The organism is Pseudarthrobacter sp. NPDC092419, assembly GCF_044755045.1.
Taxonomy (GTDB): Bacteria; Actinomycetota; Actinomycetes; order Actinomycetales; family Micrococcaceae; genus Arthrobacter.
This window is the reverse complement of the sequence record NZ_JBIVQF010000011.1, coordinates 56,690-112,395: the sequence shown is the minus strand read 5'-3', so window position 1 is coordinate 112,395 and position 55,706 is coordinate 56,690. Positions and strand designations below refer to the sequence as shown.

Sequence of the window (55,706 nt, the reverse complement as noted above, 5' to 3'; positions counted from 1 at the left end):
GTGTATGCCCTCGGCGAGCACCACAACCGGCCGTTCTTCTCCTCCTCCCCCACCACCACGCTGGCCTACATCGCCGCCCAGACGGAGCGGATCATCCTTTCCACGGCGACCACGCTGATCACCACGAACGATCCGGTCAAGATCGCCGAGGACTTCGCCATGCTCCAGCACCTGGCAGACGGCCGCGTGGACCTGGTCCTGGGCCGCGGCAACACTGCACCGGTGTACCCCTGGTTCGGTAAGAACATCCAGGACGGCGTGGAACTGGCCATCGAGAACTACAGCCTGCTGCGCAAGCTGTGGGACGAGGACACCGTGAACTGGTCCGGCAAGTTCCGGACGCCGCTGCAGAACTTCACGTCCACGCCCCGCCCGCTGGACGGTGTGCCGCCCTTCGTGTGGCACGGCTCCATCCGCACGCCGCAGATCGCCGAAGTGGCGGCCTACTTTGGTGACGGCTTCTTCGCCAACAACATCTTCTGGCCCAAGGAGCACTACCAGCAGCTGATCGGCCTGTACCGCGAACGCTACGAGCACTACGGCCACGGGAAGGCAGACCAGGCCATCGTGGGGCTTGGCGGACAGTTCTTCATGCGGAAGAACTCGCAGGACGCCGTGAAGGAGTTCCGGCCCTACTTCGACAATGCGCCCGTGTACGGCCATGGCCCGTCGCTGGAGGACTTCACCGCCCAGACCCCGCTCACGGTGGGCAGCCCTCAGGAAGTCATCGAGAAGACCCTGACCTTCCGCGAATACTTCGGCGACTACCAGCGGCAGCTGTTCCTGATCGACCATGCCGGCCTGCCGCTGAAGACGGTGCTGGAGCAGCTGGACCTGTTCGGCGAGGAAGTCCTCCCGGTCCTCCGCAAGGAGTACGCGGACAAGAAGCCTGCACACGTCCCGGATCCGCCCATCCACGCCAACCGCCTCGCAGCCTCGGTGGCGGCGCAGGAGGCTTCCGAAACCCGGGCGGGGGCATAGGTGGCCGGCGAAACCTCAGCGTCCCCCGTGCGGCTGGCTGCCGAAACGTGGGAGTCCCTGTTCCGAACCCAGGTTGCGGTGATGCGGCGGCTACAGTCCGGCCCCGCCTTCCGCAGGCTGGCGGTCAACGAGTACGACGTGCTGTTCACCCTGTCCCGGTGCCCGTCCGGATGGCTCCGGCTCAATGAGCTGAACGACAATGTCCTGCTCAGCCAGTCGAGCCTGAGCAGGCTGGTGGAACGTCTTGAGAAGCGCGGGCTGGTGGCCCGGATGCCCGCCCCGGACGATGGCCGGGGCGTATTGCTTAAGCTCACCGAAGCCGGCCAGGAACTCCAGAAAGAAATCGGGCGCGAGCACGTCCGGGACATCGCCGAGTTGATGACCCCGGCACTGACGGCCGCGGAGCAGAAGGAGCTCCAGCGGCTGACGGACAAGCTGCGGGCGTCACTGCCGCAGCGCCCGGCGCGGTAGGGCTGGATTCAGCCGAGCCGGACCATCGCTTCCGGATCCTCGGCCGGCAGGGTTCCGCTGACCTCTGCGGAGACCCGCAGCTGGCTGAGGGCCAGGCTGCCGCCCACCGTGGACAGGAACGCCGTGTCCGACGAATCCCGTCCGGCGGTGATGCGCAGCATTGATTCGCGCGGCGCGAGGCCCGTGGGGTCGATGACATGCCAGGCTCCGTCCACCCAGGCCTCGGCCACCGCGTGAAAGTCCATGGGTTTCAGACCGGGTGCGTAAACGGCCGCGAGCCGCGCGGGTACGTCCTTGGACCGCAGCAGGGCGATGGTCAGGTGGGCAAAGTCCCGGCACACGCCCCGGCGGGCGAGCAGCGTCTCCACGGCGCCGTCCGTGCCGCGCGAGGACCCGCTGATGTAGCGCAGTTCCCGGTGCACCCAGGCGCGGACTTCCCTGACCAGAGCGGCGCCCTGTGCCTGGCCGAACGTGGCGTAGGCAGTGGGCAGGAGTCGGTCTGATTCGGCGTACCGGCTGGGTCGGACGTACCGGATGCGGTCCGCCAGGTCGGCCTCCTGCGGCAGCCCGCGGCCGGACACGGTGGCCGCGTAGTCCACGGTGACCTCGGCCGGCTCAGTGAACTCCATGTAGTGGAACCGGCCGCCGTGATGGTCCGCCACGGCGGTCAGGGGTACTTGTACGCCGCCGGCCTCGACGGACAGCGATTCGTCGAAGCGGGAGTACCCGCTGTTTTCCGCGACAGCGATGGCCATGGCCACCTTGGTGTTGGCGGTGGTCTTGAAGACCAGGCGTGCGGAAACGGTGCGTTCCATGACTCTCCGGGGTGTGGACGGCGGGAAGCCAGCCCCCGCACGTTCCGGCCCAAGGTGGCGGCCGGCAGCTGGACTAGTCTTCGATCTCCAGAGACATTAGCATCCGCTGCACGTTGGCAAAGTCTTCGCTTTCCGCCGCGTACTCCCCCGCCTCCGCCAGGGTGTTGAACGCCTTGGCCGGGGCCACCTTTTCATCCGCGGCGAACGCCCGCAGCACGGGGACGTCACCGAACGAGTAGTCGCCCTTGGCAGCCGGTCCGCGGACTGTATTCCGGAGTTCGCAGGCCCGGCCGTCGGTCCCGGCCACCACGTTGGTGATGCCGTACGAGCCGAAGTACCGGTACCCCTTGATGACGCGGAACACCACCCGGGGCGGGATGGTTCCGGCCACCGACCCCGCGGCCAGGTTTCCCGCCGGGACGCTGCTGAGCACCGTGTATTCCCGCTTGGCGGCTTCGGAGCATGTGGCGGACGACGGCGGGAGTCCCGTCCGGAGCGCGGCCATGAAAGTCCCGTCGGGCTTCTTCACCTCGAGTGCGAGCGCGCCTGCCAGGGTGCCTTTCGCAGTCGACACGGACTGAACGATCCATCCCTCCGGCAGTTCGAAGGAGACCGACTTGTCCGGAGCCGAGTAGGTTTTCCAGGCGGACGCGGTGGCTGCGGGCTGCGGCCCGGCCGACGGGTCCGCAGTGCCTGGTGAAGTTGCCGAGGGGCTGGAGGTGGCGGTGGCGCCGGGGTCCTCGCCTGCCGCTTCGGATGCCGGTGGCGCCTCGGGCGCGGCCGTCCACCCGGACCCGCCGCCTCCCGGGCCGGTGCAGCCCGAAAGGAACAGCGCCGCTGCCGCAAAGAGCGCAGGAGCGGTGGCCGGATAGGGTGTGCGTGCAGCCTGGCCTCTCATACAGCCAGCCTAGCTTCCCGGCAGGCGGGCGCCACGGCGGCTCCCCGATGCGGCAAGGCACCTTGGCGCATGCCGGCGTCGTACTCCGGCTGTGGTTCCGGGGCACTAGGGTGGACGTATGGCGGAAGAGCAGCACGGCGGAATGCAGGAAGAACTGGCGGAAATGTCCGCCCTCGATGTTGCCGACTGGCGGCTGCGGACGTTTGCCCTGTACGACGCGGTACGCAGGATAGCCGCGGACAACCCGGCCGAGGCGCACTCCTACTGGCGCCACCAGCGCGACCTCATGTTCGCCACCCATCCCGCTTCGCCGCTGACTGCCAAGGGCAAGGCCAGCTTCTCCGGGCTGCGGACTGCGGACTATGATCCGATCTACCGTTTCCACGTCCCGCTGACCAAAGAGGGTGCCGGACGTGAGATGAGCGTGGAGACCGGTACCGACGGCGTGGTGAACTTCGTCCGGCTGGGCACCTTCGACCTCCCCGAAATGGGCCAGCTCGCCGTCTGGAAGCTCCGCGGTTACGGCGGAGGAATCTTCCTGCCGTTCCGGGATGCCACTGCCGGCCAGCCCGGCGGAACCTATGGCGCCGGACGCTACCTGCTGGACACCATCAAGGGGGCGTTCCATGGAACCGGCGGCAAGGACGGCGCTTTCGTGCTGGACTTCAACTTCGCCTACAACCCGTCGTGCGCCTACAACGAGGCATGGGCGTGCCCCCTGCCGGGGCCTGCGAACCGGCTCGCGGTGGAGATCCCGGCCGGCGAGCTGTACCAGGACGGGCCGTACTAGGCGCCGGCACCGGGGCAGCCTGGGCATCCTGCATTGGCTTCATCCCGGCGCCACGGTGGGGCAGGAACTGCTGGCGACCACGCTTGCCTGTTTCGTGGCCACGGCCGTGCGCTTCACTCTGCTGCGGCACTGGATTTTCCGACGTGCCCGGTACTGCCAGGATCCCGCCGCTAGCGGGTTCCCAGGGACCTGACTCCGGCCACGGCTGCAGCCGCCGCGCGGGCGGCCGCGTCCAGGTCCTCCCTGGTGACGGAGGCGTCGAAGCTGAACCGGACGGCGGTCTGCGCCACCGCGGCCGGAACACCCATGGCGGTCAGCACGGGAGAGGGTTCGTCGGATCCCGCAGCGCAGGCTGAGCCGCTGGAGCACACCACGCCCTGCCGTTCAAGTTCCAGCAGCACGGACTCCCCGCTCGTGCCTGGGAAACAGAAGGAGGCCACCGACGGCAGGCGGTGGACCGGGTGCCCCGTGAGCTCAGCACCCGGCACGCTGGAGAGTATGGCGCGGATGAAAGCGTCGCGGAGGGCCGTAACCCTCCCTGCTTCTTCTGGCTGCCGCGTCTGTACCAGCGACAGTGCCGTGGCCAGCCCCACCGCCCCGGCAACATTGGACGTCCCGGACCTGCGGCCGCGTTCCTGGCCGCCGCCGTGGACCAGCGGTTCCAGCGGGGTCCGGCTCCGCACATACAGCGCCCCGCAGCCTTTGGGTGCCCCGAGCTTGTGCCCCGAAATGCTGAGCGCGTCGACACCGAGCCCGCGGACATCCAGCGGCAGCCAGCCGGCCGCCTGGACGGCGTCGGTATGGAGCGGGATGCCGCGGTCCCGGGCCAGCGCAGCCAACTCAGCGACCGGCTGGACGGTGCCGACCTCGTTGTTGGCGTACATGATGCTGGCCACCGCGGTGCCGGGCCGCAGCGCGGCGGCGAAAGCTTCAGGGCTGACCAGCCCGTCCCTGTCCACGGCCACCACGTCCACGGTGAAGCCGTGGTACTTCGCCAGGTACCGTGCGGATTCCTCCACGGCGGGGTGTTCGACGGCGCTGACCAGCACACGGTCCAAGCAAGGGTCCGCTGCCTGCCGGGCCAGGGCAATGCCTTTGACGGCCAGGTTGTCCGCTTCCGTGCCGCCGGAGGTGAAGACCACTTCCCCGGGCCGGCAGCCCAAGGCGGCGGCGACGGACGCACGGGCGTCCGCGAGCGCGGCGGCCGCCGACTCCCCCAGGCTGTGGTGGCTGGACGGGTTGCCGAACTCTCCGCTCAAGTAGGGCCACATGGCGTCGAGCACTTCGCGCCGCACGGGCGTCGTGGCGGCGGCGTCGAGGAAGATCACGGCCTACTCCACGCTGAGTTCGACGTCCAGGCCGAGGTCCAGGGCGGCCACGGTGTGTGTGAGGGCTCCGATGGAGATCACGTCCACCCCCGACGCGGCGATGGCGGCCACGGTGGCCTGGTTGACGTTGCCGCTGGCCTCCACGCGTGCCCGTCCCGCCACCAGGGCAACCCCGGCTTTCAGTTCCTCCACCGTGAAGTTGTCCAGCATGATGGTGTCCACGCCTGCGGCAAGGACCGGTTCGATCTGGTCCATCCGGTCCACCTCCACTTCGAAGTGCGTGGTGTGCCCCAGCTGGGCCTTCGCGGCAGCGAGCAGTTCAGTGAGCCTGGCGGGGTCGCCGCCGGTCATGACGGCCAAGTGGTTGTCCTTGGCCAGGACCGCGTCGGACAGGCTGTACCGGTGGTTGGCGCCGCCGCCGCACCGGACGGCGAAGCGTTCCAGAATGCGCAGGCCGGGGGTGGTTTTGCGTGTATCCGTGATCCGGGCTTTGGTCCCTTCGGCCAAGCGGACGAACTCCTCGGTGCGGGTGGCGATGGCGGACATGCGCTGCACCAGGTTCAGTGCGACCCGTTCCGCGAGGAGGACCGGGCGCGCGGGGCCGCTGACCCGGGCGAGGTGCGTGCCGGCGTCGAACGTTTCCCCGTCCGCGACGAGCAGTTCGACGCTGATAGCCGGGTCCACCAGCAGCATGGCGTCGCGGAAGACGGTGGCGCCGCTGAAGACGCCGGGCACCCGGGCGTTGAGCACAGCGGTGGCCCGGGCCGAGGCAGGGATCAGCAGCTGGGATGTAATGTCCCCGGCGGGGGCGTCTTCGGCGAACGCCCGTTCCAGGATCTCCCGCACCGCGGCGGCCGGCAGGGCCAGATCAAGCCCGCGGACACGGACGCTGGTTTCAGTCATGGAAAAGGCTCACTTTCGGGCGGAAAACGGGGGTTTCTTCTGGATCGTCGCTGCGGTAATGGGCGCCGAGGGAATCGGGGCGGCGCAGCGCGTCGGCAACCAGCAGCTGCGCCGCCAGCAGCAGGTTCCGGTCCTCGTGCGCAGCAGCATCACCGGAAGCCACCGGTTCAGCATCCACCGCGTCAGGACGGACGACGGCGGCCCACCCCTCGAGCACCAAAGCCGCCTCCCGCAACAGCGTCCCAGTGCGCAATACCCCGGCATGCGAAGTCATCAACCGCCGAAGGGCTTCCCGTGAGAACGGGGTGGGTCGCGCGGTGGCGGACTGGATAGGTTCGGGAACAGGATGGACGTCGCGCCTGACGGACCAGGGCTGTGTCACCTCGGATCCCGATGGCAGCTCCGGAGGTCCCGGCAGCGCCGTTGTCGCGTGAGCGTCCGCACCGGCCGCCGAGCTTGCGAGGCGTTCGCCGGTGCGAGGCGGGAGCGCAGGCGCCGAGGGACCTGCGGAGCTGCCCGCCAGGAAGTCTTCAACAGCGCGACGGCCGAAGACGAGCCCTTCGAGGAGCGAGTTGCTGGCCAGCCGGTTGGCGCCATGGACGCCGGTGCGGGCCACCTCGCCGGCGGCGTAGAGGCCGGGTACGGAGGTCCGGGCGGAGAGATCGGTGGCGACTCCCCCCATCCAGTAGTGGGCGGCCGGCGCGACGGGCACGGGTTCCCTGGTCCAGTCGATGCCGGCGTCCAGGGTTTTTTGGGTCAGCGTGGGGAACCGCCAGGCAAGGTACCCGGCACCCCGTTCCTGTTCGATGACCCGCGCGTCCAGGTACACATGCCCGTTGGGGTCGCCGACCTTGGCCAGGTGCAGGGCGATGCTGCGGGAGACGACGTCGCGCGGCGCCAGTTCGGCGTCCGGATGGTAGGCGCGCATGAAGCGGCGTCCGCCGGCGTCCAGGAGGATCGCGCCATCGCCGCGGACGGCTTCGGAGATGAGCAGCGGTCCGTCCTGGGCAGCGCCCGGTGTCGCAGCCGTGGTCCGGACCAGGCAGGTGGGGTGGAACTGGAAGAACTCCAGGTCGGCCACCTCGGCGCCCGCACGGACGGCGAGCGCCAGCCCGTCGGCCGTAGCTACGGCGGGGTTGGTGGTCTGGGCAAACAGTTGCCCTGCCCCGCCGGTGGCGAGCAGCACGGCGCTGCCTGCAAGGGTGCAGGTGCGGCCTTCGCGCAGGTATTGGACGCCGGTGACCCGTCCGCCGTCCCGGATAAGTGCTGTGACGTGGGCGCCGGCGATGATGCTGATACTCCCCCGGGCCTGCCGGTCCAGGACGGCGCGGACCAGGGCGTGCGAAACCCGGGCGCCCGTTGCGTCCCCTCCCGCGTGGAGGATCCGCGGGGCACTGTGGGCGGCTTCGAGGCCCAGGGCGGGACCGCCGTCGGGCTCTACGTCAAAAAGCACGCCAAAGCGGCGCAGCCCCGCGATGTCCCGGCGCGCTTCCGTACACATGGCCCGCACGGCCGCCTCGTTGCAATGGCCGGCACCGGCAGCCAGGGTGTCGGCGATGTGCGCGGCCGCTGTGTCACCCGGGGCAGGGTCGTCAAGCACCGCAGAGATGCCGCCCTGGGCGTACCACGTGTTGCTTTCGCCGAGGCCGCCCTTGGTCACAAGGACTGCCGGGACGCCGGCTTCCCCGGCGAGCAGCGCGGCGTACAGTCCGGCAATGCCGCTGCCGACGACGATCAGCCGGCGCTGCGTGCTGCCTCCATGGTGCCCGGCCGGGTCAGTGGTAGGAAAGGTGGACATGACTGGACGCCTTAGCCCTGGGGCCGTGCGGCCAGCATGCGCTCCAGTGCGGTGCGGGCGTTTGCCTGCACCGAGGAATCCACCGTAATTTGGTTGACCACCCGGCCGGCCACGAGCTCCTCCAGCACCCAGGCGAGGTAGCCGGGGTGAATCCGGTACATCGTGGAGCAGGGGCAGATCACCGGATCAAGGCAGAAGATGGTGTGCTGCGGGTTCTCGGCGGCCAGTCGGTTCACCATGTTGATTTCAGTGCCGATGGCAAAGGTGGTGGGTTCCGTGGCGGCCGCGATGGCCTTCTTGATGAAGTCCGTGGAACCGGCCGAATCCGCGGCGTCCACCACGTCCATGGGGCACTCGGGATGGACGATGACCTGGACGCCCGGGAAGTCCGCCCGGGCCTTCTCGATCTGCGCGACATTGAAACGCTTGTGAACGGAGCAGAACCCGTGCCACAGGATAACCCGCGAGTCCACCAGGTCCTGTTCGGTGTTCCCGCCCAGATCCTTGCGCGGGTTCCACATGGGCATCTGCTCCAGCGGGACACCCAACGCCTTCGCGGTGTTGCGGCCCAGGTGCTGGTCAGGGAAGAACAGCACCCGCTGGGCACGCTCAAACGCCCACTCCAGCACCGTTGCGGCATTCGAGGAGGTGCAGACGATCCCGCCGCGCTCGCCGCAGAAAGCCTTCAGGGCTGCGGAGGAGTTCATGTAGGTGACGGGAAGGACCGGGACCCGGCCGTCGGCGTCGGGCTCTGTTCCGAAGATCTCCTCGAGTTGTTCCCAGCATTCGGCCACGGAGTCGGCGTCCGCCATGTCCGCCATGGAGCAGCCGGCCGCGAGGTTGGGCAGGATCACCGCCTGTTCCGGCGACGAGAGGATGTCCGCGGTCTCGGCCATGAAGTGGACTCCGCAGAAGATGATCGCCTCGGCGTCGGGCCGGGTCAGCGCCGCGTTGGCCAGCTGGAAGGAATCACCCACGAAGTCCGCGTACTGCACCACTTCGTCGCGCTGGTAGAAGTGGCCCAGGATGACGGCCCGGTCCCCCAGCGTCTCTTTGGCGGCCAGGATCCGGGCGGCCAGTTCTTCGTCGCTGGCCTTCTTGTATTCCTCGGGAAGCTGGCCCTGGCGGGGCGTGCTGGCGGGTGCGGTGTCTCCGCTGGAAGCGCCCGGACCGTACGCGGGCGCGCCTGCCAGCGCCTCGGCAAGGTCGAAGTCCCAGGGCCCCTTGGCGAGGGCGGGGCTGCAGGTGCCGGCGGCGGCCGTGGCGCTGTTGGCGGCCTGCTCGCGCGTGATCAGCTGGATGGCAGTGTTGACGCTGCTCATGGTGTGCTCCTGTTGTCTGGATCCAGGCCGGGCCGGCCGGTGTAGCGGTAAAGGCGGGGCGGGCGGTGTTTGCCGCCCTGGAGGTATTCGCCGGTTTCCTCGATCTCCGGGGCAGCCTTGAGCTGCCGGCGGAAGTTTGCGGGATCCAGCCTGCGGTCGAGGACCGCTTCATAGACCTCGCGGACCTGGGCCAGCGTGAAGTACTCGCCCAGCAGGTGGTAGGCAACCGACCCGTAGGCCAGCTTGTTCCGCAGGCGCCAGAGCGCGTAGTCCACGATGGTGTTGTGGTCGAATGCCAGCTCGCCCGGGCGGTCGGCACGGAACCAGCGGACGTTCTCCGATTCGTCCGCCAGGGCCGCCTCGGTGGGCTGGACCAGGGCCCAGTACACGATGGACACCACCCGTTGGGACGGCGAGCGGTGCAGGCCGCCGAAAGCGTAGAGCTGCTCCAGGTAGGTGGGGGCAAGACCGGTGGTTTCCCGCAGGTTGCGGGAGGCCGCATCCTGCAGGGACTCATCGTGGCTGAGCGGCCCGCCCGGCAGTGCCCACATCCCCTTGTACGGTTCCCGGATCCGGCGGACCAGCGGCAGCCAGAGCGTCGGGCGTCCGGAGGTGGCACTGGGACGCAGGGCAAAGATCACCGTGGAGATGGCCAGGGCGGGCGGCGCGGTGCGGCGCTCCGACACGTTCGCAGCACTGTTGAACACGATTCACCGCCCTCGGCCAGTCCGGGGACCTGCCCCAGCGGCAGTCCTAGTTATAGTCATGTTGACCAAAACTAATTCTACGGCTGCAGCCCCGGATGCGGAAATGTTTCTGCGGGCCGCCGGGCGGCTACGTCGCGGCGGCCTCGAGCAGGTTCAGCGTCCGGCCCTGGAAGTGCGTATTGAGGACGATGACCGAGGAGGCCCGCTGCACCATTTTCGTGGCGATCATGGCGTCCAGGACCCGCTGCAGGTCCGGGTTGGAGCGGGCCGCCACGCGGGCCATCAGGTCAGAACTGCCGGAGACAGTATGCACCTCGATGATTTCGGGAATGGCGGCGAGCGCCTCCGCTACAGTGTCGTGGCCGGCGTCCTGGTTAATGGTGAGCGAACAGAAGGCCACCACCGGAAATCCAAAACTGGCCGGATCGGGCTGCGGCACCCACGAGCTGATAACGCCCGTCTCCGCCATCCGGTCCAGCCGCGACTGGACCGTTGCCCGGGCTACACCCAGGGTCCTCGACGCTTCCAGGACGGAAGCCCGCGGCTGCTCCGTGAAGAATCGGACAATCCTGGCATCCAGCGCATCAACCATGGGGCAAACTCCTTGCACAACGCCGGCAGGGGTCCGCAACTTGCATGGAATTCCCGCCATCTTCCGAACAACTTGCTTCCATGGTTGCACGCCCTTCATTCTCCGGAGCCGCCAGGCAGGCGGTAAATTCGAATGGGCCCACAACGCGCCCCACCCATTAACCCCAAGAAGGTCACCCCTGCTCATGACAACGAAGTCCCTTCCCGCACGGCCGGCGGCCGCCGCGGGCCACAGCATGAAATCCCGCCAGCTCACCATGATGGGGCTGGGCAGCGCCATCGGCGCGGGCCTCTTCCTCGGCTCCGGCGCGGGCGTCCAGGCGGCAGGCCCGGCCGTCCTGGTCTCCTACCTGGTGGCCGGCACCCTCATCATCCTGGTGATGTGGGCGCTCGGTGAAATGGCTGCGGCCAACCCGAACAGCGGCGCATTCTCCGTCTACGCAGAGCGCGCCATGGGCCGGACTGCCGGGGCGACGATCGGCTGGCTCTGGTGGTTCCAGCTGGTGGTGGTCATCGCAGCCGAAGCGCTCGGCGCGGCAGGGCTCCTGTTTTCGATTTGGCCCGTAGTTCCGGTATGGGCACTGGCGCTCGTCTTTATGGTGGTCTTTACCGCCATAAACCTCGCTGGTGTCCGCAACTTCGGCGAGTTCGAGTTTTGGTTCGCCATCCTGAAGGTGGCCGCCATCGTGATGTTCCTGGTCATCGGCGCAGCCCTGCTGCTCGGCCTCTTGCCCGACGTGAAGTCTCCAGGGCTGAGCAACTTCACCACCGACTTTGCCCCCCATGGACTGGCGGGCATTGCGTCCGCCCTGTTCGTGGTCATCTTCGCCTTCGGCGGCACGGAAATCGTCTCCGTGGCCGCAGCTGAAACCGAGAATCCACGGCACAGCGTGACCAAGGCCATCCGCACGGTCCTCTGGCGGATCCTGGTCTTCTACATCGGCTCCGTCTTCGTGATCGCCGCCGTCCTGCCCGCCTCGTCGGAGGGCCTGGCGTCCCCGTTCGCGGGCGTGCTGGATGTTGCCCGCATCCCCGGCGCCGGGACGGCGATCACCCTGGTGGCCGTCGTCGCCCTTCTCTCCGCCCTGAACGCAAACCTGTACGGCGCCTCCCGGATGGTGTACTCACTTGCGGAGCGCGCCGAGGCTCCCCGGTTCCTGACCCGCCTCAGCGGTGCGCATGTGCCCATGCTTGCCGTTGCCGTTTCGGTGGCATTCGGCTTCGCGGCCACCGTACTGGAACTCCTGTTCCCCGAGCGCATCCTGCCCGCGCTGTTCCAACTGGTGGGCTCCACCTGCCTGGTGGTCTGGGGCACCGCCCTGGTTTCCCAGCTGATCCTGCGCCGCCGCGCGGACCGTGACGGCCTCGACCTGCCCCTGCGCATGAAGGCCTTCCCGGCCCTGACCATCCTCGGGCTCGTCCTGCTGGCCTTGATCTTCGCGGTGGGCTTCAGCGCGGAGGCCAGCCGCGTCCAGCTGTTCAGCACTTTTGCCCTGATCGCCGGCATTGCCGTCGCCTGCAAAATCGCCGCCAGGGTCAGCGGCCGGTCCCGCCAGCCGGTGGACGCCCGAAACTAAGTAGCGCCAAGTGGCGTTTTGAACCCTCAAAACGCCACTTGGTGCTACCCAGTTGGGCCGGCAGGTAGAGTGTTGCGTACCTTCGGGGAACCAGGTGGGCACGGTGCCGAAGGATGAAGCCCCCAAGCGCCGGGTCCGCCTGAGCGCCGTACTTGATGAGGACTAAGACCATGAGCGGCAGGCACACCGGACCCCAGCAGGCGCACACCGTGGAGGGCACCGACCCCCAGATGTACGCGGAGGTCCATGAGCCTGACACCGATGCCGGGCTCCGGCCGGTCCTGCTGGTGCACGGCTTTTCCTCCTCCAGCAAGCTGAACTGGGTGGACACCGGCTGGCTCCCCGCGCTGCTCGAGGCCGGGCGCAGGGTGATCATGGTCGACCTGCCCGGCCATGGCCGCAGCGGCGCACCGGAGGACCGGGACTCTTACTCCCCCAGCAGGATCCGCGCGGACCTCCTGCAGGCAGCGTTCGACGCCGGCGTGCGGCCGGTGCAGGACGGCGACCCTTCCAGCGGGCTGGACGTAGTGGGTTATTCCCTGGGCGCCAGGCTCGCCTGGGAGTTCGGGGCGACGCAGCCCGAAATCGTGCACCGCCTGGTCCTGGGCGGACCCAACATCACCGATCCGCTGGCTGCGTTCGACCTCGTGGCCGCGCAGCGGTACCTGGCGGACGGAACGCCGATTGCGGACGAGTCAACGGCGCGGCTGCTGAAGATGGCCCTGCTGCTGCCCAGCAACAACATCTTCGCGCTCCTGACCCTCGTCGAAGCCATCAAGGACGAACCCTACGATCCCGCCGAGGCAGTGCCGCACGTGCCGATGCTGCTGGTGGCAGGCGACCAGGATGAACGGGTGGACAGTCTTCCGAAACTCGCGGAACTGGCCCGTGGCGCCGGCTCCATGGCGGAGGTGCTGACCCTTTCCGGACGCAACCACACCAACGCCGTCACCAGCCGGGCTTTCAAGCAGGCCGCCGTTTCGTTCCTGGCGGTGTAGCCCGCGGTCCCTCCGGATGACCGGGGGCCGGGACGAGTGCCGGCGGTACCCTGAAGAAAGACACAGGGAGGACACATGCGCAGGCGATTCAAGGACCGCACCGACGCAGGCATTCGCCTGGCTGAGCTGCTGGCCGGCTACCGGGACCGGCCGGATACGCTGGTCTTCGGCCTGGCCCGCGGCGGTCTTCCGGTGGCAGCCGCAGTCGCGGAGGAACTGCATTTGCCGCTGGGCACCGTGCTGGTCCGCAAGCTCGGCATCCCCGGCCATGAAGAGACTGCCTTCGGCGCCCTCGCCTGGGCCAACGGCCGCATCGTGCGCCTTTTGAACACATCCCTGGTGCGGCGCATCCTCGAAGAGGGGGCCCGGCAGGAACTGCTGGACGCGGTGGAGGAACGGGAACGCGCGGAACTGCTCCGGCGCGTGGACCTCTACCCTGGGACGGAGCATGCCGTCGCTGGCAAAACCGTGCTCCTGGTGGACGACGGCCTGGCCACCGGGGCCACGATGCGGGCCGCCCTCGAGGCCGTCCGGGGCGGAGGCGCCGCTGCCGTGGTTGCCGCCGCACCGGTGGCATCGGTCGAAGCGGTCGCCTCAGTGGAGGAAGCCTCCGATGCGGTCCTGTGCCCGCACCTGCCGGGAAAGTTCGGTGCGGTGGGCAGCTTTTACGACCGGTTTGAGCAGCTAACAGACGACGACGCAATCAGCTTCCTCAGGCACTAGCGGTCCCCGGGCCGTTCCCGTCCATAGTCGCAGCCCTGCGCCGGGCTTGCAGCACGCCGGGCTCCGGATTGGCGGGGGCAGCGAGACGGGCCCGGACCGCGATGGTCCGGACCCGCCGTCGAGCGTTATCGGGGTGGAGCTCCTGCCCTGGCGGGCCGGATGCTAGTGGTGGCTGCTGACGCCGAGGGGGTTGCCCTTGGTCTCCTTGGCCAGCACCACGCCGATGGCCGAAATGACGCACAGCACCATGATGTAGATGCCGATGGAGCCGGCCCACTTGGTGCTCTGCAGCAGCGCTTCGGCGATGGTCGCCGCAAATGCGCCGCCCAGGATCGCGCCGAAGGCGTAGCCGATGGAGATGCCCGAGTACCGCACGTGGGCGGGGAACATCTCCGCATACATCGCGGACATCGGGCCGTAGGACAGTCCCAGGCCGATGGTGAGGACGAACAGCGCCACGCCGTACAGCCAGATGTTTTTGGTATCGATCAGCGCGAACATCGGCAGCATCCAGGCGAAGACGATCGCGTAGCCGGTAAGGAAGGTCTTGACGCGGCCGATCCGGTCTGAGAGCCAACCGCCCGCGAGGGTGAAGATCAGCCAGCCGAAGGAGGCCAGGGTGGTGGCGAGCAGGACTTCGGGCACCGGCATCTTTAGGGTCCGGGTGGCATAGGAGATGAAGAATGCAATCAGGAGGTAGCCCGCGGCGTTGTTGGCGATGAAGATCATGGTCGAATACAGGACCGGCAGCTTGTGGCTGCGGAGCAGCTCACCCAGGGGCGCCTTGCTTTCGGCCTTGCGTGCAGCCATTTCCTTGAATACCGGGCTCTCTGCCACGGCGCGGCGGATCAGGTAGCCCACCACAATAAGGACGATGGAGAGCAGGAACGGCACCCGCCAGCCCCAGGACGCGAAGTCTTCCTTGGACATGCTGGTGTTCAGGAAGTAGAGGAGGCCGGTGGCGAGGATCATGCCGACCGGGACACCGATCTGCGGGTAGGCGCCGAACAGGCCACGCTTGTGCAGGGGCGCGTGTTCCACGGCCATCAGTGCCGCACCGCCCCATTCGCCGCCGGCGGAGAAGCCCTGCACGATGCGCAGCAGGATCAGGAGGATCGGAGCCCAGGCACCGATCTGCGCGTAAGTGGGAAGCATGCCGATCAGGGCGGTGGCAGCACCCATCATCACCAGGGTGAAAACGAGCATGGCCTTGCGTCCCAGCCGGTCACCAAGGTGGCCGGCAATGACCGCGCCGAGAGGGCGGAACAGGAAGCTGATGCCGATCAGGGCAAAGGAGAGGATCTGGGCCAGGCCGGGGTTGGACTCGTTCAACGGCGCCAGGAACAGGGGCGACAGCAGCGTTGCCGTCAGCTGGGCGAAGATGAAGAAGTCATACCACTCGATGGTGGTGCCGACGAGGGTGCCTGCGAGGACTTTGCGCTCCTCCCGCCGGCTGCTGGGGCCAGCGGGTGTGTCCACCGCGGAAGGTGAGGTCATTGAAACTCCATTGTTTATTGGCGGCTGCGCCACCGGGTCGCCTTCATGATTACCGACAGAACGGTCAGTTAGTTAGTAGGGTACTACGAAAGTGTGAGACACGACACGATTTCCCAAACATTAACGCTTTCGCGTCCTCAGTTCTATAGTTGAACTGGTAATTCGTAATGAGAACACTACGGGTGGGTTCCCCGTTACACGAGGGCCTTCCGACCCGTGGCACACCTAGGATGGAGCGCATGAACGTTCCCGGATCGGCTGTGGCCGGCGCCTCACCTGCCCAGGCTTCCCCCTCCCAGACGCTGTCACGGGGAATACGGGCGCTCGAGATCCTGGCCGCCTCCTCCGGCCCCCTGACCATCGCCGAACTGGCAGACGCCATGGGGGTGCACCGTTCCGTTGCGTACCGGATCCTGCGCACCCTGGAGGACCACTCGCTGCTGGTGAGGGACGACGCCGGCCGGGTCCAGCCGGGCCCCGGACTCGCCGTCCTGGCCCGGGGCGTCTCCCGCAACCTGCAGTCCGCGGCGCTGCCCGAACTGACCCAACTGGCCAACGGCCTCGACATGACCGCGTTCATCGCGGTGTGGGACCACCACGACTGCATCACGCTCGTGACCGTTGAACCGCGGCATTCCGGCGCCACCGTGGCCCAGCACCCCGGAACCCGGCACCCCATCAATGCCGGAGCGCCGGGCATTGCCATCCAGTCCGCGCTGACCGAGGCGGAATGGGAGCGTCTGGGCACCGGCGTAGGTTACCGGGCAGAGGCGGCGGAGGCGCGCCGCAAGGGTTTCTCGGCGAGCCATGATGAAGTGATCGCCGGGGTATCCTCGCTGGCTGCGCCCGTCCGGGTCCCGGGCGGACGTCCCGCCGCTCTGGCCGTCGTCTATATCAGCTCCCCGCACGACCCCGAAACAGTGGTGGGACCGGCGCTGGCGGAGAGCGCCGCCAGAATCGAGCAACAGCTCGCCTAGGTGCAGTGCTCACCTAGGTGCAGTGACCTACGCTGCGGCTTCCAGAGCCTCGGAAATCTGCAGGGTGGACCCGTTCCGGCCTTTCAGCACCTGCAGTTGGGTGCCGATCCGCTGCTTCATTTCGGCGACATGGCTTACCAGGCCCACCACGCGGCCGCCGTCACGGAGCCCCTCGAGGGCATCCATGACCTGCTCCAGCGACTGCTCATCCAGGCTCCCGAAACCCTCGTCCACGAAGAGCGTTTCGATTTCAACGCCGCCTGCCTCCTGCTGGACCACGTCCGCCAGCCCAAGGGCAAGCGCGAGCGAGGCCATGAAGGACTCTCCGCCCGAGAGGGTGGAGGTGTCCCGGCGGTGGCCGGTCCACTGGTCAACCACTTCAAGGCCCAGCCCGGATTTGGCGCCACGGGCTGCCCGGGCGTCCGTATGCTGCAGCAGGTAGCGTCCGTCGCTCATGGCCACCAGGCGCTCGGAGGCTGCCACGGCCACCTGCTCAAGCCGGGCGGCCAGGACGTAGCTGTTCAGGCTCATCCGGTAGGTGTTCTCGCCGCGGCCGGACGCGGCTTCAGCAAGGCCCGCCAGCATCTGCGCCCGCTCGGCGGGGCCGCGCGAGGCCCCCGCCGCCTCGTGGTATTCAGCCGCTATGCCCTGCAGCGAAGTAAGGCACCGGGCCGCCACTCCCGCCGCAACCTCGGCCTCCCGCGCCGCGCGGCCAGCCTCCGCGGCTTCTGCGCGCAACAGGTCCAGTCGCTGCGGATCAGATTCGAAGCCGGCGGCCTGTTCTTCCAACGCCCGGACGATGTCCTCGGACTCGAAGAGCTCGGCGACCCGGGCGGCCTCGTCCTGCGCGGCGCGCACGGCCTCCTGGAGGGCCGACGCTGCAGCAGTGTCCAGCAATTGCGCGCGGGCTTCCGCCGCCGAGCTGAAGCCTGCGTCGGGCAGGGCGAGCTCAAACTGGCCGACGGTTTCCCGCTCCCGCTCCTGGGCCGCTGCCAGGACTGCGTGCGCTTCCACGGCCTTGTCGAGGACGGCCACGGCCTTGCCCAGTGACCGCAGCCGGCGTGCCAGCGTCGGTTGACCGGCGCGCAGTTCGGCCAGCGCCTGGTCGAGGGCCTCCTCCTGCGCCGCCAGGTCCTTGGCGGCCGACACGGCGGCGGCAAGCTCTTTGTCTGTTTCCTGGTGTGACTCGGCCGCAGCGTCAAGGTCTTCTTTGAGGACGCTCAGGCGGAAGCGCAGGGTTTCAAGTTCTTCTGCGGCGCGCGCGGCATCGCCTGCCGCACGGACCGCTTCCGCGCAGGCCTTTGCTGCGTCTTCCTCTGCGGTGCCGCCTCCCTGGCCGGCGAGCACGGCCACCAGTTGCTCCGCTTCAGCCAGGCTGCGGGCTGCCTCGGAGAGTGCCGCGTCTGCGTCCTCGTAGACCAGCCGGGCATCTTCCTCCTGCTGTGCCAGGCCAGGACCTGCCGTACCCCCTGTGGCCGGGTCCGGATGCTTGGCATTGCCGCAGACGGGGCAGGGGGCTCCGTCTGCCAGGCCGGCCGCGAGCTCGGCCGCGGCATTGGCGAGCCGTTCTTCCCGTAGGTCCAGCCAGGCTTGCTTGGCTTCAAGCTGGCGGCTGCGGGACTCGTGCCAGCGGCCAGTGGCAGCGTCCCTTGCGACGGCAGCCAGCCGGTGCTGCCGAACCACGTCCAGGAGCTCCCTGGCATTCTCGGCGTCCTTGGCCAGCAGCGGAGCCGCTGCCGCCCGGCGTTCCAGGGGTTCCAGTTCCTCGAGCAGGCGGGATTGTTCGCCCTGCAGGTTCGCCGAGGTCCTGCTGACAGCAGCCAGGGCCGCCGCCAGCTTTTCCTGTTCCTTGACCAGCCCGGTCTTCCTTGCCCGGAGCGACTGGAGCCGCTCCTCGTCCGGGAGCCGCGCTTCCACCACTGCCTGCAGGGAACGCAGCCGGCCGAGTTCAGCCGCCGCGTTCGCCGGCAGGGCCTCCGCTTCCCTCAGTTCCAGACCAGTCAGTTCCGCTTCTTCCGCTGCAGAAACCCGCAGCAGGGTGAGGGAGGAGCCTGCTGCACCGGCGGCGGCGCGCACCTTTGCGGCGGCGGCATCGACGTTGTGAAGGTGGCCGGCCAGCACTTCTGCCTGGCGGTGCCGCGCAAGCCGGAGAACGTTGCCCTCGAGCTCCTGCCCACCTGCCTCAACCGCAGCCCTACGGACAGACGCGGCGTCGAGCCGCCGCCTGCGTTCGGTCCGGGCTTCCTCGGCCTCGGCTGCCGCTGCCCGCTGCCTGCTGGCCCTCTCCGCCTCGCCGGCTGCGTCCTTCAGCGCCGCAAGGCGGGCCACGGCCGCCTCCTGCAGCCCGGCAATCCGGGCCTCGGCAGCCGTGTCCGGCTGATCAGCCGACGGGAGGCCCAGGGCTGCCGCTTCCGATTCGGCCCGGGCCGCCAGGATTTCAAGCTGGCCGGAGATTGCGGCAACTTCCTGGCGCGCCAACTGCGCCTGGCGGGCCAGGTCCTGCTCCACAGCTTCGAACCGCTCGGTCCCAAAAAGCTTCTGTAACAGCTCCAGCCGGTCCGTGGCCTTGGACCGTAGGAAGGCGGCAAAGTCCCCCTGCGGGAGCATCACCACGCGGGTGAACTGTTCCCTGTCCATGCCCAGCACGGCCATGATCTCTGCAGCGGCCTCATCATTGCGGGCCGACAGCTCCTTCCAGTCCGTCCCAACCCGCTCCCGAAGAAGCGTCTTGGCCTGCTGCGTGGCAAAACCGTTTCGCCCGCGCGCACTGGGCTTATCCCAGGCCGGCGATCGCGTCACTTCGAACCGCCGCCCCTGGGCCGAGAAGACGCAGGTTACCGCCGGTTCCCGCGACGGATCGGCGTGATCACTGCGGAGCCGCTTTCCCTCCTGCCGGGCGCCGGGCACCGAACCGTAGAGCGCGAAGCAGATGGCGTCCAGGACGCTGGTCTTCCCGGCACCGGTGGGACCGTTCAGGAGGAAGAGCCCGTGGGCGCTGAGCCGGTCGAAGTCGATATCCTCCGTGCCGGCAAACGGGCCGAAGCCGGAAATCCGCAGGGAATGGATCCTCACCGCGACACCTCCTGGAGACGAACGTTTTCAAGGGCAGCGGCGAGGGCAGCCTGCTCCGCTTCATCGGCTTCCCGGCCGCGTACGTGTGACAGGAAACCGCAACACACCGCGAGGTCATCCGGAGCGTCGGCGAGCCGGCTGCTGTAGGTGGCGGACGTGCCGGATGGGCCGCCCTCAGGGTCGAAGCCGAGCACCAGGGTGTCGGGGAAACGGGCCCGCAGGCGGTCCATGGCGCGGACGGGACGCTGCGCATCAGTCAGGGTGACCTGGCAGTATGCGGCTTCGGCCCACCCGAATTCCTTGGACGCCAGGAGGTCTTCGAGCCTGCCGCGCAGCACGGCCAGGGTCCGGGGCGCCGTCCAGGTCACCTCCTTGACCCCCTCCAGCCCGTCCGGTCCGATGTCCACCAGCCACGCACCCTTGCGGTGGTTTGCTTCCGAAAATGAGTAGGCCAAGGGGGACCCCGAATACCGCACCGAATTTGAGAGTTCCTGCCGGCCGTGCAGGTGGCCGAGTGCGGTATAGGTGAAGGCGTCAAAGAGGTCCAGCGGCACTGCCCCCACGCCGCCGATGCTCAGGTCCCGTTCGCTGTCGGAACTGATGCCTCCGCTGGCGAAGGTATGGGCCAGGACCACCGAATGCACCGGCGATTCCTCGGAGCGGCGTTGGATGTCCGTCCGGACCAGCTCGGCAGCAGCGCGGGTCACCTCGAAATGGCTGGCGGTCTCCACCCCCAGCTGGTCCGCCACGAGCCGGGGTTCCAGCCATGGGATGCCATAGACGGCCAGGACAGCGCTGCCTGCCCCTGCACCGGGTTCCAGCGGGAGCACCAGAGGCTCGGCAAGTCCTTCGAGCCTGGTGCGAAGGTGCACGCCCCCGCGTTCCAGCAGCCGGGAGGCAAACCCCAGCCTGATGGCCGAATCATGGTTTCCGCTGGTGAGCACCACCTGTGCGCCGGCAGATGTCAGCCGTACCAGCGCGTCATCAAGCAGGCGGACCACATCCACGCCGGGGAGCGCCCGGTCGTAGACATCCCCGGCGATCAGGACCACGTCCACCCCGTGGCGCGTAACGGCGTCCACCAGCTGGTCAACGAAGTCCCGCTGGGCATCGAGCATGCCGACTCCGTGGAAGGACCGGCCCAGGTGCCAGTCGGAAGTGTGAAGTAACCGCATATTCCTACGCTATCGGCTGGCACTGACAGAACGTGGCGGACGGTGGGCGGGCCTCTACGGGAGGCGCGCTGCCGGCAGGTCCGCAGGCGCTGCCGGTTCGTCCTCGGGCACTGCCGCCAACGGGGAAGGCAAAGCACGGAAGACCAGGCCGGCGATGGCAGCACCCGCCAGCGGAGCCAGGACGAAAACCCACAGCTGCTCCATGGCCCAGGCAGAGCTGAACACGGCTGAGGCTGCGGCACGGGCGGGGTTGAACGGCAGGTTCCCAATGGCCTGGCCCAGCTGGAGCAGGACGGCAAAGCTCAGGCCCACCGCGAGCGCCGCCGCCGCTGTGTTCGAGTTGTCGCGGCCAGCCGCCCCCAGGAACACGGCGACGATCACGGCTGCACCAAGCATCCCCAGCAGGAACGCAGCTGCCAGCGGTGCCTCAATGATGGAGTGCGCACCGTAGCCCGGGCTGACGGTGTCGAACGCTGTCCGGCTGTCCGCGATGCCGGGAAGGGTCCGCAGGACCCCGTACAGCACCAGCGCGCCCGCTACAGCCCCGGCCAGCTGCGCGGCGGCATAGCCAGCCGCCGCCACGGTCCGGATCCGACCGGCCAGCAGGTGCCCCAGCGTAATGGCCGGATTGAAGTGGCCACCGGATACATGCCCGAACGCCAGCATTGCTGCCGTGACGGCCAGGCCTGCAGCCAGCGGGGCGGGCAGCGGGCTGGACTGCGGGATGGTGAACAGCGGTACCCCGACCGCGGCCAGCACCAGGAACAGGGTTCCGAAGGCCTCGGCTGCAAGGCGGGGCGCCAACCCGTACTCGGCGGGCGCCGTTCCGGGCAGCAAGGTGTCGTGGCGGTCGGTGCCGGGCATGCTCATGTGTGACCTCGGGGTAGGTGCGGGAACGGGGGCTGCAAAGGGGCAACCAGACCATTATTCCAGCCCGGGCCACAGTTTTGGACGCCGGGCAGGACCGGTGCCGGCAAGAGCGCGCGGCCCGGTCCCCGCGCCCGTACGGGCCACGGTAAATTTGGGCCATGAGCAACGTCCCCGTATTTCCTGCCCCAAGTCTGAAATCCCGCATCCACGGCTGCCTGCTGGGCGGTTCGCTGGGCGACGCGCTGGGGTACGCCGTCGAATTCGATTCCATTGCCGGCATCCGGCAGCGGTTCGGCGGGCGGGGGCTGACCGGTTTTGCGCAGCTCCCCGAGGGGGGCGTGTTTTCGGACGATACCCAAATGACCCTCTACACCGTCGACGGGCTCGCAGAAGCGCTGGAATGGGCGAATTCGGGCGTCGGAGCGGACGTGAACGCCTGCCTGTGGCTCGCCTACCTGCGCTGGCTGGCCACCCAGGGCGAGGACGCCAGCCCGTCCGCGCCGGCACCGCAGCCGCGCTGGATCGACGGCCAGGCAGTGCTGCACCACCGCCGGCACCCCGGCAAGGCCTGTATTTCCGGCCTGGCCAGCGGGGAGATGGGCACGTCCGCCCGCCCGGTCAACCCCGGTTCCAAGGGCTGCGGCACCGTAATGCGCTCAGCGCCGTTCGGCCTTGTTCCGCATATCGCGTCCGACGCCGTCTATAAGCTAAGTGCCGACGCCGCCGCCCTGACGCACGGACATCCGTCGGCGCGCCAGAGTGCCGGAACCTTCAGCCTCCTCATCCACCGGCTGGTATCCGGGGAGGGCCTGAAGGAGGCAGCAGCCGCGGTGGCCGCCTCAGCCCGCGAGTTGCCGGACGTTGCGGCTGAGCTGCCTGAGCGCCTGGCCGCTGCCCTGGACCTGGCGGCCAGGGGCGCTGTCTCCCCCGAGGAACTTAACGAGGCACTCGGGGAGGGCTGGATCGCGGAGGAGGCTCTCGCCGTCGGACTTTACGCCGCATTGGCGACCCTGCCGGGCGGAGGCGCAGGCACCCGGGAGGAGGCCGAAGGGCATTTCCGCGAGGCGCTGGCCGTTGCCGTCAACCACAGCGGGGACAGCGATTCCACGGCCTCGGTTGCCGGCAACATCCTGGGCGCACTGTATGGCGAGGGATGCCTGCCGGAGGAATGGCTGGAGGCCCTGGAGGGCCGTGACGTGGTCCGTGGGATGGCCGCCCGGCTGGTGAAGGTTACGACCGGCGAAGACTGATGTTGTTGCACGCCTCGCAAACGTCCTCGGGGATCAGCCCGCGGCTTTGGAGGAGAGCGAAGGCCCGGCAGCCCAGGCACAATCCGGCGAAGGCTTCCAGGGAGGCTGCCACCACCAGGATTCCCAGCACCGTCCAGGCAGCGGGCTGCGCACCGGCGACGAACAGGGCGAGCGCCAGGGTGGACATCCCCGCACCTATGCCTTGCGCAAAGCGCTTGGGTGGGCCCGGAACCAGCTTGGTCCGGCCCAGCCTGGGCGCGATGACCTTGACGGACAGGAGCGCCAGCGGTGAGATGCGGGGGCCGAACAGGACCCTCAGCCAGAAACCGGCGGCGATCGCCAGGAGGCCCCAGCCCGAACCTGACACGGCTGTAACAAGCGCCAGCAGCACCACGAGGCCGGCCGTAATGCGTGCCGCGTACTCGTTGACGGGGTTCGGGAAGGCAAAAAGGGAGCGCATAGAGCAAGGGTAGGGGTCCGCCGGCTAAGCGGAGAAGCTTTGTTGCCTCCTGTGAACGGATGCGCCATTGCCCACCATCTGCAGGAACTCACCCTCGGACAGCACCTCGATGGCCTGGCCCCGGCCGTGGAGTTCCAGGACGCGGCGCGCCTTGCCCGTCAGCCTGCCGGACCGCAGGTCCGTGGCGTCGAAGCCGTCGCCTACCACCAGGACCGTGGTGCGGCCGGTCACCCGGCTTTCCGTGCGCGCCCCCAGCTCCGCGGAACGGAGCTTCGCTTCCGGGCGGGCCATGGCGAGCTGCCCGGTGAACACTACGGTTTGGCCGAAGAGCGGATGGTCCGGTTCGGCGTCCGGGTTGGGCAGCGGGTTCTCGCCCTCCTCCGGCCAGCTTCGGAACAGCCGGGCCGGGGGCGCTCCCCCGGCGGCAGCCTGTGCCATGGCCGCGATGCTGGGCTTGGACAGGACGCCCGTACCAGGATCGAAGGCGGGCTGCCGGGGCATGGCCAGGTCCAACGACAGGAACAGCTCAGCCAAGCTGTTGGCGCCGTTCCGGCGGGCGATATCAACGAGGATGCCTGCACAGGCGCGGGCATCCTCGACCGCGTCGTGGTGGTTCAGCAGCGGCACGCCCGCTTCTTCAGCGGCGAACGGCAGCGAATTGGATACCAGCGAGTAGCAGCGGCGGGACAGTATCACCGTGCACACGTAGTCGTACGCGGGACCGGGCAGCCCGGACACTTCCAGGGCGGACCGGATCACGCCCAGGTCGAACGCTGCGTTGTGGGCGGCCAGGATGTCGTCGCCAATGAAGGCGCCGATTTCCGGAAACAGGTCCCCGAAGCGCGGCATGCCCGCCACATCCGCAGCAGTGATGCCGTGGATCCGGACGTTGTGGTGCTCGAAATGGTCGTGATGGGCCGGGGGCCGCATCAGCCAGGACGCTTCCTCCACGACCCGGCCGTCCCGCACCTTGGTCAGGCCAACGGAACACGGAGATCCGCGGAAGCCGTTGGCCGTTTCGAAGTCGATCGCCGTAAAGTCCAAACCCACGCGCCCACTTTACCGCCGGTGACCCCACAAACCCGTCAAGTACCCTTGAGGGGTGAACTTTCCTGTGATAAACGACCTCGCCGTGTCCATGCTGGGCGGGGCAGGACCGGTCCAGCCCCAGCTGGCCTCGTTCCTGCCTGACTGGCTGAACCCCCAGGTCTTCCTGGCTGATCCCGCCCTCGCTCCCTGGGTGGTGCTCCTGGTCTGCGGCATCGTCTTCGCCGAGACCGGACTGCTGGTGGGCTTCTTCCTCCCCGGCGATTCCATGCTGTTCACTGCCGGCCTCCTGGTGGCAACGGAGACCATCAAGTTCAATATCTGGCTGTTCGCCCTGCTGATCGTGGTGTCCGCAATCATCGGCAACCAGACCGGCTACCTCATCGGTTCCAAAGCCGGTCCGGCCATCTTCAACAAGCCCAACTCGCGCCTGTTCAAACGCGAAAACGTGGAAAACGCCCATGCCTTCTTCGAAAAGCACGGCGGCAAGGCGCTGATCCTGGCCCGGTTCGTTCCGATCATCCGAACCTTCGTCCCCGTCATCGTGGGCGTTGCCCAGATGAGCCGGAAGAAGTTCTTCCTCTACAACGTCATCGGCGCCCTGCTGTGGGGCGGCGGAGTCACCCTCCTGGGCTATCTCTTGGGCGACCGCATCCCCTGGGTCCGCGATAACCTGGACATCATCTTCATCGCCATCGTCCTCGTCTCGGTGCTGCCCATCGGCGTCGAAGTCCTGCGCGGCATGTCCGCCAGGCGCCAGGCCGAAGCTTACGGAACCGACCCTGTGGACGAGTTCATCGAGGAGCACGCGCCGGAAGAAGAGCACCGCACGCCCCGCAACACCCAGGGCATCCGGCCGGAGAAATAAGACCCCAGGTCAGGGGCGGTCCAGGGCCTCGACGATGGCCGGCAGCAGGGCACGGAATGCCTTCCCGCGGTGGCTGATCGCGTTCTTCTCCGGAGACGTCAGTTCCGCACAGCTGCGGTCTTCTCCCACGGGCTGCAGGATGGGGTCGTACCCGAAGCCGCCGTCGCCACGCGGTTCGCGCAGCAGGAAGCCCTCGAGCTGGCCGTACTCCACCACCTCGCGCCCCCGCAGGCCGCCGGTGTCGGGGACTGCCAGTGCGGCGGCGCAAACAAAGGCCGCGCCGCGGTGTGCGTCCGGCACATCGCTGAGCTGGGCCAGCAGCAACTGCAGGTTGGCCTCGTCATCGCCGTGGCGGCCTGCCCAGCGCGCCGAGAAGATTCCCGGCGCCCCGCCCAGAACGTCCACAGCCAGGCCGGAATCGTCCGCGATGGCCACCAGCCCGGTGGCCTCCGCCACCGCCCGTGCTTTCAGCAGCGAATTCTCGGCGAACGTCACTCCGCTTTCGACGACGTCGGGGGCACCTGCCGCCGCCGCGTCCACTACCTGGGTGTCGACATCGAGCCCCGGCACCTGCCCGCGAAGCAGTTCGCGGAGCTCGCGGAGCTTGCCCTGGTTGTGGGTGGCGAGCACCAGCCGCGCGCCCTGGGCGCCCGCGGCGGCTGAGGCGCCTCCGCGTAGCTCTTCTGCACTCACAGGGTGTCAGCCAGGGTTTCGCGCTGGATAGCGGCAAGCTGCCCGGTACCCAGCAGGGCAAGGTCCAGGAGCGCATCGAGTTCCGCGCGGTCGAACGGTGCACCTTCGGCGGTTCCCTGGACCTCCACGAACTTCCCTGAGCCGGTGACCACTACGTTCATGTCCGTCTCGGCCCGGACGTCCTCAACATAGGGCAGGTCCAGCATGGGAACGCCGTCGATGATCCCGACCGAGACGGCCGCGATGGTATCCACCAGCGGCTCTGCGGTGCGCGCAATCAGCTTGTTGTCCCGCGCGAAGCGGATGGCGTCGGCGAGCGCCACGTAGGCGCCGGTGATGGCGGCGGTGCGGGTGCCGCCATCGGCCTGAAGAACGTCGCAGTCCAGGACGATGGTGTTCTCGCCCAGCGCCTTGGTGTCGATGATGGAGCGCAGCGAACGGCCGATCAGGCGGGAAATCTCATGGGTCCGCCCGCCGATCTTGCCCTTGACCGACTCACGGTCCGAGCGGGTGTTGGTGGCCCGCGGCAGCATGGCGTATTCCGCGGTGACCCAGCCGCGCCCCTCGCCCTTGAGCCAGCGGGGCACACCGGCGGTGAGGGAAGCCGTGCACAGGACCCGGGTGTTGCCGAACTCGATCAGGGCCGAGCCTTCGGCCTGGTTGGACCAGCCGCGGGTAATGCTGATGGGCCGGAGCTGGTCCGGCGCACGGCCGTCGGCACGCACGATGGGTACTGCAGTTGCTTCAGAAGTCATGCCATTAGCTTATCCACTGCACCGGCGCGGGTTTACGCCCGGTCCAGGAATACTCACGGATTGCCGGCCCCAATCCAGGCACAGCCTAGATGGAGTAGTGGACTCCGGCCACGGCAACGGCCACGTCCCCGCCGAAGACGGGCCGGGCCTCGGCCATGACCGTGGTGGGTGAGGTCCAGACCGGGATGTGAGTCAGCAGCAGCCGCCGGGCGCCGGCCGCCGCGGCCGCCTCGCCGGCACGCTTTCCGGTCAGGTGCACATCCTTGATGGCGTCGTCGCGGCCCTCTTCGAACGCGGCCTCGCAGAGGAACAGGTCCGCGTCCTTGGCGGCTTCTTCCAGGCCGGGGCAGGAATCCGTGTCGCCGGAGTAGGTCAGGGTCCGGCACACCGGACTCCCGTCCTTGTCGGGTTCCACCACCTCCACGCGCAGGGCGTAGGCCTCCTCCACCGGGTGGTTCACCGCGAAGGGGGTGACGGTGAACGGGCCCACGGTCACAGGCTCGCGCTCGGCCCAGTTGGTGAAGTCGAATTCCTCATGCATGCCCGGGTCCAGGTCAAGGCCATAGGCGGTGGCCATCCTGTCCGCCGTCGCTGCCGGTCCCCATACCGGGATCCGGTCCCGGCCCCAGCCGCCCGGCTTCCAGCGGACCGCCACGTGCAGGCCGCAGAGGTCCATGCAGTGGTCGGGGTGCAGGTGGGTCAGGAAAATGGCGTCGATGTCCTCCAGGTCCGTGTAGCGCTGGATCGCCCCGAGCGCCCCGCTGCCCAGGTCCATGACGACTTTCCACGTCCGCTGGCCGTCCGTGGCGGTGAGCAGGTAGCAGGAGGCCGGCGAACCGGGACCGGGAAATGACCCGGTGCAGCCCACGATGGTCAGCTTCACAGCTCCGGTCCTCCCACGAAGTTGGAGATGCGCGGACGCCTCCGGGAGTTCCGGGCGGCGGCGATCATCTCAGGCGTGATGCGCGCAAGGCTGCCCGTGGGGTACTGCGCGGCGACGTGGTCGACATGCCGCACGGAAAGGACCTCCGGGCCGAGGAACCGGCGGGCCAGGGTTTCAAACTGGCGGGCGTCCCCGGTGGCCACGAAGTGGTGTTCCGGCGGCGCCGCGGCGGCGCGCTGCAGCCCGTGCGTGGCCAGGGCGCGGTAGACATCCTTGGCGGTTTCCTCGGCACTGGAGACGAGGGTGACCTCGGAGCCCATAACGTAAGAGATGACCCCGGTGAGGAGCGGATAGTGCGTGCAGCCGAGAACCACGGTGTCCACCTCTGCGGCCTTCAGCGGCGCCAGGTATTCCTCGGCGACGGCAAGCAGTTCGGCACCGGTGGTGATTCCCGCTTCGACGTATTCCACGAAGGCGGGGCAGGCAACGGAGGTGATGGCCAGGTCCGGGGCGGCGGCGAACGTGTCCTCATACGCGCGGGATCCTACCGTGGCGGAGGTGCCGATCACGCCGACGCGGCCGCTCCGGGTGGCAGAGACGGCACGCCGGACGGCCGGCTGGATGACCTCGATCACCGGGATGCCGTACCTGGCGGTGTAGCGTTCCCGGGCGTCGCGCAGAACAGCGGCCGACGCCGAGTTGCAGGCAATGGTGAGCAGCTTGACTCCGGAGTCCACCAGTTCGTCCATCACGCCGAGGGCATTCGCCCTCACTTCGGCGATGGGGAGGGGCCCATAGGGCCCGTTGGCGGTGTCGCCCACGTAGAGGATGGACTCGTTGGGGAGCTGGTCGATGATGGAGCGGGCCACGGTGAGCCCGCCGACTCCGGAATCGAACACCCCGATGGGGCGTGAGGCCACCGGCGCGGCGGTATCCGCAGGCGGGTCCTGGAGCGGCGCGGGGGTGCCCGGGGATGTTGTCATGATCATTCGAGGATAGGTGGTCCGGGGCGTGTCAGCCATGATGTTGTGGCCTTCGCCTCATGTCTGGTTTCTCACAGGGCCGCCGCGGCGGGGCAACGGTCACCGGCGGGGTTCCAGCGACTGCAGCATGGCCTGGACCAGCGATTCCTGCAGCCAGGTGGCGAAGTTGTAGACCAGGGCCAGGTAGCTTTCCACGTCCTCGGCCTGGGACCAGTCCTGCATCCTGTGGACGTGGTCCGCGTCCGCCTCGTCGCGGATGTCCAGCCGCTCCGCCAGAACGAGCCGCACGTCGTTGAGCGCCATGGACCAGTGCTTTGCACCCTGGGGCGTCAGGATGATCTCGTCCTTGTCCAGGTCCAGCGCGGCGGCCCGCAGGGCGCCGGTCTTGGTCTCCCGCAGTGAGCGCTCGGTGAGCTGCCGGAACTCCAGTGAGGCGCCGTCGTCGTCCTTGGAAACGTTCGGAAGGAGCCGTTTCATGGCGCGGTCCGACGGCTCGGCCACGTCCATGTCCAGCCCGATCAGGGCGGCCAGAGGGTCTTGCCCCTCCCGCTCCTCGGGCTCGAGCATGGAGATGACGTCGCTGAAAAGGCTGCGGAGGAGATCCCGCTCGGCCGGTTCCAGGAACCCGGTAATGCCTTTGAGCCCGCTTTTGAATGCCTTAGCCACGTTTCCCCTTGCCCTGGCCGGATCCGCCGGATTTCCCTGAGCCGCCGGAACCGCCGCCGGCCTTCTCCACCGTGGCCCAGAGGCCGAAACCGTGCATGGCCACGGCGTGGCGTTCCACCTGTTCCTTGCTGCCTGAGGCGACCACGGAGCGGCCCTTTTTGTGGACCTCCATCATGAGCTTGTTGGCCTTGCTCTCCGCGTAGCCGAAATAGCTTTGGAAAATGTAGCTGACGTAGCTCATGAGGTTTACGGGATCGTTCCAGACCACCAGGTTCCAGGGGATATCGGGGGCGGTCAGGGAGGCTGTGGCCTCCGCTGTCCCGGTCCGGGTGCTCTCCTGGGTGTCAGGGCCGAGCGTAACGCTTAAGGTCATCTGTCCATTCTATGGGGATGAATGGAACCACACCGGCGAGACGCGGAAGCCGGTGGGTGGGGCCACGCCGGCGAGGGGCCCGCAGCGAAGCGAAGCGAGACGCGGGAGCCGGTGGGGACTAAAGTGATTTTCGTGAGTACCTCAGCCGGCTGGGACCATCCCCGCACGTCCTTTTACACCGACCACTACGAGCTCACCATGCTCCAGGCCTCGCTGCATTCGGGGGCCGCGCACCGGAAGTCGGTGTTCGAGGCGTTTGCCCGGCGCCTCCCGGATGGCCGGCGGTACGGCATCGTGGCCGGCACGGGCCGCCTGCTCGAGGGGATCGCAAACTTCCGGTTTGGAGATGCTGAACTCGAATTCCTCGAACGGACCAACGTGGTCAACGGCAAGACCCTGGATTTCCTGGCGTCCTACCGCTTCAGCGGGGACATCTGGGGCTACGCCGAGGGCGACGCCTATTTCCCGCACTCCCCCATCCTGATCGTGGAGGGCACGTTCGCCGAGGCGTGCATGCTGGAAACCTACATCCTGTCCGTACTTAACCATGACAGCGCCATTGCCTCGGCCGCGTCCCGCATGGTCAGTGCCGCCCACGGCCGGCCCTGCATCGAAATGGGCTCGCGGCGTACGCATGAGGAAGCGGCCGCAGCGTCTGCCCGCGCCGCCGTCATCGCCGGCTTCGACAGCACTTCGAACCTGGAGGCCGGCATCCGCTACGGCATCCGGACTGTGGGCACCGCCGCCCACTCCTTCACGCTCCTGCATGACACAGAACGGGACGCCTTCGAGGCCCAGATCGCCTCGCTCGGCGAGGGCACGTCGCTCCTGGTGGATACGTACGACGTCGAAGCGGCCGTCCGCAGGGCCGTTGACCTTGCGGGTCCGCGGCTGGGCGCGGTGCGGCTGGACTCGGGCGACCTCGTGGACCAGGCGCAGTGGGTGCGCCGGCTGCTGGACGACCTGGGCAATGAGAACACCAAGATCGTGGTCACCTCGGACCTGGACGAGTTCGCCATCGCGGCGCTGCAGTCGGCCCCCGTGGATTCCTACGGGGTGGGCACCTCGCTGGTTACCGGGTCCGGAGCGCCTACGGCCAGCATGGTCTACAAGCTGGTCAGCCGCACCGACGACGCCGGCAATTTCGTTTCCGTGGCAAAGGCGGCGAAGAACAAGGCCAGCGTCGGCGGCCGCAAGTACGCCCTGCGCAGGCTCAACGAGCGCGGCACCGCCACTGCCGAGGTGGTGGGCGTTGGCCAGCGGCCCGAGGACGACGGCAACGACCGGCCCCTGCTGCAGCAGTTCATGAAGAACGGCGAGCTCCTCCCGGGCTGGACCGGCCATGACGGCGTGGTCCGGGCACGGCAGCGGCACGCGGATTCGATGGCCGAACTCCCTCTGGTGGTCAACCGCCTCCAGCGCGGCGAGGCCGCCATCCCCACCATTTATGAGGAGGACTGATGTCACGCGCCCTGATCATTGTCGACGTGCAGAACGACTTTTGTGAAGGCGGATCGCTGGCCGTTACCGGCGGCGCCGCCGTTGCCGGCGCCATCAGCGACTACGTGGATTCGCACCATGCTGCCTTTGACCACATCGTGGCGACGCAGGACTGGCACATCGACCCGGGAAGCCACTTCTCCGACACTCCCGATTTCAAGGACAGCTGGCCGCCGCACTGTGTGGCCGGCACGCGGGGAGCGGAGCTGCACCCGGATCTCGACACCGAGTACATCCAGGCCTACTTCCAGAAGGGCCAGTACGCCGCAGCCTACTCGGGCTTCGAGGGCCTGCTGGCGCCCGAGGACGCCGTCCCCACCGGAGAACGCCAGCCCGGCACGGGGGACCTGGACCGGTTCGCTCCCAATGAGGACGCCATTGGACTGGACGACTGGCTGCAGAGCCACGACGTGGAAGACGTGGTGGTGGTAGGCATCGCCACGGACTATTGCGTGCGGGCTACGGCGCTGGACGCCGTCCAGGCCGGCTATTCCGTCACTGTGATCCGCTCGCTGACTGCGGGGATCGCCGAAGACCTTGAGGAAACAGTCGCTGAGCTGGAGCTCGGCGGTGTGGACGTGGCCTGAGCGGCTACTTCCGCCCGATAAACCAGTCCTGGAGCTTTCGCAGGCGTGCCTGCAGCTGCTCCTCGTTCGCCTGGGCCACCGCGGGGCCGCCGCAGACCGTGCGCAGCTTGGTGTGGACCACACCGTGGGGTGTTCCCGTACGGGCAGACCACGCGGCTACGTTCTTGGCCAGCTCGTTCCGCAGGTCCATCAGCATCCTATGGTCCGGCACGGCGGGCGCCTGGGTTTCGGCAGCCTGCGCGGGCGCCTTCCTGCCCTTGCGGCTCAACTGCTCGTGCTGGCGTTGCCGCAGCAGGGTTCCCACCTGCTCTGCGTCCAGCAGCCCGGGGATGCCCAGAAAGTCCAGTTCGTCGTCGGACCCTACCTCGCCGCCGGTGCCGAACTCGCCGCCGTCGAAGAGCACGCGGTCGAAGGACGCCTGCGAATCGAGCGCCTCGAACTTGCCCTTGGTCAGGCTGTCCGAGGCCTTCTCCTCGCGGTTGGCCTCGTCCATCAGGGAGTCTTCAGGGGTGAAGAGGCCGTCGTCGTCCTTCTCCGGACGGTCCAGGGCGTGGTCCCGTTCGGCTTCCATGCTGTTGGCCAGCGCCATTAGCTGCGGGACCGACGGCAGGAAGACCGACGCCGTCTCGCCCCTCTTGCGGGCACGGACGAAGCGCCCTACGGCCTGCGCGAAGAACAGCGGCGTTGAGGTTGACGTGGCGTACACGCCGACCGAGAGCCGCGGCACGTCCACGCCTTCGGACACCATCCGCACGGCCACCATCCAGCGCTGCTCCCCTGCGGAGAACTCCTCGATCTTGCTGGAGGCCTTGGCGTCGTCGGAGAGGATGACCGTGGGCGATTCCCCCGTGATGCGCTTCAGCTGCCCGGCGTACGCACGGGCGTCCTCATGGTCCGTGGCGATGACCAGGCCGCCGGCATCCGGCACGGTGCGGCGGACTTCGCTGAGCCGCTTGTCTGCGCCGGCCAGGACCGCGGGGATCCATTCTCCGGCCGGGTTGAGCGCCGTACGCCATGCCTGCGAGGTAACGTCCTTCGTCACCGCGGCCTCGCCCAGGGACGCGGCCATTTCCTCGCCGCCGCTGGTGCGCCATCGCATCTGCCCCGAATACGCCATGAACATCACGGGCCGGACCACGTGGTCGCGCAGGGCGTTGCCGTAGCCGTATGTGTAGTCCGCCTTGGAGCGGCGGATGCCGTCCCGGTCCTGCGCGTACTCGACGAACGGGATGGGCGAGGTGTCCGAACGGAACGGCGTACCGGTCAGTGACAGCCGGCGCACGGCGGGGTCGAAGGCCTCGCGCAGGCCGTCGCCCCAGGAGAGCGCCTCGCCACCGTGGTGGATCTCATCCAGGATCACCAGGGTGCGTGCGGCTTCCGTCTTGGCCCGGTGCAGCAGCGGCTTGCTGGCCACCTGGGCATAGGTGACGGCAACGCCGATGAAGCCGCGGCCGTGCTGGCCGTCCGAGTTCTTGAAGTTGGGATCGATGGCAATGCCCACCCGCGCGGCAGCGTCGGCCCACTGGCGCTTCAGGTGGTCGGTGGGCGCCACAATGGTCACCCGATTGACCACGCCGGAGTCGATCAGCGTTGACGCCACGCGCAGCGCAAAGGTGGTCTTACCCGCACCGGGGGTTGCTACGGCCAGGAAATCCCGGGGGCTGTTGCGCAGGTAAAGGTCCAGAGCTTCCTGCTGCCAGGCACGGAGTTTCGGGGCGGTTCCCCAGGCTGCACGTTCCGGATAGGCCGGAGGCAGGGTGGGGCCGCCAAAGAGCGTCTCCGTCACTACTTGTTGTTGCCCGAGTCCCCTCCGGGACCCTTGCCGCCGTCATTGCCCGGGCGGAGGCCCTCGTAGACCTCTTTGCAGGTGGGGCACACCGGGAACTTCTGCGGGTCCCGGCCCGGCGTCCAGACTTTGCCGCACAGGGCGATGACGGGCTCGCCGGTCAGTGCGGACTCCATGATTTTTTCCTTGCGCACATAGTGCGAAAAGCGCTCCCGGTCACCCGGCTCCACTTCCTGGCGCAGTTCCTCGCGCTCAATGGTGGCCGTGGACGTTCCAGCCCCGGAAAGCTCGCGCATCGGGTCGTTTTCGAGAGGGTCCGTCATGCTAGTCATGCCTTCCATCTTAGCCGTTCGTGAGGCTCCGCGTCCGACGGCGGCGTGTCACCAGCGCGCCCGCGGAACCTGCCGCCGTCGTGCCGTCCGCGGTGGCCGGAAGGCGCCGCCGGCGCGCCGGGCACCAGCCCAGGCGCGCCGGCCCGGAGCCCCTGAGCTAGAGGCCCTGCCACGCCGGCTTGCTGTCATAGGTATGCCGGTAGAAGTCGGCGAGCTTCAAGGCGGAAGCTGCCGCTTCATCCAGCAGCACGGTGGCGTGCGGGTGGAACTGCAGCACCGATGCCGGGCAGATGGCCGATACCGGTCCTTCCACCAGGTCCCGGACGGCCTGTGCTTTCCGCGCACCGGTGGCCAGGAGCACCACGTGCCGGGCTTCCATGATGGTGCCCAGGCCCTGGGTGATGACGTGGTGCGGGACATCGGCCAGGCTGGTGAAGAACCGCGCGTTGTCCCTGCGGGTTTGCTCGATCAGACTCTTGATCCGAGTCCGCGAGGCCAGCGAGGACCCCGGCTCGTTGAAGGCGAGATGCCCGTCGGTGCCCACGCCCAGCAACTGCAGGTCGATTCCCCCGGCGGCCGCGATGGCTTCTTCGTAGGCGGCGCACGCTGCCGGAATGTCCGCCGCCGTCCCGTCCGGGCAATGCACGTTCTCCGGCCGGATGTTCACCCGGTTGGTGAACCCGCGTCGGATCACCTCTCGGTAGGACTCGGGATGGCCTTCCGGAAGCCCCACGTACTCGTCCAGCGCGAAAGCGGATACACGGTTGAAATCCAGGCCGGGCCTTGCTGCCAGCTCATCGTAAACGGGCAGGGGCGAGGAGCCCGTGGCAAGGCCCAGGACCGCGTCCGGCGTGCGCTCCAGGAGGGCCTGGATGGCGTCCGCGGCCAGGCGTCCCGGCGCTTTGCTGCCGTTGAGGATCACTACTTCCATGGGGATTCCTTTCCGGATTGTCTAAAGCGGCGGTGACTGCTTCACCGGTTCACCGCCACCTGGGCCAGCAGCTCAGGGCCGCGGGCATCGAGCCACCTGCCTCCCAGCCGGACTCCCCCGGCCAGCAGGGCCAGACCCAGCAGTGGGCCCGCCGCGAGGTTGGCCCAGCCCAGCACGTGGTTCCCGGTGGTGACTTCGGCCACGAACAGGACGGCTTCCGGCAGGACCAGGACCCCCAGGAGCGCCATGCCGATGAGTTGGACGGCCAAGGTCTGGGCCACGTTTCCGGGCGGCTTCTTGAAGGGACTGTCGCCGGGAAGTGGAACGGCCACCGTGTACCGCGCGGACACCACTGAGGACAGGCCGAGGCCGGTCAGCAGGATCCCCACGCTGAGGCCCAGCAGGCCCGGGAGGCCTGTCCACGACCCGTTGAGTGCCGCCTGCCCCACTCCGAAGGCCAGGACCACCGGCAGGGCAAAGGCGAGGCAGGCCAGCACGCGCCCCAGCCGGTCCGCCGCGCCGGAGACTCCGGTGGCCAGATGCAGCGCGAAGGCGGTGTTGTCATACGAGACGTCCGCGGATATCGACCACGCCAGAATGAACGCCACCAGAGGAGGAAGGATCACCAGCCCGTCGAAGTCTCCTGTTTGGACGCCCTGGAAGTAGAGGACAAGAGGCAGCAGCGGGATCACTGCCAGCGACCCGGAATAGCGCGGGTCCTTGACCCAGTAGGTCAGGCAGCGGGCCATGACGGCGGCTGCGGGAACAGCAGGCACGGCCCCGAGGAGCCCGGGGTGGCCGCCGCCGCGTTTGGCCGAACCCGCAAACGGTGGAGTGACCAGGGCGCGTTCCAGAAGCGCCTTCCACCACCAGGTCAGCCCCGCCACCGTCGCCGCGGCAATCAGCAGCTTGAGGGCCGCGGCACCGCCCAGTCCGGCGGAGGCGTCGCCGCCCACAGACCAGGCCGCACCCAGGGGCGTCCAGGACAGCACCCGTGCCAGGTCGGGGAGGAATGCAGGCGCCTGCCCCTCCTTGGCCAGGACCGCCAACACCGGAACCAGGACCACCAGCGGAACCAGGAAGGCCAGGCCGCTGGCGTCCTTGAACCGCCGGGAAGCGGCAAGGCCGGCCGTGGCGGTGGTGACCACCTTGGCAAGGATGATGCAGCCGGCAACGCCCAGCAGGGCGCCGGCGACTGCCGCGAGCGCCGGAACGATTCCGGTGGACCAGGTGGCAACGGTGGCAAGGGCAACAAGGAGCGTGGCAAGGCCGGGCACTCCGAGCAGGCCTGCCAGGGCGAGGCCGGCGAGCAGTTGGGTCATGGGAACGGCGAAAGTGGTGAAACGGGACGGATCCAGAGTCAGGTCCGTGGCGGCGGCCACCACCGGCACGATTCCCCACCCGCCGAACGCCGCGGTTCCGCCGAGGACGACGGCGGTATAGGCCGCCTCGTGCGGGGCGGAGCGCAGCGCCACGAGGATCAGGACCAAGGTGGCGACCACACCGAGCGCATAGAGCGCTGCCAGGACCATGCCGGCCAGCTGCCACGGGCTTCGCCGCAGCCCGTTGCGAAGCAGCGCCAGCTTCAGCCTCAGAAGGTGCGCAACCATTCCAGCCCCTCCGTGCTGTTCCTGCCGCCTACCAGGTCCACGAAGCGTTCCTCGAGCGTGACGTTTCCACGCACCTCTGCCACGGTTCCCGCGGCGAGGATCCTGCCGGAGGCCACCACCGCCACGTGGCTGCACATGCGCTGGACCAAGTCCATGACATGGCTGGAGACAATCACCGTTCCGCTGGACGCCACGTAGCGGTCCAGGATGGCGCGGATGTTGGCTGCGGACACAGGGTCCACGGCTTCGAACGGTTCATCCAGCACCAGGACGCGAGGGGCATGGATGAGGGCCGAGGCAAGAGCGATCTTCTTGGTCATCCCGGCTGAGTAGTCCACCACCAGCGTCCCGGCCTCCTGGTCCAGGTCCATTGCCGCCAGGAGCTCAGCAACCCGGGGGGCCACCGTGGCGCGGTCCATGCCCCGCAGCAGGCCTGCGTAGGTCAGGAGCTGCTCCCCGCTCAGCCGGTCAAAGAGGCGGACGCCGTCCGGCAGGATGCCCAGGAGCCGCTTTGCCTCGAGCGGGTGCTGCCAGACATCCATGCCGTGGACCAGTGCGGTGCCGAACTCCGGACGCAGCAGTCCCGTGGCCATGGACAACAGCGTGGTCTTGCCGGCGCCGTTGGGGCCTACGATGCCGAAGAACGACCTTGCGGGAACGTCAAGGCTGATGCCGTCCACGGCAATCTTGTTGCCGAACCGCTTGGCCAGGCCGCGAAGGGACAAGGCTGGCACTTCCGTGTGGGCTACCGGCTGCGGCGGGACGGTCATGCTGCCAGCCTAGACCCTAGAACGATTGTCGGGGCATGGCCCGTTCATACTGCGGCGGCCACGGCAAGTCATGCCCCAGTTCGAACGCGGCACGCAGCCACCAGTGCGGATCACGCAGCGCCGCCCGGGCGATCAGGACCGCGTCAGCCTGTCCCGTGGCCACAGCGTGTTCCGCCTGGTCCGGCGAGGTCAGCAGCCCCACTGTTCCGGTGGGAACGTCCGCCTGGCTGCGAATGGCCGCGGCAAATCCGGTTTGGTAGCCCGGACCTGGCTTGATCTGCTGGTGGGGTACCAATCCCCCGCTGGAGACGTCGATCAGGTCCACACCGCGGTGCACCGCTTCCCTCGCCAGGCGTACCGAGGCGGCAGGGTCCACGCCGCCAGGCGACCAGTCAGTCGCCGAAATCCGCAGAAGGAGCGGCATGGAATCGGGAATGGCACCGCGCACGGCATCCACGACAGCCAACATGAGCCGGTTGCGGCCGGCTTCGTCGCCGCCCCAGCCGTCCTGGCGCGTGTTGCTCAGCGGGCTCTGGAACTGGTGCAGGAGGTAGCCGTGCGCCCCGTGAATCTCGACGGTGTCGAAGCCGGCATCCACGGCACGGTGAGCGGAAGCGGCGAAGTCTGCGATGACCTGGCGGATCTGATCCTCGGTCATGGCAGCCGGTGCGGCATAGCCGTCAAACGCGACCGGTGAGGGACCCCGGGTGGTCCAACCGCCGTCGGCCGCTTCCACGCTGCCCCGCCGGTCCGAGAACGGCCAGTAGACCGATGCCTTCCGGCCCGCGTGCGCAAGCTGGACGCCGATCCGGGTGCCCGTGCCGTGCCGGTGGACGAACCCGGTGATGCGCTGCCAGGCTTCGTGCTGCGCATCGTTGTAGAGGCCGGTGTCCCGCGGGCTGATCCGGCCCTCGGGGTTGACCGCGGTGGCCTCTGTCAGGATCAGGGCGGCCCCGCCGGCGGCGAAGGATCCCAGGTGCATCAGGTGCCAGTCGTTCGGCACGCCTGGCGCTTCAGGATCATCGCAGCTGTATTGGCACATCGGGGAAACCCAGCCCCGGTGCGGGATCTCCAGGCCGCGCAGCGTCAGCGGTTCGAAGAGCGCAGGCACTAGAACAGGACCCGGGCGAGCGCCTGGCGGGCCTTGGCCACCCGCTCGTCGCCGGCGCCCACCACGTCGAACAGCTCCAGCAGGCGGACGCGGGCTGTTTCCCGTTCCGGTCCGAAGTTCCGTCCGATGAACGCGACCAGCCGGTTGAGGGCGTCTTCTACATGCCCGCCGGCGACGTCGAGATCGGCCACCGCCAGTTGCGCCTGCAGGTTGTCAGGTTCGTCGGCGGCCTGCGAACGCACGGCCTCGCTGTCCTGGGCCGAAAGCGGCTGAAGCCTGGCCATCAGCTCTACCTGGGCCAGGCCCGCCTTGGCCTCGTGGTCCGACGGCATTTCATTGAGCGCCTGCCGGTAGGCATCGGCTGCGGCGGCGTAGTCGCCTGCCTCGATGGCATCAAAGGCGGCCTGGTGGAGCGGGGGCAGCGGCGCGGGTGCGGCATCCTTGGGTTCCCCGGCGCCCAGGCTTCCGGTGACGCCGTTGGCAGCGGCGACCTTGAGCAGTTCATCGAACAGGCTCCGGACCTGCTGCTCGTCGGCGCCGCCCTGGAACAGCGGAACGGGCTGGCCCTTCAGGACCGCAACCGCCGTGGGCACAGCCTGGACCTGGAAGGCCTGGGCCAGCTGAGGGAAAGCGTCAATGTCCGCGGTGCCCAGCACCAGGCGTCCGCCGTAACCGGCCACGAGGCGTTCCAGCGTTTCCACCATGGCGGCAGATTCGGGCGAGTAGGAGGCCCACAGCGCGAACACGACGGGGACCTGGGCCGAGAGCTCAACGAGCTGCTGGAAATTGCCCTCGGTGACCGTGACGCTCAGTTCGGGGCTGCCTTGGCCGCCAGGGGTCTCCTGTCCGGCCTGGGTTCCCGGCCCGCCGGGAACACCGCCGGGCGCTTGCGGGGCAGGCTGTGAAGGCCGTTTCAGGGAAGAAAGGTCGACGGCGCCGCGCAGGTTAACCAGATTGGCAGCGGCAGGAGGGACTGGGCGGGAAGCTGGCGAACTCATGCTTTCCACTCTAGCCACTCCGGCCGCTGCCGGAAGTACTGGGGGCGGGTCCTACTTGAAGCTGGCGCCCACCAGGCCGCGGGTTGCGGCTACCAGTTTCATCGGGTCCGCAGAACCAGCCGGCGGGACGTAGACCGCCACGGATTCGGCGAAGGTCAGCACCATGCCGGTTGTGGTGACCGTTCCTCCGGCCAGCGCGGCGGCATCGCTGCCAATGGTGAGCTTGTCCCCCTCGGCCTTGGGCGTGCCTTGGAAGCCGAAGTTGATCCTGCCCAACACCAATGCGCCGCCGTCGGAGGTGCGGAACACCACGGTGCTGTCCGGAACCACCTTATGGGTGAAGGTGAAGTTGCCATTGGTTCCGGCCTTGACCACCTCTGCCTGGTAGGACAGCGTGTCTGCGATGTACGGCGAGGAGTTGCCTTCCACCAGCTTGGATTTGAAGGCCGAGTTGGACTTGGTGAGCCGGTCAGCCAGGCCGGCCATGGCCTCGGCACCGCTGTAGAGCAGTCCGGACTTGTCATCCGCGGCCAGGGTGTCCGTTCCTTCACGGCTGATGGAGGGGAAGGTAGCGCCGGGCTGCAGGGGGGTGGTTTCCACGAGCTTGTAGTTCTCGCGCGGAGATGACTGGACCAGCGTCAGCAGCTGCGGGACAACATTGCCGTCACCCTGGGTGACTGCAAGGACGGACCGCGGCCAGTCGCGGTCGGTGGTCACCACCGTGGTGAGGAGCTTGGTGGCCCGGACAGGCATCCTGGCAGCGTAGCTTCCCACCTTGGACCGGATCTTGTAGTTCTGGGTGCGGACCTCAAGCTCGGTACCTCCCACGCGGCTGGCCAGCTTGCCCGCATTCTTTGCTGCGTCCCCGGCCTCGACCGCGCTGGAGACCTGCTCCAGGATGCGGCGGAACTGCGTGTCCAGCAGGACCGGCGACGCCGCGGCATCGGCGCCTTCCGCTCCGCCCGGGGAAGGCTCGGCCGAGGAAGCTCCCCCGGTGGGCTGAGGACTCGGACTGGCCGCTTGCGCCACAGGCGCGGAGACCGCGACAAGGATGGCAGCCAGTCCGGCCGCCACCATGCTGAGCCCGGATGCCTGCCGGGACCTGGCTTTCGCCTCGTTGCGGGCGCGGGCTTTTCGGGCGAAGCCGCCGCCGAAGCCCTTGCCGCCGCCGCGGATGGCAGCCGCACCGCCCAGAGCCATGAAGACGCCGGCCAGGATGAGCAGGCCGCCCAGGACCATGAGCGGAATGGCCCACGGAGTGGAGGTGTCGTTGGGGAAGGTCATGGAGACCTTGGCGGGAGCCGCCTTGGTTCCGTCCGAGGCCAGCAGGAGGGACCAGTCGCCGTCTGCGGGCGGGGTCCAGGAGTACTCCAGCTCGCCGCTGGCGTTCTCGGTGGCCACCCAGAGGTCGGACGCGGCCGGGTTGGGCGCGGTGGCCTCGCCATCGGCGTGCTCCACCTGCAGCTCCTTGCCGTCCTCGGAGACCCCCGTGACAGTGTTGTGCGCCGTTTTCCCGACCCAGGCTTCGACGTCGTCCGGCCGGCCGGCGGCCAGCAGGAAGCTGCCGTCGCCTTCGACCGTGATGGTCGGCGTGCCGCCGTGGAGGGTACGGAGCTCCTGGTCAATGACCGTGAGGGGGGCTTCGGCGGCGCTTTCCGGCAGGGATGCCGTAAAGGTCTCTGCCGGTGCCCAGATGGTTCTCTGGCCGATACCGGCCAAAAGTGTCAGGAGGCCGAGCAGCACAAGTGCGGCTGCAGTCTTTAAACGCAAGGGAAACACCTATCATCAGCGGGGGTTTACCTTCAATAGTAACCGTTTTGTTACCAGGTCCTCGGAGCGGGGCGCCGGAGCGGGTCCTGCGGCCCTGTTGACAGGGCTGCTGATAGTGTTTGCGAAGATTCGACAGACCGGCCCGCCCACGCGGTGCCCCGCACGGAACAGGCCCCAGGATTCAGTGACTGACAAGACGGACGGCGGCCCGGCGGCAGCCGGACAACCGGGCGGGAAGCCAACCCCGGGCACCGGCCCTTCCACGACTGCCGGTTCCGCTGCCGGGGCCGGGCCTGCGGGGGCCGCGCGCGGCCAGGCTGCACAAAACCGGTCTTCGCAGGGTCAGGCGCCGCAGGGCCAACCGCCGCAGCGCGGTGCTGCGCCCGACCAGCCGTCACAGGGCAGGCGGTCACAGGGCCAGGCGTCACCCAACCAGGCAACCGGTCTGCCCGGCCCCGCGGCTGGACCCGCTGCCGCCCGGCGCAAGTTCCCTGCCGCCGCCGGCCTTGGCCTCGTCATGCGCAGGCTGCGCCAGCCGCTGCCCGGCGCCCAGCCCAGGCTGCGCTTCGAAATGCCGCCGGAGGCCCAACACAACGGAAGCAGCGAAGTGGACGGCCAGGACCAGCTGGAACCCCGGTTTGGCGACCTTGGTCCGCGCATGTCCCCGCAGCACCCCCTGTACATGGGATTCATGGGCACGGTAGGCGTTGGCCTCGCACTGCTGGTCTACTGGATCGGGTCCAACACCACGCAGCTGCTGCTGTGGATCGTCGCGGCCCTGTTCATCGCCCTGGGACTGGAGCCGGTGGTCAGCTGGCTCGAAAGCCGCAGGATCCCCCGGCCGGCGGGCATCCTCGTCTCCGTCGGCGTGCTGGTGAGCGCCGTCGTTGGATTCTTTGCCACCCTGATCCCCACCATCGTGGAACAGGTGACCGAAATCGTGGAGCAGGCTCCGGTCTGGATCCGGGACTTCCTCGACTCCGAATTCTTCCAGAGCCTGGACAACCAGTTCGGCGTGCGCGACCGGGTCACGGACGAACTGGACAAGTTCGTCAACGACCCCGCCGCCATGGGAGGCATCTTCGGTGGTGTGGTGGGCTTCGGATCAACGGTGGCCAACGGGCTGTTCGGCGCCCTGATCGTCCTGGTGCTCAGCCTCTACTTCCTGGCGGCGCTTCCGGCCATGAAGAAATGGGGCTACCGGCTGGCGCCGCGTTCCCGCCGGGACCGTGTGGAGGCCCTCTCCGAAGAAATCACCCGCTCCGTCGGCAACTACGTCATGGGCCAGGCCATCGTGGCGCTGCTTAACGCGACGTTTGCCTTCATCGTGATGTCCATCGTGGGCATCCCCTTTGCGCTGCTGCTGGGTTTCGTTGTGGCGTTGCTTGCGTTCATACCGCTGGTGGGCGGCGTGATTGCCGGGGTCGTGGTTATCCTGGTGTCACTGACCGAAGGCTGGCAGAGCGCGGCCATCTACGCCATCGCCTACTTCGCCTACCTCCAGTTCGAGGCTTACTTCATCTCTCCACGCATCATGCAAAAGGCCGTGGCTGTTCCCGGCGCGGTGGCAGTCATCTCGGTAATCGCCGGCGGAAGCCTCCTGGGCGTCCTCGGCGCGCTGATCGCTATCCCCACCGCGGCGGCAGCGCTGCTCCTGATCCGGGAGATCTTTGTCGTCCGGCAGGACAAACACTAAAGGGCACGCGCTCCCGGCGGGACAAGCACCGGGCTCCGCAGCCTGGGAACCCGGGACCCGCAGCTAGGCCGTTGCGGTGGCCGCCGGCCCGTCCCACTCCGAGGGAAGCCCGCCCGGCGTCCCGCCAGGAACAACCGTCCCGACTATTTCCATCAACGCGCGCGACGCCTGCTTCTCCCCCACCCAGAGGTGCTTGGCGCCGTCGACCCCCACCACGCGGGCCTGCGGCACCAGGCTGAACCGCGAGGCGGCTTCGGCCGGCTGCAGATAGTCGTCGTGTTCGGGGACCACAACGGTCAACGGCTTGCCGGATTCGGCCCACTGCACCAGGTTCTTGTCCGTGGCGCGGTGCAGCGGCGGGGACAACAGCACGGCACCCTCAACCTCCTGCGCCACGGGGTCCACAGCACCGTACATCAGGGCCAGTTCGGTGCCGAAGGACCAACCCACCAGCCAGCGGTTGGGCAGGCCGCGCTCAACGGCGTATGCCACGGCCGCCTCTACGTCGTAGCGTTCACCCACGCCTTCCTCGAACGATCCGCCGCTGGTACCCCGCGGCGACGAGGTACCGCGGGTGTTGAAGCGCAGCACGGCAACGCCGGCCAGCGCCGGGAGGCGGTAGGACGCCTTTCGGAAAACGTGCGAGTCCATGAATCCGCCGTGGGTGGGCAGCGGGTGAAGCGTTATGAGGGTCGCTTTGACCTCGCCCGACTCCGGCAGTGCAAGCTCCCCCACCAGGGTGTGCCCGTCCGCCGTGCGCAGGTCCACGTTCTCGCGCCGCGCCGGCAGGACCGTTGCGGCGCGGATGGGCACAGGCCCCGGGGACTGGATGAAATCGTACGACGCCGGATCAAAAGTCATGCCTGCAAGCTTAGCCAGTTTCATGTCGTCTTTGCCCGTGGACGGGCTGGGGGCGCAGGGCTGGAGCGGTGCGGTGCGGCCTACCGGTAACGGTAGCTGCGGGTCATCCAGCAGTTTGTGTGCCAGTGGCGGCGTTCCGCCAGGCCGGCGGCCGTCCCGAAGAGATGGTCGTCCTTCCACACCACCAGGTGCGCTACCCCGGGAAGGACCGCCGTGGAGCATTCCGGGCAGATATACGTCTTCTCAGCGTTCCGGGCGGTCATGGTGCGGACCATCCAGTCGCCGTCGGGCGCGCTTTCCCGGCGGGCAATGCCGGCGCGGGCGCGCTCCAGGTCGAGCTCCGGCACCTCGCTGCTGCCCTTCCTGCCTGCGGCACGGGGACCACCCTTCCCGGAGACCGGACGGCGGGGGCGGTTGGAGCGCGGCATGGTTCCATTCTGCCCGACGCCGGCGGCGTCCGGCGCAAGCCCTTGCCCCGGCAGACGGTAGTCTGTACGGCGTGCGACTCGTGATAGCCAAATGCTCCGTTGATTACGTTGGCCGGCTCAAAGCCCACCTCCCCCTCGCGACCAGGCTCCTCCTGGTCAAGGCGGACGGCTCCGTGCTGGTCCACTCCGATGGCGGTTCCTACAAGCCGCTCAACTGGATGTGCCCGCCGGCAACCCTCCGTGTCACCTCTCCGGACGAGGTGGACCTGGAGTTGGGAGTGGTGGAACAGTGGACGGTCCAATCCGCCAAGACCGACGACCGCCTGATCATCAACATCCACGAGAAACTGGACGAGTCCTCGCATGACCTCGGCGTGGACCCGGGCCTGATCAAGGACGGGGTGGAAGCGGACCTCCAGCGGCTCCTGGCAGAACAGATCGAAACCTTGGGAACGGGCTACTCCCTGATTCGCCGCGAGTACTTCACCGCGATCGGTCCGGTGGACATCCTGGCCCGGGACGCGGACGGCGCCACGGTGGCCATCGAGCTGAAACGCCGCGGTGACATCGACGGCGTGGAGCAGCTTACCCGCTACCTTGAACTCCTGAACCGCGACCCCCTCCTGGCTCCGGTCCGGGGCATCTTTGCGGCCCAGCAAATCAAGCCCCAGGCGAAAGTCCTGGCCAACGACCGTGGAATTGATTGCGTCACGCTGGATTATGACGCAATGCGCGGCGTGGACGACAGCGAGTCCCGGCTCTTCTAGGTATCCGCAAGCGATAGGGCCGATGCGGTTAACCTGTTTTTTACCAAAATTTGCATTTTTTGCCTCTCTGGGCCGTTGACCTGCGGGAACGGGCATGAAATTCTTGAGTCAGTCTTTGTGTAGGTGTTTTTCATGCTCGCAAGACATGTTGCGAGCGCGAAGCTCCTGCAGCACCGGCCCTGAGCAGGGCGGGTAATCCAGGATTCTTCTCGCGGAGTGACCAAGGCCGGCGCGAGGTGTGCCGGTCTTAAACAAGTTCCAAATGAGGAGAAATACATGGCACAGGGAACCGTGAAGTGGTTCAACGCAGAAAAGGGCTTCGGCTTCATTACCCCGGACGACTCCGACGGTGACGTCTTTGTTCACTACTCCGAGATCCAGACCGGTGGATTCAAGACCCTCGACGAGAACCAGCGCGTTCAGTTCGAAATCGGCCAGGGCGCCAAGGGCCCCCAGGCCACCGGCGTGACCCTGGTCTAGCCTTCCAGCCGCCGGGCCACCGACCGGTGCGCAGCGACAGAGAGGATCCCCGGCACCATCGCCGGGGATCATCTTTGCTTAACCGTGGCTGGGCTCACCTGTCCTCCGGTGATCGGCGAGGTTGATGGTCTCCTGGATCAGCCGCAGCAGGTGCCCGTCATGGAGGGAATAGATGACGCGGCGCCCCTCCTTCCTGGTGTCCACCAGTCCGCTGAGGCGCAGCTTGGCCAAGTGCTGGCTGACAACAGTCCGCGGTACCGCGGCCGCGTCCACGAGCTCGGTCACCGACCGCGGCCCCTGCGACAGCTGCCAGAGAAGCTGTAGACGGGTGGGTTCGCCCAGCATGCGCAATGTGGCTGCTGCGCTGTCCAGCAACGCGACATCCGGCGTGACGGCGTGGAACAGAGAGGGCTGCCTGCCGCCTCCGCCGCTAACGCCGTTGTCCGGTCCGGCGTCCGGCATGCGTCTCTCCACTGCCCTCCTCCTCCTCTGCTGCGTCAGCGGCTCCAGCGTCCCGGGCTGGCCAGGCGGCGAACGCCGCCGCAGTGCCCAGTGTGGCGAGGATTGTCAGCGCCGCTGCCATGGGTCCCAGCCCGGCGGCCGCGCCAAGCCACCCGGCCAGCGGGTACGCCACCATATAGCAGGCATGGGACAGCGAAAACTGCGCAGTGAAGACATACGGACGGGTGTGCTCCGTAGACGCCTCCCGCAGCAACCGGGCAGAGGGCGTCAGGATGGTGGAGTTTCCGGCGCCCAGCAGGAACCACAGGGCCGGCAGCCACCACCAACCCGGCCCGGAGCCGGCCAAGGCGGCGGCCCGGAACGTCAGTGCGGTGACACCGGCCAGCACCACCGGGATCAATGCTGCTCCGGCCATCATCACAGCGCGGTCCCCGTATCGCGCCAACAGCGCCGGCGCCGAGAGCGCTACGAGCATGGATCCCACGCCGAAGCAGGCCAGCACCAGCGCGAGGTCCGTCTCCGGCCGCCGCAGCACCTCCCGCACGTAGACCACGGAGTTGACCAGGACCAGCGCGGTGGGAGCGGCCACCACCAGGTTAAGGGCCAGCAGCGAGCGCAGCCTTCCGTTCCGCCAAAAGATTCGCGTGCCCAGGGTGGTGCGCTGCCAGAGCGACCCTGTCGTCCCGGGGGCGGCATCCGGCGCCGGCAGCATTGTCACCGCAACCAGGCCTGCCGATACGAGGAAGCCGGCCACCGTGCCGAGAAAGAGGTTGCTGTAACTGACCCTGGTCAGCAGCAACGCCGCCAACGCAGGGCTGGCCAGGGCTTCCAGGTCATACGCTAGCCGGGAGAGCGATAGCGCCCGGGTGTAGTCCCGTTCGTCTTTCAGCACGCTGGGAATCAGGGACTGGAAGGTCGGCGTGAAGGTGGCCGACGCTGACTGCAGCAGGAAGGTGACCACATAGATCTGCCAGGCTTCCGTGATGAACGGCAGGCACAGCGCCATGCCGGCCCGGACCAGGTCGGCACCGATCAGCACCGGCTTCTTGGGAAGCCGGGCCACCAGTGCGTTCACTACCGGTGCGAAGCCCACGTAAGCCAGCATCTTGATGGTCAGCGCCGTTCCCATGACTGCGCCGGCACTGCTTCCCGCAATGTCGAAGGCGAGCAAGCCCAGCGCAACGGTCAACAGGCCGGTTCCCAGCAGGGCCACCACCTGGGCGGAGAATAGCCTCCGGTACGTCGTGTCCCGCAACACCGCCAGCATCGGGCCTCCGTCAAGTGCATATGTGCGTCATCGTGCACTCAATGCTAGCGCGTGGCTGCCACCGAGTGTCAGTCCGGACGCACTACCGCACCAGGGTGCGCAGGAGCCGAGCGCCCTGCCCGAAGGACAGGCCGGGCAGGTACGCACGGGTCAGGGCCCGCCCGATCGCCGGAAGGTGCAGTGGATCCTGGTAATAAAGGTAAAGGGACCGGTATTCCGGTTTGAACCTTGATTTGAAGGCCGCCAGCGAGCGGAAGCCGTACACCGGTTCCAGAGCCTTGCCCACCACGTCCAGGATCCGCACCAGGCTTTCGTGGCCGCCGTCGCCGGCAGGTTGTCCGCCGCCGGCCGTCGCCGGGCCAAGGGCAGCAGCCGGAGCCTCCACGCCTGCCGCGCCTTCGGGCCGGCGGGCCAGCGGCGACCCGGACAGCGAGATCGTGTCCACCGATCCGCGCAATTCCAGCACGGCGGACGCGATCAGGAACTCCATCACGCCGGGAAATGCTGCGGCACCCCGGCGCATGACGTCCAGCGTGCGACTGACCAGCCTCCCGCCGTCGTACACGGGTAGCCAGCTGGTGACCCCGTGCACGGCGCCCTCCGGATCCACGGCGAGGCAGCAGAGGACCGCGGGGTCGTCCAGTTCGTCCACGCCGCCCAGGGTAAAGCCCATCTCCGGCACCGACTTGCCGGCGGCCCACTCCTCCGATACCTCGTCCAGCCGCGCGCGCAGCCCCGCAGGGAGCTCACGGTACGGCGCCCATACCGGGCGGATGCCCAGCTTCGCGGCGCGGTTCTGCGCTGTCCTGACGTTCTGCCACTCCTTGCCCTTGAACTCAAGGTTCCGGACGTCAAGCCGGGTCTCCTGGGCCACCTCCACCCGCGCGAAACCGCGGCCCCGCAAAGCAGGCCAAAGGTCCTCGCTGCAGGAGTAGAGTGCCGGCACCAGGGCATGGTCCCGGCAATACGCAAGAAATCCCTCAAGCGTCGCCTGCCGATGGGTGGACGGCCCAAACGGGTCGCCCAGCGTCAGCGCGACGCTGCCGTGCGGTTGGAAGGCGACGGCGCCGTTTCCGTCGGGGCTTAGCCAATAGGAGTTGGGTTCCCATAAAGCCATCCAGGACAGCGGTCCCCCGCCCTGATGGAGCAGGCTGCGCACTTTTTCGCGCTCCTCCTGTCCCGGGTCCTGGGCGCGGTGGCTGCCGCGCAGGGCCCACCACACCGCGGCCAGCGCAATGCTCCAGAAAACGGGTCCTGACGCGGCGAACAGAATGGTTTCAGCGCTGCTCCGGCCGGCAAAGAGCCCTTGGTAGTGCTGCGGCAGCGGGACGGGAAGATACTGCCTTGCCAGTTCCTCGAAGAGACCGGAAACGCCTTCGTCACGCTGGGGGCCGCCCGAAGCGAACCACGCGCCTGCGTAGGACCCCGCCAGCAGCAGCCAGGTGCCGCCCACCGCCAGGCCCAGTTTTTTCCGGACCGCGGGCGGCGTCTGCACGCGGAAGTGGCGCCGGTTCAGCCACAACACGCCCGCCAGAAGGAGTGGGGCCAGGGCGACCGGCAGGAGGAGGATGGCTGCGGTGCCGGCTGCCGCGCCGCGGGCAGCCTCCGGCGCGGGAACAATGGCGAAAAGCGCAAGGTAGACGACGGCGAGTGCCGCCACGGACAACTGCACGGCAAGGACGATATTCAGGGCCAGCCGCCGGCCCCGGCGCATCGCTTCAGCGCAAATCAGCAGCAGCGCAACCGGAACTACAGCCAGCGCCAACCCCAGGGGGCCGCCGAATTCCGCGGTCCCGCGCTCCAGGCACGCCGCACCCTCGGAAGCTCCGCAGCCGGCCGCGAGCTGCCCGAGGGTGGGAACGGGGCTCAGGACGATGTCGCGGAGCAGCGCCAGCGGTCCGGTGGGTGCGCGCGTGACGGCCGTCAGTACAGGTCCCACTGCAAATACCGCCACGGTGAGCGCCAGCAGGTTGCGGGTTTCCCTTCCCGTGGAGTGGTGGCGCCGCGGCTGGCCGTGTCCGCTTTGAATCCACCAGCCTGCCACCAGGCCAACCGTGGCGCCCAGCAGGCCCACGACTGTTTCCGGGTGGCCCACGTAAAGAACGAGCAGCAGCGAGCCTGCCAGGACCAGGGCCCGCAGGCGCCGCTGCCACAGCACCGGAAGGCGGGCACTGGCGGCCAGCCCCGCTGTAAGGACCGGAGCGTACGGGCCAACCAGCGTCTCATCCGCCATCGGTCCGAGCCAGGTGTCGCCCGCATACCCAGCCAACTGCGTCAGCAATAGGAAGATCGTCACGGCAGCAAACTGTCCGCCGAGCAACAGCGCCGCAGCGGCAGCAGTACCCAGTTTCCGCTCAGCGGGACCCATCAGGAAGAGGAGCATCAGCGACGCTGCAACGTACGCCAGCGGGTTGGTGGCAAAGAACAGGCTGGTGAACATGGACCACCAGTTGCCGGACCGGAGCCCGGAAGCACTCACGCCGGCAATATCCTGCAGGGCGGGCGGTGGACCGGTCAGGATACTCCCGGTCAGCGCGCCAATCCCCAGCAGGGCCAGCAGCACCGTCACCGTCAGGGGTGCCGAGGCCGCGGCCCGCCAGGCCCCCAGTGCCGCCGGCCGGATAAGGCGGCGCAACGCCGCTGCGGGATGCGGAGTTCCCTGGGCGGGCGTCACTGGGCGATCCCCCATCGCCGGGCCAGCTGGTCCAGGGCATCCGCCAGGCGCAGCGAGGACGTATCCCACGAATGCCCGGCGCCCTCAACCTCATGGGAATGCACGGTGAACCCGGCCTTCTCTGCGGCTGCAGTCAGCGTGCGCAGATACCCGAGAAACTCGGGGTCCCCGCTACCGGCCGTGAGGTATGCCAGGCTCCCGTCAAACCGCTGAGTTGCCATGATGGCCAGCGGCGTCTGCCGGGTGAAGGCGTCCGGAGCTCCGGGAAAGGCGGCCTCAATGGTGCGGTTCCGGTCCTTCGCCAGTGCCGGCTCGGCCTCCGCGGAGAAGGCGAGGACCGCGGGAAAAAGCTCGGGGTGCCGGGTCCCCAGCTGCAGCGCGCAGGTGCCACCGAACGAGAAGCCGCCGGCCGCCCACTGCCTGTGGTCCGTGTCAACGGCGAGGGTTGAGCTGATCCAGCCGACCACGTCCTCCGTAAGGAACGTATCTGCCTGCGCGATCCTGCTGTCCATGCACATGGTGTTGGCGGACTGCGAGCCATTGGGATCGGGTACCACCACCACCGGAGCAACGCCCCCGTGCGAGGAAGCAAAGGCGTCCATATGCTCCTGCAGCCTCCCGCCGGTCAGCCAGTCGGCGGGACCCCCGGGCTGCCCTGCCACCAGCACCAGGACGGGAAGTGCGGGACGGTTCTGCGCAAAATACGCGGGCGGCAGGTAGATGTACGCATCCCGGGTGGTCATACCCGAAGCGGTGCCTGGGATCGCGGACCTGCGCAGGACCCCCTCCTGGGGAAGCTCGCCTTGCGGCCGCCAGCCGTGGAGGGCGGCGCCGTCGGCCGCCCCCGCCTGGAGCATCAGCGATGGTTCCAAAGGCGGCACCCGGTCCGCCACGCCGCCGGTAAGGTCGGCCACCGAACGGTTCAGTCCATAGAACGCGTTGATCTGGAGGGCGGCCATCAGGACCACCAGGAAGACAGCGCCCGTTGCGGCGAGGCGGGCGCGCGGGCGGCTTTCGCGCCAATGCGCGGCCGTGAGCAGGCAAGCACCGACAGGCAGGACAATCCACAAGAGCACGGGCCCGGCGATACTACCCGGAAAGACGGCAAGAACGTTGACCAGGAACCAATGCAGGGACTGCACCAGGGCGAAGGCCCACGCTGCCGAAACGACGGTCCGATAAGCCCAGCGCCGGAAGCGGTCGGGACGGGTATAAGACAGGCGGTCTCCGCTGGCCAAGGGGCCGAAAGGCAACAGAAGGTAGGCCAGGGCGCCTGTACCCAGGATGAGGGCAGACCACCACAGCGGGCCGGCGGTAAGCCGGACGTCGAGGATCCAATCCACGCGGGCTAGCGCCAGGTCCCCACGCCAATGACCGGGCCGGCCTCGAGCCACGAGGACAGGCCCGTGTAGGCGTCGAATTTCATGGCCAGGCGGAGATCCTGGCCCTCATAGCGCAGATCAACAATGACGACGTCGGGCTGGACCTTGACGGCCTCGGCCTCCGTGGGTGCGCGGCGGCCCAGGAGTTCCAGGGAACTGCGCCTGAACCTGTGCTTGGGCCGGACGCTCAGCGAGAAGAGACGGAACCACTCGAGGTCATTGTCCTGATAACGACAAACCCCCATCTGCCAACTGTTTCCAGCCATGCAAATGGAGGCGTCCACCGTGCCAAGGGCGCGCCGCAGGTTGAAGCGGCGCACCCCCGAAAGGCACAGTGCAAATACCAGCAATCCAAAAATGACTGCCATGGCGATGAACGGAAGACTCGATACGTCCATCAGGGTGTTGCTAGCGAATCCCCGCGGTAGCCGAACCGCCCAGGTGGGCGTTGTCAGCAACAATAACCACGCGGTTGTTGTCGACGGAGAAGAATCCGCCGTCAACGTCTACGGAGATACGATCACCTGACACCGGCTGAATCGCCAGTTCACCCTCGGCCAGGATCGCCAGCAGGGGCGAGTGGCCGGGCAGGATTCCGATTTCACCATCGCTGGTGCGGGCCTTGACCATCTTGGCCGCTCCGGACCACACGAAGTGGTCCGCTGCGACAATCTCAACCTCAAGCTCAGCCATATTACTTGGTCTGTTCCTGGATCTTGGCCCACTGGCGCTCAACGTCGTCGAGGCCACCGACGTTGAAGAACGCCTGCTCAGCGATGTGGTCCAGCTCGCCGTCGCAGATGGCAGCGAAGCCTTCAACGGTGTCCTTGATGGAAACCGTTGAGCCCTCGACACCGGTGAACTGCTTGGCGGTGTAGGTATTCTGCGACAGGAACTGCTGGATGCGGCGTGCACGCGACACGACGATCTTGTCCTCTTCGGAGAGTTCATCGACACCGAGGATGGCGATGATGTCCTGGAGTTCCTTGTTCTTCTGCAGGATCTGCTTCACACGGACAGCCGTGTTGTAGTGGTCCTTGCCGATGTACTGGGGATCCAGGATTCGCGAGGTGGACGTCAGCGGGTCAACGGCCGGGTACAGACCACGGGAAGCGATTTCGCGGGAAAGTTCCGTGGTCGCGTCGAGGTGTGCGAAGGTCGTTGCCGGAGCCGGGTCGGTGTAGTCATCTGCCGGGACGTAGATGGCCTGCATCGAGGTGATGGAGTGGCCCTTGGTGGACGTGATGCGCTCCTGCAGGAGGCCCATCTCGTCAGCCAGGTTGGGCTGGTAGCCCACTGCGGAAGGCATGCGGCCGAGGAGCGTGGAAACCTCGGACCCGGCCTGGGTGAACCGGAAGATGTTGTCGATGAAGAGCAGCACGTCCTGGTTCTGGACATCGCGGAAGTACTCCGCCATGGTCAGGGCGGACAGGGCGACGCGCAGACGCGTTCCCGGCGGCTCATCCATCTGGCCGAACACAAGGGCGGTGTCCTTGAGGACCCCGGCCTCTTCCATTTCGACCCAGAGGTCGTTGCCCTCACGGGTACGCTCGCCGACACCGGCGAACACGGAAGTACCACCGAAGTTGCGGGCAACACGGGTGATCATTTCCTGGATCAGAACGGTCTTGCCAACGCCGGCGCCGCCGAAGAGGCCGATCTTTCCACCCTTGATGTACGGGGTGAGGAGGTCGATGACCTTGATGCCGGTTTCCAGCATCTCGGTGGAGCCTTCGAGCGAAGCGAAGCTCGGCGCCTTGCGGTGGATGGGCCAGCGTTCGCTGATGTCCAGTTCGGACTCGGCCACGTCGAGGGGCTGGCCCAGGACGTTGAAGATGTGGCCCTTGACTCCGTCACCGACGGGGACGGAGATGGGGGCGCCGGTGTCCACCACGGAGGTGCCGCGGACGAGCCCGTCAGTAGCCTGCAGGGAGATGGCGCGTACGAGGTTGTCACCCAGGTGCTGGGAGGTCTCGAACGTGATGGTCTTGGTCTCACCGTTGAGAGTAATCTCGGTGGTGAGGGCATGGTAGATCGACGGGATTGCGTCAGCCGGGAATTCGACGTCGACAACCGGGCCGATTACGCGCGCAATGCGGCCGGTAGCACCGGACGTTGCGGCTACGTGTTCGGTAGCAGTGGCAGTCATCTCTCTCACTTCACTCAGTAGATGGCGTGGGGTTAAGTTTATCTGTGGTGGTGCTGGTTCCGCGGGAACCGAGGCTGTACAGGTTAGGACGCAAGCGCGTCGGCACCGGCCACAATCTCGGAGAGTTCCTGCGTAATTTCGGCCTGGCGGGCCGTGTTGCGCAGACGCGTGTACTTCTTGATCAGGTCCGTGGCGTTGTCCCCGGCTGACTTCATCGCGCGCTGGCGGGCAGCCAGTTCGGAGGCCGCGGCCTGCAGCATCGCTGCAAACAGACGCGACTCGATGTAGCGCGGCAGCAGCGCGTCGAGAACCTGCTCGGTTTCCGGCTCGAACTCGTACAGCGGCAGCAGGTCCGATTCGGAGGCTGCTTCCTCTTCGACGACTTCCAGCGGCAGGAGGCGGATGACCGTGGGCTCCTGGGTAACCATCGACTTGAAGCGCGTGTAGACAACATGGATTTCGTCCACGCCGCCGTCCTCGAAGTCAGCGGCGAAGTCGGTCAGCAGCACTTCACCGATCTCGCGGGCAGTGCTGAACTCTGGGGCGTCGGTTCCTCCGGTCCAGACCCGCGCGTACTCGCGGTTCCGGAAGTCGAAATACGCCTGGGCCTTGCGGCCCACGAGGTAGGTCTTGACTTCCTTGCCTTCAGCGTGGAGCAGCTCGTTGAGACCTTCCGCCTGCTTGAGGACGCTGGCCGAGTACGAACCTGCGAGGCCACGGTCCGAGGTAATTACCAGGACGGCGGCGCGGCGGATCTGTTCCGGCTCAGTGGTCAGCGGGTGGTCGATTTCGCTCTGGCTGGCGACAGCAGAAACGGCGCGCGTGATCGCGTTCGCGTAAGGCAGTGAAGCTGCTACGCGCGCACGGGCCTTCCCGATGCGCGAGGTAGCGATCAGTTCCATCGCCTTGAAGATCTTGCGCATCGACGTGGTCGAACTGATCTTCTGGCGGTAGACCCGGATCTGGGCTCCCATACTTATCCTTTCCTAACATTCCGTTGCCGGGTGTGCCGGGCCCGGGGGCCCGGCACACCCGGCGGGCGGAACTAGCGCTTCTGCTTGACGATCTTTTCCTGGTCAACGTCGCCCTCGGAGATAGCATCATGCTCCTCGTGGCCGGCGCCTACCAGGTGGTTGTCACCCTCGCCGAAGAAGCCCTTCTTGAAGTCAACGATGGCTGACTTCAAGGCTTCAACGGTGTCATCGCCCAGCACGTTGGTCTGCGCCAGCGTGGTGAGGATCGAGGACTTGTGCGCCAGGTGCTCCAGGAATTCGCTCTCAAAACGGCTGATGTCCTCAACCGGAACATCATCGAGGTAGCCGTTGGTGCCGGCCCAGATGGAGACAACCTGGTTCTCGACGGGGAACGGCGAGTACTGGCCCTGCTTGAGCAGTTCCATCAGGCGTGCACCACGGGTCAGCTGCTGGCGGGAAGCCGCATCCAGGTCCGACGCGAACATGGCGAATGCCTGCATGTCACGGTACTGGGCGAGGTCCAGCTTCAAGGTACCGGAGACCTTCTTCATGGACTTGACCTGCGCGGCACCACCCACGCGGGACACGGAAACACCCACGTCGACGGCGGGACGCTGGTTGGCGTTGAAGAGGTCCGACTGGAGGAAGATCTGGCCGTCGGTGATGGAGATGACGTTGGTCGGGATGTAGGCGGACACGTCGTTCGCCTTGGTCTCGATCAGCGGCAGGCCCGTCATGGAACCGGCACCCAGTTCGTCGGACAGCTTTGCACAACGCTCCAGCAGGCGGGAGTGCAGGTAGAAAACGTCGCCCGGGTAGGCTTCGCGTCCCGGCGGACGGCGAAGGAGCAGGGAGACTGCACGGTAGGCTTCGGCCTGCTTGGACAGGTCATCGAAAACGATAAGGACGTGCTTGCCGCCGTACATCCAGTGCTGGCCGATGGCCGAGCCGGCGTACGGTGCCAGGTACTTGAAGCCAGCGGGGTCGGAAGCGGGAGACGCCACGATGGTGGTGTACTCGAGCGCGCCGTTGTCCTCGAGGGTCTGGCGGATGGCGGCAATGGTGGACGCCTTCTGGCCGATCGCCACGTAGATGCAACGGACCTGCTTGGTCACGTCACCCGAAGCCCAGTTGGCCTTCTGGTTGATGATGGTGTCGATCGCAATGGCGGACTTACCGGTCTGGCGGTCACCAATGATCAGCTGGCGCTGGCCGCGGCCGATCGGGATCATGGCGTCGATAGCCTTGAGTCCGGTCTGCATCGGCTCGTGAACCGACTTACGCTGGGTCACGCCCGGGGCCTGGAGTTCCAGTGCACGGGTGGTCTCGGCCTTGATCTCGCCGAGGTCGTCGATGGGCACACCCAGCGGGTCCACCACGCGGCCCAGGAAGGCGTCACCAACGGGAACGGACAGAACCTGCCCGGTGCGGTGTACTTCCTGGCCTTCTTCGATCCCGGTGAAGTCACCAAGGATGATAACGCCGATTTCGCGGACGTCCAGGTTCTGGGCGAGGCCCAGGGTGCCGTCCTCGAAGCGCAGCAGCTCGTTCGCCATGACCGAGGGAAGGCCCTCAACACGGGCGATGCCGTCACTAGCGGTGGTTACGCGGCCGACCTCTACGCGCTCTGCGTTTCCGGGTTCGTAGGACGCCGCGAACTCGTTCAGCGCATTACGGACGTCGTCGGCGTTGATGGTCAA

The 55,706-nt window shown here is 67.7% G+C and carries 53 protein-coding genes and 1 pseudogene (2 of these 54 running past the window's edge); 15 read left to right on the top strand and 39 right to left on the bottom strand.

The features are described from left to right. Together ACIQC0_RS15670 and ACIQC0_RS15665 are read left to right on the top strand one after the other, a co-directional pair. Positions 1-981, top strand: partial view of an LLM class flavin-dependent oxidoreductase gene (locus ACIQC0_RS15670; protein WP_377216880.1) — the 3' portion only. Its footprint begins 129 nt before the window's first position; 981 of the gene's 1,110 nt are visible here — the last part of the coding sequence; its start codon lies beyond the left edge, outside the window; its stop codon occupies positions 979-981. Next, positions 982-1,452, top strand: coding sequence for a MarR family winged helix-turn-helix transcriptional regulator (locus tag ACIQC0_RS15665; protein ID WP_377216881.1), 471 nt, complete (start codon positions 982-984; stop codon positions 1,450-1,452). An 8-nt stretch (positions 1,453-1,460) separates the two neighbouring features. Here ACIQC0_RS15665 and ACIQC0_RS15660 read toward each other — a convergent pair whose 3' ends face one another. Then, positions 1,461-2,267, bottom strand: a complete 807-nt coding sequence (locus ACIQC0_RS15660) for a transglutaminase family protein (protein ID WP_377216882.1) — start codon at positions 2,265-2,267, stop codon at positions 1,461-1,463. 73 nt (positions 2,268-2,340) lie between these two features. Next, the gene (locus ACIQC0_RS15655; RefSeq protein ID WP_400536316.1) at positions 2,341-3,165 is read right to left on the bottom strand and encodes a hypothetical protein; all 825 of its coding nucleotides are present in this window, start codon (positions 3,163-3,165) and stop codon (positions 2,341-2,343) included. A gap of 118 nt (positions 3,166-3,283) precedes the next feature. Here ACIQC0_RS15655 and ACIQC0_RS15650 point away from each other — a divergent pair, with 118 nt between their 5' ends. Both ACIQC0_RS15650 and ACIQC0_RS15645 read left to right on the top strand, forming a co-directional pair. Beyond that, positions 3,284-3,955, top strand: a complete 672-nt coding sequence (locus tag ACIQC0_RS15650) for a DUF1684 domain-containing protein (RefSeq protein WP_400536313.1) — start codon at positions 3,284-3,286, stop codon at positions 3,953-3,955. A gap of 13 nt (positions 3,956-3,968) precedes the next feature. Beyond that, positions 3,969-4,148, top strand: a pseudogene (locus ACIQC0_RS15645) (hypothetical protein); the annotation flags it as partial. Here the strand turns inward: ACIQC0_RS15645 and ACIQC0_RS15640 are convergent. The 6 genes from ACIQC0_RS15640 to ACIQC0_RS15615 all read right to left on the bottom strand — a co-directional run bounded on the left by ACIQC0_RS15640 (position 4,126) and on the right by ACIQC0_RS15615 (position 10,605). Next, on the bottom strand, positions 4,126-5,283 hold the full coding sequence (locus tag ACIQC0_RS15640; RefSeq protein WP_400536310.1) for a cysteine desulfurase family protein: 1,158 nt from the start codon (positions 5,281-5,283) through the stop codon (positions 4,126-4,128). The pseudogene ACIQC0_RS15645 and the gene ACIQC0_RS15640 overlap by 23 nt on opposite strands. Positions 5,284-5,286: 3 nt before the next feature. Continuing rightward, positions 5,287-6,186 carry a carboxylating nicotinate-nucleotide diphosphorylase gene (gene nadC, locus ACIQC0_RS15635; protein WP_400536308.1) on the bottom strand — a complete coding sequence of 300 codons (900 nt, stop codon included), beginning with the start codon at positions 6,184-6,186 and terminating at the stop codon, positions 5,287-5,289. After that, entirely contained in the window at positions 6,179-7,984 is a 1,806-nt protein-coding gene (nadB, locus tag ACIQC0_RS15630; protein ID WP_400536305.1) for an L-aspartate oxidase, read from the bottom strand. The genes nadC and nadB overlap by 8 nt, the downstream gene beginning before the upstream one ends. Before the next feature lie 11 nt (positions 7,985-7,995). Beyond that, positions 7,996-9,306: a quinolinate synthase NadA gene (gene nadA / locus ACIQC0_RS15625; RefSeq protein ID WP_400536302.1), complete on the bottom strand. Its 1,311-nt coding sequence runs from the start codon at positions 9,304-9,306 to the stop codon at positions 7,996-7,998. Beyond that, entirely contained in the window at positions 9,303-10,013 is a 711-nt protein-coding gene (locus ACIQC0_RS15620; protein WP_377216889.1) for an NrtR DNA-binding winged helix domain-containing protein, read from the bottom strand. The genes nadA and ACIQC0_RS15620 overlap by 4 nt, the downstream gene beginning before the upstream one ends. A gap of 127 nt (positions 10,014-10,140) precedes the next feature. After that, on the bottom strand, positions 10,141-10,605 hold the full coding sequence (locus ACIQC0_RS15615) for an Lrp/AsnC family transcriptional regulator (protein ID WP_377216890.1): 465 nt from the start codon (positions 10,603-10,605) through the stop codon (positions 10,141-10,143). 184 nt (positions 10,606-10,789) lie between these two features. Between ACIQC0_RS15615 and ACIQC0_RS15610 the strand changes: the two genes are divergently transcribed. The 3 genes from ACIQC0_RS15610 to ACIQC0_RS15600 all read left to right on the top strand — a co-directional run bounded on the left by ACIQC0_RS15610 (position 10,790) and on the right by ACIQC0_RS15600 (position 13,902). After that, a complete protein-coding gene (locus ACIQC0_RS15610) occupies positions 10,790-12,181 on the top strand; it encodes an amino acid permease (protein ID WP_400536297.1) in 1,392 nt (463 codons plus the stop codon). A gap of 170 nt (positions 12,182-12,351) precedes the next feature. Further along, complete coding sequence (locus ACIQC0_RS15605; protein ID WP_400536294.1) at positions 12,352-13,179, top strand: alpha/beta fold hydrolase; 828 nt, start codon at positions 12,352-12,354, stop codon at positions 13,177-13,179. A 75-nt stretch (positions 13,180-13,254) separates the two neighbouring features. After that, positions 13,255-13,902, top strand: a complete 648-nt coding sequence (locus ACIQC0_RS15600; RefSeq protein ID WP_377216893.1) for a phosphoribosyltransferase — start codon at positions 13,255-13,257, stop codon at positions 13,900-13,902. A gap of 162 nt (positions 13,903-14,064) precedes the next feature. On the opposite strand, the gene ACIQC0_RS15595 is transcribed toward ACIQC0_RS15600, so the two are convergent. Continuing rightward, a complete protein-coding gene (locus ACIQC0_RS15595) occupies positions 14,065-15,399 on the bottom strand; it encodes an MFS transporter (RefSeq protein ID WP_400536291.1) in 1,335 nt (444 codons plus the stop codon). 230 nt (positions 15,400-15,629) lie between these two features. Between ACIQC0_RS15595 and ACIQC0_RS15590 the strand changes: the two genes are divergently transcribed. Beyond that, entirely contained in the window at positions 15,630-16,376 is a 747-nt protein-coding gene (locus ACIQC0_RS15590) for an IclR family transcriptional regulator (RefSeq protein WP_377216895.1), read from the top strand. 27 nt (positions 16,377-16,403) lie between these two features. Here the strand turns inward: ACIQC0_RS15590 and ACIQC0_RS15585 are convergent, their stop codons facing one another. Genes ACIQC0_RS15585 through ACIQC0_RS15575 form a run of 3 tightly spaced genes read right to left on the bottom strand, consistent with a single transcriptional unit; the run spans position 16,404 to position 21,493 of the window. Next, positions 16,404-19,448 carry an AAA family ATPase gene (locus ACIQC0_RS15585; protein WP_400536287.1) on the bottom strand — a complete coding sequence of 1,015 codons (3,045 nt, stop codon included), beginning with the start codon at positions 19,446-19,448 and terminating at the stop codon, positions 16,404-16,406. Then, entirely contained in the window at positions 19,445-20,623 is a 1,179-nt protein-coding gene (locus tag ACIQC0_RS15580; RefSeq protein ID WP_400536284.1) for an exonuclease SbcCD subunit D, read from the bottom strand. Before ACIQC0_RS15580 ends, ACIQC0_RS15585 begins: the two co-directional genes overlap by 4 nt. A gap of 54 nt (positions 20,624-20,677) precedes the next feature. Further along, positions 20,678-21,493: an aquaporin gene (locus tag ACIQC0_RS15575; RefSeq protein ID WP_400536281.1), complete on the bottom strand. Its 816-nt coding sequence runs from the start codon at positions 21,491-21,493 to the stop codon at positions 20,678-20,680. 158 nt (positions 21,494-21,651) lie between these two features. On the opposite strand from ACIQC0_RS15575, the gene ACIQC0_RS15570 reads away from it, so the two are divergent. After that, positions 21,652-22,743, top strand: a complete 1,092-nt coding sequence (locus ACIQC0_RS15570) for an ADP-ribosylglycohydrolase family protein (protein ID WP_400536278.1) — start codon at positions 21,652-21,654, stop codon at positions 22,741-22,743. Here the strand turns inward: ACIQC0_RS15570 and ACIQC0_RS15565 are convergent. After that, positions 22,724-23,203 (bottom strand): DUF4395 domain-containing protein, encoded by a 480-nt coding sequence (locus ACIQC0_RS15565; RefSeq protein ID WP_400536275.1) that lies wholly within the window; start codon positions 23,201-23,203, stop codon positions 22,724-22,726. The two genes, ACIQC0_RS15570 and ACIQC0_RS15565, sit on opposite strands and share 20 nt — an antisense overlap. A 24-nt stretch (positions 23,204-23,227) precedes the next feature. Then, positions 23,228-24,253: an exonuclease domain-containing protein gene (locus ACIQC0_RS15560; RefSeq protein ID WP_400536272.1), complete on the bottom strand. Its 1,026-nt coding sequence runs from the start codon at positions 24,251-24,253 to the stop codon at positions 23,228-23,230. A 67-nt stretch (positions 24,254-24,320) separates the two neighbouring features. Between ACIQC0_RS15560 and ACIQC0_RS15555 the strand changes: the two genes are divergently transcribed. Then, a complete protein-coding gene (locus ACIQC0_RS15555) occupies positions 24,321-25,118 on the top strand; it encodes a DedA family protein (protein WP_400536328.1) in 798 nt (265 codons plus the stop codon). A 9-nt stretch (positions 25,119-25,127) separates the two neighbouring features. Here ACIQC0_RS15555 and rdgB read toward each other — a convergent pair whose 3' ends face one another. From rdgB to clpS, 6 genes are all read right to left on the bottom strand, one after another. After that, the gene (gene rdgB, locus ACIQC0_RS15550) at positions 25,128-25,811 is read right to left on the bottom strand and encodes an RdgB/HAM1 family non-canonical purine NTP pyrophosphatase (protein ID WP_400536269.1); all 684 of its coding nucleotides are present in this window, start codon (positions 25,809-25,811) and stop codon (positions 25,128-25,130) included. Continuing rightward, positions 25,808-26,566, bottom strand: a complete 759-nt coding sequence (gene rph / locus ACIQC0_RS15545) for a ribonuclease PH (protein WP_400536266.1) — start codon at positions 26,564-26,566, stop codon at positions 25,808-25,810. Before rph ends, rdgB begins: the two co-directional genes overlap by 4 nt. 85 nt (positions 26,567-26,651) lie before the next feature. Continuing rightward, positions 26,652-27,449 (bottom strand): MBL fold metallo-hydrolase, encoded by a 798-nt coding sequence (locus ACIQC0_RS15540; RefSeq protein WP_400536263.1) that lies wholly within the window; start codon positions 27,447-27,449, stop codon positions 26,652-26,654. Then, positions 27,446-28,432, bottom strand: a complete 987-nt coding sequence (murI, locus tag ACIQC0_RS15535; RefSeq protein WP_400536260.1) for a glutamate racemase — start codon at positions 28,430-28,432, stop codon at positions 27,446-27,448. The genes ACIQC0_RS15540 and murI overlap by 4 nt, the downstream gene beginning before the upstream one ends. 99 nt (positions 28,433-28,531) lie before the next feature. Then, a complete protein-coding gene (locus ACIQC0_RS15530) occupies positions 28,532-29,098 on the bottom strand; it encodes a DUF2017 domain-containing protein (protein WP_400536257.1) in 567 nt (188 codons plus the stop codon). Further along, entirely contained in the window at positions 29,091-29,471 is a 381-nt protein-coding gene (gene clpS, locus ACIQC0_RS15525; protein WP_377216907.1) for an ATP-dependent Clp protease adapter ClpS, read from the bottom strand. The genes ACIQC0_RS15530 and clpS overlap by 8 nt, the downstream gene beginning before the upstream one ends. Before the next feature lie 132 nt (positions 29,472-29,603). On the opposite strand from clpS, the gene ACIQC0_RS15520 reads away from it, so the two are divergent. Both ACIQC0_RS15520 and ACIQC0_RS15515 read left to right on the top strand, forming a co-directional pair. Next, positions 29,604-30,932, top strand: a complete 1,329-nt coding sequence (locus tag ACIQC0_RS15520) for a nicotinate phosphoribosyltransferase (RefSeq protein ID WP_377216908.1) — start codon at positions 29,604-29,606, stop codon at positions 30,930-30,932. Next, positions 30,932-31,558, top strand: a complete 627-nt coding sequence (locus tag ACIQC0_RS15515; protein WP_377216909.1) for an isochorismatase family protein — start codon at positions 30,932-30,934, stop codon at positions 31,556-31,558. Before ACIQC0_RS15520 ends, ACIQC0_RS15515 begins: the two co-directional genes overlap by 1 nt. Before the next feature lie 4 nt (positions 31,559-31,562). Here ACIQC0_RS15515 and ACIQC0_RS15510 read toward each other — a convergent pair whose 3' ends face one another. The 8 genes from ACIQC0_RS15510 to ACIQC0_RS15475 form a co-directional block, all read right to left on the bottom strand. Next, entirely contained in the window at positions 31,563-33,344 is a 1,782-nt protein-coding gene (locus tag ACIQC0_RS15510; RefSeq protein WP_400536252.1) for a DEAD/DEAH box helicase, read from the bottom strand. Further along, on the bottom strand, positions 33,344-33,685 hold the full coding sequence (locus ACIQC0_RS15505) for a DUF3039 domain-containing protein (RefSeq protein ID WP_377216911.1): 342 nt from the start codon (positions 33,683-33,685) through the stop codon (positions 33,344-33,346). The genes ACIQC0_RS15510 and ACIQC0_RS15505 overlap by 1 nt, the downstream gene beginning before the upstream one ends. A 148-nt stretch (positions 33,686-33,833) precedes the next feature. Then, positions 33,834-34,607, bottom strand: a complete 774-nt coding sequence (gene nagB / locus ACIQC0_RS15500) for a glucosamine-6-phosphate deaminase (RefSeq protein ID WP_377216912.1) — start codon at positions 34,605-34,607, stop codon at positions 33,834-33,836. A 41-nt stretch (positions 34,608-34,648) separates the two neighbouring features. Then, positions 34,649-36,217, bottom strand: coding sequence for a transporter (locus tag ACIQC0_RS15495; RefSeq protein WP_400536248.1), 1,569 nt, complete (start codon positions 36,215-36,217; stop codon positions 34,649-34,651). Beyond that, entirely contained in the window at positions 36,199-36,987 is a 789-nt protein-coding gene (locus tag ACIQC0_RS15490; RefSeq protein WP_400536245.1) for an ABC transporter ATP-binding protein, read from the bottom strand. The genes ACIQC0_RS15495 and ACIQC0_RS15490 overlap by 19 nt, the downstream gene beginning before the upstream one ends. Positions 36,988-37,003: 16 nt before the next feature. Continuing rightward, complete coding sequence (locus tag ACIQC0_RS15485) at positions 37,004-38,098, bottom strand: NADH:flavin oxidoreductase/NADH oxidase (RefSeq protein ID WP_400536242.1); 1,095 nt, start codon at positions 38,096-38,098, stop codon at positions 37,004-37,006. Then, positions 38,098-39,096 (bottom strand): co-chaperone YbbN, encoded by a 999-nt coding sequence (locus ACIQC0_RS15480; RefSeq protein WP_400536239.1) that lies wholly within the window; start codon positions 39,094-39,096, stop codon positions 38,098-38,100. Before ACIQC0_RS15480 ends, ACIQC0_RS15485 begins: the two co-directional genes overlap by 1 nt. Positions 39,097-39,147: 51 nt before the next feature. Continuing rightward, positions 39,148-40,866 (bottom strand): hypothetical protein, encoded by a 1,719-nt coding sequence (locus ACIQC0_RS15475; protein ID WP_400536236.1) that lies wholly within the window; start codon positions 40,864-40,866, stop codon positions 39,148-39,150. Positions 40,867-41,383: 517 nt separating this feature from the next. Between ACIQC0_RS15475 and ACIQC0_RS15470 the strand changes: the two genes are divergently transcribed. Further along, positions 41,384-42,562, top strand: coding sequence for an AI-2E family transporter (locus ACIQC0_RS15470; RefSeq protein ID WP_377216982.1), 1,179 nt, complete (start codon positions 41,384-41,386; stop codon positions 42,560-42,562). 63 nt (positions 42,563-42,625) lie between these two features. Here the strand turns inward: ACIQC0_RS15470 and ACIQC0_RS15465 are convergent, their stop codons facing one another. Together ACIQC0_RS15465 and ACIQC0_RS15460 are read right to left on the bottom strand one after the other, a co-directional pair. Then, on the bottom strand, positions 42,626-43,423 hold the full coding sequence (locus ACIQC0_RS15465) for an alpha/beta hydrolase (RefSeq protein WP_400536233.1): 798 nt from the start codon (positions 43,421-43,423) through the stop codon (positions 42,626-42,628). Positions 43,424-43,503: 80 nt separating this feature from the next. Continuing rightward, on the bottom strand, positions 43,504-43,851 hold the full coding sequence (locus tag ACIQC0_RS15460; protein ID WP_400536230.1) for an ATP/GTP-binding protein: 348 nt from the start codon (positions 43,849-43,851) through the stop codon (positions 43,504-43,506). 71 nt (positions 43,852-43,922) lie between these two features. On the opposite strand from ACIQC0_RS15460, the gene nucS reads away from it, so the two are divergent. Together nucS and ACIQC0_RS15450 are read left to right on the top strand one after the other, a co-directional pair. Then, entirely contained in the window at positions 43,923-44,618 is a 696-nt protein-coding gene (gene nucS / locus ACIQC0_RS15455) for an endonuclease NucS (RefSeq protein WP_400536227.1), read from the top strand. A gap of 276 nt (positions 44,619-44,894) precedes the next feature. After that, entirely contained in the window at positions 44,895-45,098 is a 204-nt protein-coding gene (locus tag ACIQC0_RS15450) for a cold-shock protein (RefSeq protein ID WP_011692441.1), read from the top strand. Between the two features lie 78 nt (positions 45,099-45,176). Here the strand turns inward: ACIQC0_RS15450 and ACIQC0_RS15445 are convergent, their stop codons facing one another. From ACIQC0_RS15445 to atpA, 9 genes are all read right to left on the bottom strand, one after another. After that, positions 45,177-45,560, bottom strand: a complete 384-nt coding sequence (locus ACIQC0_RS15445; RefSeq protein WP_377216921.1) for an ArsR/SmtB family transcription factor — start codon at positions 45,558-45,560, stop codon at positions 45,177-45,179. Further along, complete coding sequence (locus ACIQC0_RS15440; protein WP_400536223.1) at positions 45,529-46,827, bottom strand: MFS transporter; 1,299 nt, start codon at positions 46,825-46,827, stop codon at positions 45,529-45,531. Before ACIQC0_RS15440 ends, ACIQC0_RS15445 begins: the two co-directional genes overlap by 32 nt. An 82-nt stretch (positions 46,828-46,909) precedes the next feature. Beyond that, on the bottom strand, positions 46,910-49,516 hold the full coding sequence (locus ACIQC0_RS15435) for a bifunctional lysylphosphatidylglycerol flippase/synthetase MprF (protein WP_400536220.1): 2,607 nt from the start codon (positions 49,514-49,516) through the stop codon (positions 46,910-46,912). After that, positions 49,498-50,844, bottom strand: coding sequence for an alpha/beta hydrolase (locus ACIQC0_RS15430; RefSeq protein WP_377216924.1), 1,347 nt, complete (start codon positions 50,842-50,844; stop codon positions 49,498-49,500). The genes ACIQC0_RS15435 and ACIQC0_RS15430 overlap by 19 nt, the downstream gene beginning before the upstream one ends. A gap of 5 nt (positions 50,845-50,849) precedes the next feature. Then, positions 50,850-51,281, bottom strand: a complete 432-nt coding sequence (locus ACIQC0_RS15425; RefSeq protein WP_377216925.1) for a DUF2550 domain-containing protein — start codon at positions 51,279-51,281, stop codon at positions 50,850-50,852. Between the two features lie 10 nt (positions 51,282-51,291). Then, positions 51,292-51,576, bottom strand: coding sequence for a F0F1 ATP synthase subunit epsilon (locus ACIQC0_RS15420; protein WP_377216926.1), 285 nt, complete (start codon positions 51,574-51,576; stop codon positions 51,292-51,294). 1 nt (position 51,577) lies between these two features. After that, a complete protein-coding gene (gene atpD / locus ACIQC0_RS15415; RefSeq protein ID WP_377216927.1) occupies positions 51,578-53,032 on the bottom strand; it encodes a F0F1 ATP synthase subunit beta in 1,455 nt (484 codons plus the stop codon). Between the two features lie 83 nt (positions 53,033-53,115). Then, positions 53,116-54,006 carry a F0F1 ATP synthase subunit gamma gene (locus ACIQC0_RS15410; protein ID WP_377216928.1) on the bottom strand — a complete coding sequence of 297 codons (891 nt, stop codon included), beginning with the start codon at positions 54,004-54,006 and terminating at the stop codon, positions 53,116-53,118. A 71-nt stretch (positions 54,007-54,077) separates the two neighbouring features. After that, positions 54,078-55,706, bottom strand: partial view of a F0F1 ATP synthase subunit alpha gene (gene atpA, locus ACIQC0_RS15405; RefSeq protein ID WP_377216929.1) — the 3' portion only. Its footprint extends 9 nt past the window's final position; only the last 1,629 of its 1,638 coding nucleotides appear in the window; its start codon lies beyond the right edge, outside the window; the stop codon is at positions 54,078-54,080.

Excerpts from the sequence above, each read along its gene's own strand:
- ACIQC0_RS15660 (WP_377216882.1), bottom strand. The coding sequence starts at position 2,267 with ATGGAACGCACCGTTTCCGCACGCCTGGTCTTCAAGACCACCGCCAAC.
- ACIQC0_RS15655 (WP_400536316.1), bottom strand. The coding sequence starts at position 3,165 with ATGAGAGGCCAGGCTGCACGCACACCCTATCCGGCCACCGCTCCTGCG.
- ACIQC0_RS15650 (WP_400536313.1), top strand. The coding sequence starts at position 3,284 with ATGGCGGAAGAGCAGCACGGCGGAATGCAGGAAGAACTGGCGGAAATG.
- nadC (WP_400536308.1), bottom strand. The coding sequence starts at position 6,186 with ATGACTGAAACCAGCGTCCGTGTCCGCGGGCTTGATCTGGCCCTGCCG.
- nadB (WP_400536305.1), bottom strand. The coding sequence starts at position 7,984 with ATGTCCACCTTTCCTACCACTGACCCGGCCGGGCACCATGGAGGCAGC.
- nadA (WP_400536302.1), bottom strand. The coding sequence starts at position 9,306 with ATGAGCAGCGTCAACACTGCCATCCAGCTGATCACGCGCGAGCAGGCC.
- ACIQC0_RS15615 (WP_377216890.1), bottom strand. The coding sequence starts at position 10,605 with ATGGTTGATGCGCTGGATGCCAGGATTGTCCGATTCTTCACGGAGCAG.
- ACIQC0_RS15610 (WP_400536297.1), top strand. The coding sequence starts at position 10,790 with ATGACAACGAAGTCCCTTCCCGCACGGCCGGCGGCCGCCGCGGGCCAC.
- ACIQC0_RS15605 (WP_400536294.1), top strand. The coding sequence starts at position 12,352 with ATGAGCGGCAGGCACACCGGACCCCAGCAGGCGCACACCGTGGAGGGC.
- ACIQC0_RS15600 (WP_377216893.1), top strand. The coding sequence starts at position 13,255 with ATGCGCAGGCGATTCAAGGACCGCACCGACGCAGGCATTCGCCTGGCT.
- ACIQC0_RS15595 (WP_400536291.1), bottom strand. The coding sequence starts at position 15,399 with ATGACCTCACCTTCCGCGGTGGACACACCCGCTGGCCCCAGCAGCCGG.
- ACIQC0_RS15590 (WP_377216895.1), top strand. The coding sequence starts at position 15,630 with ATGGAGCGCATGAACGTTCCCGGATCGGCTGTGGCCGGCGCCTCACCT.
- ACIQC0_RS15580 (WP_400536284.1), bottom strand. The coding sequence starts at position 20,623 with ATGCGGTTACTTCACACTTCCGACTGGCACCTGGGCCGGTCCTTCCAC.
- ACIQC0_RS15575 (WP_400536281.1), bottom strand. The coding sequence starts at position 21,493 with ATGAGCATGCCCGGCACCGACCGCCACGACACCTTGCTGCCCGGAACG.
- ACIQC0_RS15570 (WP_400536278.1), top strand. The coding sequence starts at position 21,652 with ATGAGCAACGTCCCCGTATTTCCTGCCCCAAGTCTGAAATCCCGCATC.
- ACIQC0_RS15565 (WP_400536275.1), bottom strand. The coding sequence starts at position 23,203 with ATGCGCTCCCTTTTTGCCTTCCCGAACCCCGTCAACGAGTACGCGGCA.
- rph (WP_400536266.1), bottom strand. The coding sequence starts at position 26,566 with ATGACTTCTGAAGCAACTGCAGTACCCATCGTGCGTGCCGACGGCCGT.
- murI (WP_400536260.1), bottom strand. The coding sequence starts at position 28,432 with ATGACAACATCCCCGGGCACCCCCGCGCCGCTCCAGGACCCGCCTGCG.
- clpS (WP_377216907.1), bottom strand. The coding sequence starts at position 29,471 with ATGACCTTAAGCGTTACGCTCGGCCCTGACACCCAGGAGAGCACCCGG.
- ACIQC0_RS15515 (WP_377216909.1), top strand. The coding sequence starts at position 30,932 with ATGTCACGCGCCCTGATCATTGTCGACGTGCAGAACGACTTTTGTGAA.
- ACIQC0_RS15505 (WP_377216911.1), bottom strand. The coding sequence starts at position 33,685 with ATGGAAGGCATGACTAGCATGACGGACCCTCTCGAAAACGACCCGATG.
- nagB (WP_377216912.1), bottom strand. The coding sequence starts at position 34,607 with ATGGAAGTAGTGATCCTCAACGGCAGCAAAGCGCCGGGACGCCTGGCC.
- ACIQC0_RS15495 (WP_400536248.1), bottom strand. The coding sequence starts at position 36,217 with ATGGTTGCGCACCTTCTGAGGCTGAAGCTGGCGCTGCTTCGCAACGGG.
- ACIQC0_RS15490 (WP_400536245.1), bottom strand. The coding sequence starts at position 36,987 with ATGACCGTCCCGCCGCAGCCGGTAGCCCACACGGAAGTGCCAGCCTTG.
- ACIQC0_RS15480 (WP_400536239.1), bottom strand. The coding sequence starts at position 39,096 with ATGAGTTCGCCAGCTTCCCGCCCAGTCCCTCCTGCCGCTGCCAATCTG.
- ACIQC0_RS15470 (WP_377216982.1), top strand. The coding sequence starts at position 41,384 with ATGCGCAGGCTGCGCCAGCCGCTGCCCGGCGCCCAGCCCAGGCTGCGC.
- ACIQC0_RS15465 (WP_400536233.1), bottom strand. The coding sequence starts at position 43,423 with ATGACTTTTGATCCGGCGTCGTACGATTTCATCCAGTCCCCGGGGCCT.
- ACIQC0_RS15460 (WP_400536230.1), bottom strand. The coding sequence starts at position 43,851 with ATGCCGCGCTCCAACCGCCCCCGCCGTCCGGTCTCCGGGAAGGGTGGT.
- ACIQC0_RS15450 (WP_011692441.1), top strand. The coding sequence starts at position 44,895 with ATGGCACAGGGAACCGTGAAGTGGTTCAACGCAGAAAAGGGCTTCGGC.
- ACIQC0_RS15445 (WP_377216921.1), bottom strand. The coding sequence starts at position 45,560 with ATGCCGGACGCCGGACCGGACAACGGCGTTAGCGGCGGAGGCGGCAGG.
- ACIQC0_RS15440 (WP_400536223.1), bottom strand. The coding sequence starts at position 46,827 with ATGCTGGCGGTGTTGCGGGACACGACGTACCGGAGGCTATTCTCCGCC.
- ACIQC0_RS15435 (WP_400536220.1), bottom strand. The coding sequence starts at position 49,516 with ATGGGGGATCGCCCAGTGACGCCCGCCCAGGGAACTCCGCATCCCGCA.
- ACIQC0_RS15425 (WP_377216925.1), bottom strand. The coding sequence starts at position 51,281 with ATGGACGTATCGAGTCTTCCGTTCATCGCCATGGCAGTCATTTTTGGA.
- ACIQC0_RS15420 (WP_377216926.1), bottom strand. The coding sequence starts at position 51,576 with ATGGCTGAGCTTGAGGTTGAGATTGTCGCAGCGGACCACTTCGTGTGG.
- atpD (WP_377216927.1), bottom strand. The coding sequence starts at position 53,032 with ATGACTGCCACTGCTACCGAACACGTAGCCGCAACGTCCGGTGCTACC.
- ACIQC0_RS15410 (WP_377216928.1), bottom strand. The coding sequence starts at position 54,006 with ATGGGAGCCCAGATCCGGGTCTACCGCCAGAAGATCAGTTCGACCACG.